Source organism: Thalassotalea fonticola, assembly GCF_032911225.1.
In the GTDB taxonomy this organism is placed as follows: Bacteria; Pseudomonadota; Gammaproteobacteria; order Enterobacterales; family Alteromonadaceae; genus Thalassotalea_A; species Thalassotalea_A fonticola.
The window spans coordinates 1,614,801-1,672,471 of sequence record NZ_CP136600.1; the positions used below are offsets into that span (position 1 = coordinate 1,614,801).

Consider the following 57,671-nt stretch of genomic DNA (forward strand, 5'->3'; position numbering starts at 1 on the left):
CAATTGGATCGCGTTCAATACCGCCACGGCCAAAATTATCTAACTGTGCATTACCCGATTTTTCATCGAAACCGGAATCATAGAACCAGTCATGTAAAAAGTTATTAATATAGAATACTGACGTTAATGCGGCTTTAACATTGGTATCATCATTAGCTGGAGCGCGATAATTATATGGGTAACTAAAAGTTCCGGCAGATGATGCCTCCAGGTAATAATCGCCATTTTCAACACGTTGGTTCTCTAAGTCTTCAACCGGGTTAAACCCTTCTGGCGGTACTTTATCAACAAAGGCCCAAACATTATTGCCCTGTGCATAATTGTTATTTGTCGCTAACCAGGGATCATTAGTACTTATGCCCGCATGGCTGATACTGACTAAGTTTGATTCATGTAAATGATCTTGGTATGGACCATAGCTTTCAGGGTCAAGACCGGTTGGGTACGGTGACACCTCAATTGTTGTTGGTGAATCATAAGGCTTAAATGGTGACTCTGATCCAGCGTACAAACGATAACGATAACTATGATCGGCTTCCAGTTTCCCTTTATGTAATATACGTTGATTGACTGCTGATACGATATATCCTTGCATTTCACTTCTGCTTTCATTAGCGACAACTGTTTGCAAGTTAATCATGTAAGCAGGTTCAACACCTTTAGCTGACGGATAGTAAATAAATTGTGCCGCAGATTTTCCAAGCGCCCAAGCTTTTCCGTCAGTATTATTAGATTGGTTCGAAACTTGAAATTCATCGAATTTACCTTTTCTGTCAAGCGCACGAATATTTTCATTATTCAAGCTCACACCAGAATCACGATAAGCGGCTAACACTGAATTTAATGCCGAATCTGCCGACAATATACTTTGAGTTTGAGCACCTCCGTATATTGGTGCAAATACACCACTACTGGCGATAGCTTGTAAACTTTGATTGAGTACAATATTGATTTGCGAACCAAATACATCAACACCATTTACCTGTTGCTGATAGCGCATAATGATTGGACCCGTGCCGGTATTATGAACCGGTATACTGACGGCCTGACTAGCACCATTATCAGTAAAACCATGCTTACTAGCGATAGTGGCAAATTGACGATTTGCAGCCTGCTGAACTTGCTGAGCTCTGCTGGCTACAAAATTCAATTCACTTGCTGATGTAGTATCGTCGAACCACTGAAAAGTCGTTCGTTTTTGTTGATCAAATTGACTGTTAATTTGATGTGGTTTTGCAACACCAGCGGCATAACCTGAGGATTGTGCTGTTTTGGCAAAATCGTGGGCCATGGTTGCCGCAGTGGCATTAACAGCAATAACACTGCTAATGGCTAACGTAATTGGTAATATTTTTATTTTCATTGTCTTTTCCAGGATTCTTTTCTTAGCTTCATGCAACTCTGCAAGGCTCGCCATTGCGAGCCTTGCTAAAATTAGCGGCGATTAATCAGAGTGCGACGTCCAATCAAAGTAAGAAGGGTGAAAAGTGAAAGCCAGATAAATGCAGCACCATTTGGCTCTTTACGCTCAAGTGATGGCTCTTCTTCTGCTTGCGTGACATTAACAGTGAAAGCTTTGCTTACTTCAACTTGACCATCTGTCACCATAAGATCAAATTGATGAGTTCCTGCAGGCAGGTTCGATAGGCTCATTGAACCATTAAACTTTTGCTCTTCGTCTATGTGCTCACCTGACCACAAGTAACTTAACTCATCATTATCTGCATCTGTAGCTAGGGCAATCAACTCAACAAATTCGGTACTAAGTATGTCAAATGAATCTTGTTTATAAGTTAAAGCTGGCGCATCATTTACAGGAGAAACATCTACCAAAAAGCTTACGCTAAGCTTTTGGTTTGCGTTATCTTTTGATATGAGTGTTAACGTAATGATTGCTGGTTTTGTAGTGAAATAATCGGCATCACTGTCGATACTTATATTTAATAATGAACCATTAACTTGTGAGGTGACTTTAATAAAACGATCGGTTGAGGTTATATCAACCTCCACATTAGCGTCAGAAAGAGAAGCTGCAATTTGCTTAGTCGCACTGTCTTCGACCATAACGATATTAGAGAGTTGAGAAACTGCTAGCGATGAATTAACAACAAACTTCGCTTGGTTAGAAAATATGGTATTTTGGCCAGAGTTGGATAAGCCGAATACTAATTCATCACCGGCAACCAAGTCATTTGGCAATTGCACTTTAAACTTAATTTTTCCAGCTTTTGAACCCGGCCCTTGATAATCAAAACAAACAACCTTACCCGGCTTGATTGCGTTAACAATTTCAGTACTCTCGTCTACTTTATAAGATGAGTAGTATTCATTAGCATGATAAATACCACCATAACTATTTTTGTACCCCTCATGACCTAATACACCTACAACACCATTATACTGAGCATTATTCAGCGGTAAATCATCATATTCTAAACTGTTGTCAGTAAAAATGGTGCGCGTAATATCACCATAGGCGATGATCACTTCATACTCACCTGGTTTATTTTTTGATGCGCCGGTTTCCATAAACACCTGGAAGTTGTAATTATCATTGCCATAAAACTCCATCAGAGAAGAATGTATTTTTTTATTTTCAGAAATGCTCTGATAATCCAACTCTCCAGTGTTTAATAGGCATTGTGTTGCGATAGAGCCATCACTAAGCTCGATTAGCTGCTCATTTACACAAGTAGTTTTCCAGCCAGTTTTTACATTGTTGTAATCGACAACCAATTTACTGCCAACGTGACCTACGCTAATGCCTGAAATTTCGTTTTGCTCGGTTGCAATTGGATTAAATGGCACAATGAACTGTTCATTATGACCGGCAGCTCGCCATAAAGGGGCGATAGTATTTGACAAATTTGAACCACTAAAAGGCCCACTGTATGAAAAATCAATATGAATCGTATCGCTGTTACTTTCTGGCTGATTATTATTCGGCGTTTGCGTACCTAATGGGTTAGGAGAGGCAAAGTTTTGGAAATCTATAAAACCATTACCAAACACATACATAAACCGGCCTTTAGCAAAATCACCATTCTCATAGAATGAAATCCATGGTGTTTCTACATCACTTTCAGCAAAGACTGCTTGTAAATCAACAACAATGTGTTCACGGTCAATATACTGTTGACCACTATCATCTGTTGTCGCCATCCAATTAAATGGCCCGTTTTGATCGAAGTGTACACGCTCAGCCCATTCTTTGTCGGACTCAAGTTCACCATCGGCTTTCTCTCTTCTTGGGTTTGACACGATCTCTTGTGCAGCATCAGATAATAAGTAAAACTCTTCACTACCTTCACTTAATCTCATGGCACTACCAGTAATAGGCGTTAGCCCCAAGTCTATATACTCACCGTGGTCTTGTTGTTCCACCAATGGTGTACGGCACATTGAATTGTCGCTATTTGTACTAATAACATAATCTCTGTCTAGGCTAGCAGCGCTATTAATAGTGCCAACTACTTTAAAACCGTTACTTATTGGCTGGGTCGAAAGTTGCAGATGTGAGTTATTGTCGGGCAAAATATTGCCGACTAGCTGAGCTCCTTCAGGTAACTGAACGCTTAAATCCAAGTATTGAGTAGCTTGACTTAAGTTTTCACGGATATCTATTTCCATATCAATGATTGAGCCTGGCAAAATCTCATTCTGCTTGGTATTGGTTGTTAGCACCGCAACGTCATTTGTGCGTTTTAAATTCAAATTGATGGTTTTAACATTATCGATGGCATTAAACGCGGCAAATACGGTTTGGTTAGGCTCGGTTTCTAAATCCCAAGTAACAGTAACTTCTTTGGTAAAAGTATCGCCGGTGATAACAATGTCTTTAGATACATCGTTATTAATAATTCCGGTGTGGGTTTTTATTACAGTACTTAATTCATCTTGATAAAATTCAGTGAACTGCTGATCAAAACCACTTGCCCATTGATACATTACCCAATAGTCACCTGCAATAGGATCGGTTAGGCTACAAAAATTATTAGAACCGACTGAGCTATCGTTAGTCGAAAATGCCGAAGTAAAGTCTGAAATACATAACACTTCTTCTTTGAATTCAACTCGAGAATTTCTATTTAAATCACGGCCAATTGCCACTTTTATTGAATTTTTTCGACGGTTGTCAATTAAATTACGCACGCCAACTTCACTTGCCTCGGCGAAAATACGTTTACTGCCTTGTGGCGCACGGATCCATTCAACATGAGCAGTTCTATCAGCAACATGCTGTTCTATATCAAATAAAGGATTTGCACAGGCTTCCTCATGGTAAAGGTAACAACTCATGTCATCTCTAACATTGACTGCATGCACAAACGTTTCTTTTGCGGTAGAAATAACCGGTTGATAAACGACAAATTCGGCCGTATCCACATCATCGGTATTAAACAAAGGCAATACTTTTGAACCTTTATTTAATTCGATATCAATACGGTGCATATCGTTAACAACATCTAGGCGACTTTCAACAACAACCGGTAAATGTACTTCGGGAATACTTCTATCATCAGGAATAAATACAATATCACCACCGGTTAAGTTACCGTCGTTGTTAATTATATCGCTTGATTCTTCGCTATATTGACCTTGCCATTTATCGAAATCCCATCCCAACCTTAATGATTCGTCAACGATCACAATATCGATGGTTAGATCAATTGTTTCACCTTTTACTAAAGTAAATTCTGCGGGAGTTACAGTAGTGCTTGCAGACGCATAGTCCATAAACACTTGTGTACGCCAGCTACCATCGCGGGTAGCTTTAAATGTTCGTGTTAGTGAACAGGTACCGTAACATGCTGTTTCTATCGCAGCAGGAATGTTTAAGGCTGATATATTTTGTAAATTAGGATCCGCAGAGCGAAAGTTATCAACAGATTCATGCATAACAAGACCTGTATTAATGGCATTTTCAACATTAACTAGCCCAGCCCCCATAGTGTAAGCATCAGGAAAACCACCTTTATCGCTGTTATTAACATGTACTGCTGACTTTGCTGTTAGAGTTAACGCAGAAATAATTTCTGACGGCGACCAATCTGGATGTGCTTGTTTTACTAAGGCTGCGGCACCTGCTACTACCGCAGACGCGGTCGAACTACCAGAAAACTTATCCCAATCAGAGCTATTACCATCTTCGTTGAAGGGGGTTTCATCTGCAGCTGCGGCTAAAACATTAACTGAAGGCGCAACAATGCTTGGTAATAAATATTCACCATTGATACCTTCACCAGGTCCCATAGAAGTGTTAACTGTGTTCATCATTCCGAGTACTGTAGGATAAAAGTATTCGGTTAATGGGTTAATAGTTGCGTTTACTAACAAACCTTTATCTGCAGAAGTAACTACCCAGTCGTAGAAAAATCCTGATCCCCCTCCTAAAAATGTGGCGGGAAAATCAGGATTAATATAATTTACAGTGACATTCGGCGTACCGTACACGCCAACAATTATCATACCTCCAGCACCAGCTTTTTCTGCTTGCTCAGCCATATGTTGGTATGCTTCATAAATATTCAAACCAGACAATAAAGAACTATTGCCATTGGTAGTAGCAAGACATAACGCAATTTCTGATTTTTCAAAAGTATTTTCAGGTAGTTCAATACAAAATCTAAGTTTTTGTTTGTCGTCGTCTGAATACAACGATGTGTCTAATTTAGCTTCTGCAACTGTAGGGTGACCTGTAAATGCGTCACCAACATAACCTGTACGGGCAGAGTATTCAGTAATAGCAACGTTACCTTCAACAGTTTCTTCTTTAGGAAATGTCTCAGGATCACCACCAGATATTTCATTAACTGTTGTTGATACCAGATAGGAATCACTTTTATCAGCTGAGCCTACACTTAATAACCAAGGTGATGCATGATCGCCAAGTCCAAATGAATAGTTATCATCATTACCAACTGCAGTAACGACAACAATATCAGCTGCGTGGGCGTTCAAAAATGCCATTTCGACAGGATCAACGTATGGATTAACTTTTGCTCCACCAGATTTAGCGATAGAAAAGTTGATAACATCAACGTCATCAGAAATTGCATCATCTATCGCCTTTAATACTGCTTCATCCGGGCAGCTAACAGCATTAGCTAACGGATCACAGACCTGGTATGAAATGATTTGAGCGTTAGGTGCAATACCTGAAACTTGATAGCTGCTCGCTTTTAATGGGATGCCGTTCGAGTTCCAGTATTGATATTTAGGATAATGAAGGTTTACATCATCAATTATATTACCGGCAATTACACTAGCGACATGGCTACCATGACTATGGTAATCTTCACCAGGGCGATACACAAAACCTTCTGCCACGGCATTATTATAAATAGGCAATGGTGACGTTATAACACCTTCTCCGATTTCTACTCCACCATGAACAATGTCATAAACTTCACTGTAAGAACGAATACCAATGAGTTTATTATTACAACGCTCATCCCCGGTATTACATAACCCATGATAGGTATTAGCTTTCGGGAATAGGTGTACATGTTTGCTTGATTCATCAATAGGTTGATCAACAAAGGAAATATGATCTGAATTTATACCTGTATCTAAGATTGCAATGGTGATGCCTTCACCTTTGAATTCTCCAGAATTAACAAGACTTTTGCCCTGCCAAATGTTTTTTGCACCAATATCATTAGCTAAACTGTAAGACTGCAACTTTGAAAAACCAAGTTTTGTTACTGACTTTACCTCAGCAAGTTGAGCAATCTGTTGCGCAATATCTTGCTCAGCTTTGATTGTAAATCCATTCAAAGCGCTAGTAAGTTGATAATTTACCTCTACGTTCAAGCCTTTCGAATTTAAAGAGCTTATGACAGAATGCTGGTTTGTCAAAAGGTGCTTATGATAATCCGCTTTAGATGAAAATAATGCACTTGGTGAGCTTAAATTGCTCGCCCTAGAAAATTTTGGGTTAGCATTTAAATAAGAATTTTTATCATTGAATGCGGTTAATGGTTTGTCTTTTAATTGAACAATATAACTATGAGCACCAACTAAACCTGGCTCATAGTCAAATTCAATTTTAGTTGTACTATGGATATGAGAATTGACTCTACCACTAACATTCTGAAAATCAGTTTGGTCTGCTTCTTTATGACTAACCACCGCTTGGGTAGTGATCGGTACTAGTTTAACGTCGTTATTCCCTGCCATAATCGTGGCCGCAACAGCGGACGAGTATGCAGCAACTAATGAACCTGATATAAGCTTTTTAAAGGTCAAAATAACCCCCTTTTATTTTTGTAGCTTTAGGTAGCGCAAAATTTACGAATATAATGAGGTTCACGATTATGTGTTAAGCAAGTATGTCAATTCGTTAAAAAATGTTAAAAGAATACATTCCCCTCTCCCCCTCTATTTACAACTAATTAATAACGCTTACATTTTGTTAAAAATTGTTAATACAACACCACAATAAACACCTTACCAAATAACGAGTAACCCATTGTATTTACATGGTTTTAATGTAAGAAAATGATTATCTATGAAAAAAACGGTGAGTTTGTAAATATCAGCACAAATACGTAAATAACAGATTAATGGTAAGTTGATTTTGAATAATCAATTTTTCATAACAATAAAAATAACCAACAATTATTAGGAAGAAAATCGAATGAAAAGATTAGTAATTGTGTTTTACTGCTTAACACTTTTAATAGCTTGTGGCGGCGGTGGTGGTGGCGGTAGCGACACTGCTAAAAAAGATGACACGACACCACCTCCTCCTCCAGCAGAAAATTCTGCACCTTCTCTAACCGTGAGTTCACCAGCATCGGTACAAGAACTATCGGTTGTTACCGTAAACGCAAATGCCAGCGACTCTGATGGTCAAATTAGTAGTATTGATTGGCAACAAACCGCAGGGCCTACAGTTGTATTAACCTTAGATGCAACGGCAAAAACAGCAAGCTTCACCGCTCCGCAGGTAAGCATGAGTGACGTGAAAAAGGTATTATCGTTTGACGTTACTGCCACCGACGACGATGGCGACTTTATTAAAAAATCGGTCTCGTTAACGGTAGAAGCGGTAAACGCAGCGCCATTTTTTAATATTACCCACGATCAAAGTATTGGCGAAGGAAAACTTGTGGCATTAACCGCCAATGCGGATGATGCCGACGGCGAAATTATTAGTTATTTGTGGAGCACAGCCATAGAAAACAATATTAATATTGTAAACGGCAGTTCAAAAAATGCTTCTTTTCAAGCCCCTGTTGTCACGAAAACAACGGACTACACGTTTACCGTTGAAGCTACAGATAATGAAGGCAGTAAAGCCTTTCAAAATATCGTCGTTACGGTAAATCCGACAGTACAAGGCGAACTATTCTATCGACCACAGGCTGTCGAGGCAGCACAAGCCATTTTAGCCGCAAGTTTTTCTCACTCTAAAACTGCGATTGTAGTAGAAGATGATTTACTGCCTTACAGGGTTGAGGTATTTGATACCAATAACAGCAAGCTGGGTGAAGCAGTATCGCTAGATAGCGAAAACTTTAATGTTGAAGTAAATGGCAATCTTGCAGGCGGCTTTTATATTAAATCCAGTCATAGAAGTTATCGTCAAAAACTTATCAAAGACGAAAATGGTGAAGTAGTTTATGACGAGTTTACCGAAGAAGCATTAAAAGCTTTCACTGAAGGCGGGGCTCCAATATTAGAAGCCTTCTACGTGGCTGATATTGAAGCCATTTGTGATATTGAAAGTAAATACACATGTAATGCCACGCCGTTCACGACTGTAATTTCAAAGACCGGACGATTAACAGGTTCGATAAACGTTGTTGATGCCTTACCGATTGTCGAACAACATTTAAATTTTGAACTGACTTCAGATCCGTTTCTTGTCGAACAAATTCCAGCGGGCATTAATTTTAGTGCGATAGAAACCGTCATCGATAACGGTAACGGTACTATTAGCTGGGTTGATGCTGTGATGGATTTCTTAAACGGCTCTAGAGCTGATATTAATATGATCACCGAGCAGTTCATTATGAGTAATGAAACTCGCTTAGAATTAACCACTGAAGCTGGCGTACTGGTAAATTCATACGAAATTGTCGATATTGAAGCACAGGCAAGCTTTTTAGGAGATGATGCCGATCAGTTAATTATGAACGGCCTAAATTACTCATGGACAATAAATTATCCAAATGGAAGCATTGAACAAGGCTGTAACGGTTTAAATACAAATGCAATATCATTTAAAGCTCCTGCGGTTTTACAGAAAGACTTTATCTTTGTTTCAGTAACAGTAAACAGTGGCGATTTTTCAGAAACTAAATCAATAACAGTTGTTGTTGACCCAGCACCCGCCCCAGAAAACACCGCACCTGCTATTGAACAAATGCAAGATATGATCGTATCTTCTGGCGATACTGTCGATTTAGCAGCGGTTGTATCAGATGGTGAAGACTTTTCTTGTAATATTACTCATTCTTGGACACAGATATCAGGACCAACGGTTACCTTGTCAAACGAGAATGCCGCATCCCCTAGCTTTGTAGCACCAAATACAGCAGATGAGGTGATAGCATTAACATTTGAGCTAAGTGTTACTGACTCTGGTGACCAAACTATCAGTACTCCTGTTGATATTTACGTGACTAAACAAGTGAATGTTGGAAACTTTGCATTAAATGATACTGGCGTAACCAAATGTGCAAACTATGCATTTGGAAGTTTGAATACTGCCGGGCATGATAACCAAATTGACTGTGAAAATAATGACAACTTATTGCCCTTGCCGCAAATGCAAGACGCTATGGTTGGCCGCGATGCAAACCAAAACTCCAATGCAGATGGAAGCGCTGGCTTTAGTTTTACCAAGATAGCGGCCGATGGCAGTGAGCTTGATCATGACGCAAGTCAATGGACATGTGTTGTTGATAATGTTACCGGCCTTATGTGGGAAAATAAAAGCACAGAAGAGTCATTACAAAACAAGAACATGGTTTTCACTCACTTTAATTCAGATCAATCAACAAATGCCGGTATGCAAGGCATAGAGCAAAGCGAATATTGCCAAGAAGCAGAAACGTGCTTTAACAGTGAGTCGTTTGTAGAAGCGGTAAATAGCCAAGAGCAATCATTATGTGGTTATTCTGATTGGCGATTACCGACTCGAATGGAGCTGCACTCTTTAGTAGATTACTCTGGTGGTACGAGTAAAAACGGTAAGCCTAGAATTGTCGAACAGTTCTTTCCAAATACTGTTTTAGAGCACTATATGACCTCTTCACATGCTGGAGAAAAGCGAACCCCTGATCTATACGAAAACCGCAAATTATGGGTTGTCAGCTTCATTGACGGTCAATTAGCACTGTGGAATACAACCTATAATGTAACAGACTCTCGTTTACCAATTAGATTAGTTCGAAAATAATAAGCACGGAATTTAAAGGAAAATTCAATGAAATTTAAAAACATAATTGCCTTAGCTATCCCTGCATTTGTTAGCTCAACGGCATTCGCACAGCGTGGTGAAGTTGATACATCGTATAGCTGCATGTATAACGTACCTCAAACAGCCCCTAATAGTCGCTTTGATATCAGCGAAGATGGCGCTAGCGTATTAGATCTTAAAACAAACTTAACATGGTCACGGTGCGACCTTGGCCAAGTTTGGGACAATGAGATTCAACAATGCCAAGGCTCTGCATTACTTGTGGATTGGCAAGTTGCCCATGAGAAAGCGTTAATATACTCAGCCAGCAATAAAAATGAATGGCGCGTACCTAATATTAAAGAGTTAAGTAGTATAATTGAAGAGCGTTGTACACGACCTGCAGCTAATATAGCCGTATTTCCCTCTATCATATTAGGAAAAACCTATATTAGCTCTACACCTTATAATTTTGACTCTACTGGCGAGTCAATATTTGGTATGACTACCGATTTAGGTTATATCTCACACGGTTCTAAATCGGGTGCATTCTCGGTTAAGTTCGTTCATAACTAAATTAATACCTTAAGGTGTGCTTTATAAACCAGGCTATACGCCTGGTTTTTTTATATACCTGAATTACGTTGTAACGTCCTAACCTAAAGCCTTTTGTGTGCGCTTAAAAGACTCGACTCGTAACATTTAAATAAATGTATTAAATGCAATTTTGGATACATCAATCGTTTAGTTAATAATTTAAAACGACAATTATCAGCATAGAGTTTAAAACACCTAGTCCGATACACCTATCTATAAAAATATGAGACCTTGGACGATAATGTAAAGAATTTGGCAATGTACTTATTTTGTATTGTGCATTTCTAGGTAAAATTAATATCGCCACATCATCTTGATATAAACGTTACCATCCCTGTCCCTAAAAACCATGTCAACGACAGTAAATTCAAGTAATATCTAATTTAAAATTCATTTGACTTCGTTCATACTAGCGTCGATTTCAAGTGTTGATATACAGCATAAGTAGATGGTTAATTTAACAATGTAAATCAAACAACATCCATGCTAACCAGCGGGGTATTGTTATCGATTGCAAAGGGCTAGATGGATAAAGGTAGCGTTACTATATTGTGAGAAAAATTGATTTAAAATAATAATTATCTCAATAAAACAGGTGAACAACACACAACAAAAATAAAAGAAAGTAACACTGTTTGTCGTTGCCAAAATCGTATTTGGTTAATTGCTACAATTTTTCGAGACATTTGGGGTGAAAATAAACCGAAAAAAATAGACAAAAAAAAGCCAGTGAGAATATCACTGGCTTTATTAACTTAGCTTATAAAGCTATTTATATTAATTACTGTACAGACATAACTTTATTTTGAACTGAAATAACTTCACCAGACTCTGTGGTTAAATTTAAGTTCAATGTCATCTCTTTAATCATACCTTTAGCATTACCTAAACGATTAGCATTCATTGTAATTGGATAAACGTAATGCATACCTTCAACAGATGCTGGGAAGCCAGTTACGATTGGCGCACCAAACGTAGTACCTTCAGCATTTGTTTCGTATTTCTTTTTAAAGTAAGCATTTTCCCAAGTATTAGCTATGTAGTATTGTGTACCAGAATACGTATTGTAAGACTGTTCACCATCTAAAGATAAACCAACTATCTCGTTCACTTCTACTGACTCAGTTATAGCTCCCGGTAAACCATCTTCATCGGTCCCCATGAAGTTATCCATTGCCGATACAATTTCAACGTTGCCGTGTAATTGCTCTTTAGAAACTAAGTAAACTGTCGCAATTTTACCATCAGTATTCTCATGAAGTTTTGATACAACATCTGCGTTAGATGATGGAACACTAGCTAATTTAACATATGGGAAGTATAACGCTTCTGGCGAACCAACAGTACAAGAGTTATCATCCCATGAAAATGTTATATCTCTATCAGGGAAAGTATATTCCACATCTGCATTACACCATTGATTTTGCATTTCAGGGTAAATATAGTCTACAGGGAATTTATCACCCCAGAAAATACGGATGTAATCAGGTGTAGCCGGCGCAAACGAAGAAGCACCTTCCATATCAATGTTATTGAACTCTTCAGTTTCCCAGTTCGCTTGACCTTCATAGCTAGACCAAGTTACGTTAAAGCCACCAAGACCATTGTAGCCAGTTACTTCTGAATCGGCTACCGATGCGCCAATTGCAGCTGAAAGAACTAAATTATCTGCAGTTGTTTTTTCCATTGCCATAGCTGGTACATCGATAGATAACTCTAAGTCAGATGCAACGGCTTGACCACTTACAGGCTTAACTAACAGCGCAAGGTCAATGCTCTTACCAGCTTGAATATCCGTAGCGTTGAAATAGGCGTTACCTAGTTCAGATACTTCAGTAAAACCAGTAGGTAAAACAGGAACTTCGGCATCTACATCGTAAACATCAGCATTTAACGATATTGTTAAAACAGTTTTTGCTTCATTCCAGCTAAACTCTGCGCCAGCGCCGTCAGCCATTAATGACTTAATTTTGCCTTTAGTAGAAAGTTCTGTTGAAATACCAAATGCTCCAACAAACGCCTTTTTACTGTAACCGAAGTAACCAAAAAAGCTATCTGGCTCTGCAAGTACGTATGAGTAATCTGACGAGTCAACTGCTGTATCTTTTAAGTAACGTAAGTACGCTTGTCTAAATGGCGTTTCATCTTCTAAAACAATGTCATTAAAACGCATGTAAGCGTAATTTTGGTTTTGAAGGGTTTTAATGCTTGAACACGTCGTACATTCTACGCCATCTGCATCTTTCCACTTAAAGTAATTATAAGTACTTAAGCCAGCATCCCAGTGATTCTCAACACTAAGATCAGTTTCGGCTTCGATATCGCCAACTAATTCAACCGGTTGGTTAAATACTACAGTCATAGTAGCAGAAGTCGCCGATGTTGCTGCTGAATGAGCAACAACGTATTCAATTGGAAGAACTTCGCCATTATCAGATTCAGTATTCATTGCCAGAGCGATAGAAGAAGAAGCTGCTGCATCTGAGAAAGAATCTAGACCAGCTGCTGCTACATCTGTAGCGGCAAACATAACACCATCAATTTCAACCATATCTAATGCTAATGGCGACATGATGTCATCAAATGATAAGCCTTCAATAACGTATTCAGCTGAATCTGCATCCCAAGAAGCCGTAACATCACCATCATTCAACGATAATGTTTCAGGGCCAGATGTAACAGCAGAGCCGTCAGCGAAAGTTAAGCCGAAGCTTACGGAAAACGTAGTTGCTTCATCAGCATCGTCAACATAAACCGTTGGGTTTTGGCCAGAAGTTACCGCTAAGCTACCACCAACAACAGCTAAACCAGAAAAATCACCGGCGACTTCAACATCGTAAGACATACCGTTTGCAGGTAATGTAAACGTGTATACACCATCAGTTTCAGTAGCGAAATTATTTGGAATACTTGATAGGTATTCTGCAGCGTCATCTGCTTGACCTGAAGAGTTAGAACCTGTGTCACCGACTGAAGCAATATACAATGATAAACCAGATACGTTATCACCCATCATGTCAGTAACAGTTACTGATGAAGTAATCGTGTTAAATAATTCTACTGTGTCAACATTAATTGCACCGTCAGAAGTAGTGCCTGTTGCGTAAGCTGTTGCTTTACCCGCAGCAGAAACTACAGCAATAAAATCAGAGTTTGTAGGTAAACCTTCAACAGTAAAGCGACTACCTGTAACTGTAGCAGAAAAAACTTCACCTGCACTGTGAATTTCTACCGTTGCACCAACTAATGGAGCCATTGATGAACCATCGATAATAGAACCATGTGCTGAAGCAGTTACTTCAACAGGATCTGCAGGTGTAGCTACAGGAACATTTACTGGCACTTCAACAACTTCAGTTACAGTATCTTGAACTTTTACATCGTCACCGCCACAGGCAGTTAACATACTAGTTGCTACCATAGTAGCAATTAGTGACTTATTAAATTTAATAGTATTTGACATATTTCTTCCCATATGACTTTGTTAATAAAAGTGCCTTAAAGTTTTGTTATCGTTTAATCAACATAGCGTTAACAAACATTTTTATTCTTAAAGCACTTGCGCACAATCAATGTAATCTACGCTCAAGCTGATGTTTGTTAAAAAATGTTAAATGAATTAACAATCATTAACCTCTCGCTAACAGGAAGGAACAAAAACCTTAATTAACATACACCTAACAAACTCAATGAAAATTTATTATTTTAATTAGCTGGCTAATAAGCTAAGTTTTTAGGAAAAAAAACCAGCTAATTTATAGCTGGTTTTATTTGTTTAGCTTAGTAAGGGTTTATATTAATTAAATGTAATAGGTTTATAGACATAAACGCCACCTTGATAGTCGTCAGCCCCACCTAAAGAGCGAATTTTACATTCAACGTTCGTTGCATTTCCAGCGCAAATAGCACCACTTCCTGGTTGTATCCAAGAGATGCTTTCTATTGTAAATTGTGAAGGTTGATACGAAAGATCTGTACTTTTACCAAAACAAGTAGTCTTATTGTCAGCTTGCAATGCACAGTGCTCGCGCCCCATGCCTAAAGACAAAGATTGCGGCAAGCTGGAAAAACTCGGTACTACGGCATTTTCCTGCCAATCAACAATGATAACCTCCTGGAGAACTTCATCGTATTCTTCAACTTTAGTTTGTCCCCAACAAGTTATTGATTGATTTGCATAGGAACATACTGAGCCCGGTAACATAGTTAGATATTCACTGGCATTGGTTAGCTCTGGTACATCATTGACCTTTTTCTCATTATCTCCCCAACACGTTGTACCGGCGGTATGAATGGCACAAACATTGGTATTGGTTGCGTAGAGTGACTGTGCAGAAGCAATCGCTTCAGGTATATCTAATATACCTAGTGAGTTACTCCCCCAACACTTAACAACAGAATCATCAATGGCACAGCTAAACCCTGAGCCGGACACTAATGCAGTTACATTAGTCATAACCGGTGCTGCGCTTGCCAATGCATCGCCAAAACAGTGAACCTCACTGTCAACTTCAGCGACACAAAAATGTGAATTGCCAACCGCTAGAAGGGTTGGGGCTGTAACACTTGGGTTTTCCGGGAACTCGCCACCAAAACAGCGCACATCGTTATCAAATAAAGCACAACTTCCATATGTTACCATGCCTATGGCTCCGCCCCCTTGCACGATAGCATTTTTAGGTAACTCAACATCTTGACCATCAACATTTACGGTAAGTATTTCGAGTTGTCCGGCAATCGCATAGTTTGAACAACCTATTTGGTTGGTTTCATTAATTCCGACGCACACAGAGTAGGAGCTGGGGTTTACATTTGGAACTGGTGAAAATGTATAATCTTCAGTTGGGCGCTCCACCGCTACAAAATCAAAGGTATCTAAGGCAACCGAATTATTTTCAATTGAATACCATATCGCTTTACCGCTGTCGAAAGTGCCATCAACGACAACAAAATAACTAGTAATGTCTTGCTTTATTTCAACTTTACCTGCGCCTTTGCCTGTCCAGGTGAAGTGGTCAGTGGCGTCAATGGTATAATGATCACCGCTGTTATTTGACAAAAACTCTAGATACTCATCATTAAATGAATAAAAACCGGCAACATCTGCTTGTGAAAAACCTGAGCCTTGTATTCCCTTGCTATTTTCTAGAAGAGATACATATTGTGAATCAGCAAGGGTTAACGCATATAAGTTTATAGATAAAAGACTATTGATATTGCCTAATGCGATAACATCTGTAACATTGGTTTGCGCTAAACCAGCATATTCAAGAGCAGTAAAATTAGCAAACAAGCTCACATCGGCAAAGTTTGAACCTTCTACTTCAACACGTTTTAATTGGGTTAATGTCGACATTCCCTGCCAGTTATTTACCGTAGCGCCAGGCAAATTCAAATATTGTAAGTTTGCAAAAAAGGCCAAGTCGCTTAGATTGTCAACAACAACGTCAATACAAGTAATTGAGCTTATCGCTGATGCATAATCGTTTGCATACGGCTGTACACAACTCTGCATTACAGGATCAGAAAATGTAAGCTCTGACACTTTATAGTCATAAGCATTAGGTGTGTCATCTTCTGCATTTAAAATGCCATCTCCATCAATATCTGGATCAGAATTATCGCCGATTAAATCACCGTCGGTATCTAGCCATTCTGTGCTGTCATTAGGAAATTTATCAGCGTTATCACCAACCAAGTCTTCGTCGGTATCTAACCACTCACTACTATCGTTAGGAAACGCATCTGAGTTATCTCCAAAACCGTCACTGTCATTATCAGACCATTCAAATGGATCTTCAGGAAAAGCATCTACACCATTGGCTACATTATCACCATCAACATCAGGATCCGAGTTATCGCCTATAAAGTCACCGTCTATATCGGACCATTCATTTATATCAGTAGGAAATGGGTCAAGTTCATTAGCAATTCCGTCACCATCAATATCAGCATCTTCAGCATTAACAATACCATCATTATCTAAATCGTTCGTATTACTTTGGATGTATTGTTGCTCAGTAAGTATTGATTCAGCTCGTTCTACAAGACGGCTTTTCATTTCAGCTGTTAATGGTGCATTATCAGCTAGGAAATCGCCAAACAATCCATTTGAGCTAACCTGATAAGATTCGGCTTGAGTTGTTTTTAAAAAGTTAATTTCACCTGCTAAATCATCATAAGTTACTTCACTGTTAGCAAGTTGCTGTAACATCCCTTCTATTTCGATTGCAACAAGGTTGGTAAAAGGAGAAATAACCTGAGTAATTTCTTTATCTGTATTTAGCGATTTAAATGGCCAAGCAGAAATAGTAACCGGCATATCAGCAAAGTTATCTGTGGTACGGCTGATATCATCGGCTCCCGCTCCTAAATAAGCACGGATAGGAGATTTGGATATTTCAGATTTTTCACTACCGGTAAGCAATAATTGGTATTTACCTGTTGCATCGGAAGTACTTGAAGGCTCACTGGTATCGTGCTTGCCATTTAAGTTGGTGTCTAAAAAAACATGTGCTCCGGCAATATAGCCGTCAACAACCACGCCAGTAATCAAATAGGTGTCTTCTACGGTTAAACTAAAAGCAGCAAGGTTAGTCGTTTCAGTACCGTCTGAAACGGTAATGATAATATTGTCATATGCTCCAGAGTTAACTAAAGTAGGTGTACCCGATAGCTCACCTGTTGATGAATTTATTGTTAACCAACTTGGTAAATTACTAGCACTAAAGGTAAGTGTATCGCCATCTTTATCAACAGCAACTGGAGTAAATGAATATTCTTCTAATTCATGGGTAACCAATGCTGGGCTACCTGTGATTGTAGGTGCTACATTTGCTGCAGGAGGAGGTGTTACCACTTTTGTATCCCCGCCGCCGCCACCGCCGCCGCCACCGCTGCCGCCACAGGCAGACAAGGTAAATGATGCCGCTACTAACATAGAAATTTTGCTTATTTTCAATGAACTTTTCATAGTTCGCTCTCTTTTGTAATTTAGCTAAGTTATTGTTTAAATTTTTATTAACTAGCAAATTACTTTATCTGTTAAAACAATTTCGTTAAAAACTGTTAACACAAATTACATTGTTTAGAGATTAGTATTTGGCAGGTAATTTTTATTAAAGGGAAATTAGTTTTTTGAAAAAGCAAGTATTGCAAACCTGATTTAACTGAAAGTTAACACTTTTTTACATCGCTTTTTATATTTAACGATTAGAATTAAATTGCTGTAATTAATTTAATGGTTAAATAGGGCTATTTAGTTGATACGCATTTATACAACATATACCTTATCAGTCAGTAAGGTTACAATTATTATTGCTTTTAATAGTAGTCCTGTAGCGGCTTATTATTAAAACTTTAAATAATAACTAAATTTAATTTATAGATGGTTCGATGCATACTTTTCCTAAACAATTTTTCAAAAAATTAACCCTTACAGGCATCCTCACGTTGCTTGTTTTGTGCTTACCGGTAATAGCTGAAGAACAAGCACCAAATGACGTAGCCGAACAACCACAGCAAGAAATTGACGATACCTTTTTTGTGGTAAAATTTTCTGCCGGTGATTTTCTTTATGAATCGCCGCTTAGTGACAAAAAAGACATTGAAATTAACTTCCTGCCAAATTGGACCTTTTATTACAAAGACGTGTTCTTTATTGAAAGAACCAAGGTAGGTGCAAACATCTATTTAGATGACAACACCTTTATTGACATTGTCGGTAAACATAACTTTGATGGTCTTTACTATCATGGTGATGACAAAGCCGCACAATTTTCTGTGTCGCCTTTTTTACCACCGTTTAATTACCCTTCGAAAAATGCTCATTTAAGTTATCTTGGCGGTGTTGAAGTTAAAAAATATTTCGGCAAAGAGAAAATCACTTTTGGCGCCTACAGCGATATTTCAAATGTGCATCATGGTGAGCAAATAGATCTCAGTTGGATGCACCTTTTTTATAATAATGATTTTAAATTGGCGGTTGAATTTGGCGCACAATATAAATCTGATCAACTGCTTGAATATTACTACGGCTCGCCCTTGGTTGGTGACAATGTCAATTACTATTCTCAAATTGATGCCGCCTATACCCTTACTGACGGGTTATTATTAGTCTTCAATTATAAGTTTGAAAGACTTTCCAGCAAAATCATCAGTTCTCAGGTAACTGATAAAAAGGATTTAACGAGTATGTTTTTAGGGATCAGCTGGTCAATTAATTTGTAGGCTATTATTTAAATGCGCAGTACCGTTTTTATTATATTTTGCTCATTGTTGGTTACATTAACCGACAAGGCATTTGCTGCGCCTAAAAACCTGCTTATCGGCATCCCTAAACAGTGTGTGGTTAATAAAAAAACCGACAGTTGTAAAACTGCTCTAACACTTTCATGGGAGTTAGATAACCCGCAGGATATCTGTATTTTAAAAGGCGCACAAATAATTCACTGTGAGAAAAACTCAATATCGAATTCACACACATTTGATATAGATAGTCAAAAACCAGTCATCTTCAAACTTGTATCAATGAGCTCACTAGTCGAACTGTCTAACTTTAAGTTTAACATCTTGTATTTAGGTAAAAATTCGATTAAACGACGTAAACTGCCTTGGCGAATATTGTAATGCAAGAAAATACATTAAATAAAATACTGTTAATTGAAGATGATCATAAACTGGGTTTAAAAATTAAACGCTTTTTAGAACAGCACAAGTATGAAGTTGAATGGCTCAATGGTGGCTCATTATTAGGTGTCGACGCTAAGGTAAATGCCTTTGACGTGATCCTATGTGATATCGATTTACCTGATATGTCTGGTTTTGATATATGTAACCAGTGGCGTGATAAGTTTAATGGTGTATTTATTTTTATAACCGCCTTTACCGACTCAGATTGTCAAATTGAAGGCCTTGAAATGGGCGCCGATGATTTTATAGTTAAACCTTTTGTGCCAGATGTTTTACTAGCTCGCATTAAAGCTGCCACTAGGAAACTAGGTAAAACATCGCAAGAATCTGATGAAGAAACACCGATAAACCTGCCCGGGCTTTCTATCATTCCTGCACAATTGCAAGTTAAAGTAAGTGATGCCTTACTTACTTTAACTCAGCAAGAGTTCAAAATACTGTATTTATTTGCCCGTAACTTTAATTATAAAGTAACCCGTGAAGTTATCTCTAAAATAGTGATGAATCGTGAATACGATGGCTTTGATCGCTCTGTAGACGTTTATGTCAGTAAACTAAGAAAGAAATTCAACGCTATTACTGGTAACCCATACCAAATCAATACCCTTTGGGGTAAAGGTTATGTATTAAAAAACCTTGAAGCTGATTGTTAACTCATCATGAATAAGCAATTTTTACGGTTAACCATATATGTGGTGGCATCGCTGATCATTCTGGCCGTCACTCTGGAAATAATTTGGGAAGAGTTTGTTCCGCAAGAAACCATTATTTCAGCCGATGATTTTTATCAGTCTGCTATTGAAGAAAATGGTCAAATATTTTCGATGCAGCCGCTCAATAATATCATGTTACCTGGCGAACTCATTGAACAATTAAAAACCGGTGAAATTATCCGTCTTGATGATAATGAAGATCATTCTTATTACTATAAGTTGCATCAACAGCAAGTATTGGTACTTGGCCCTATCATTGATATTCAAGAAGCCACCAATATCGATGAAATTATTACTTTAGCCTTCTACATTGGCTTTTCCGGCTTATTGTTGCTTTGGTTTCGACCTGCCTTTATGGATTTAAGAAAGCTTTCCGGACATGTTAAAAGCTTCTCAACAACCGCCAAATGGCAAACGCTTGATTTGAGGCCGACTTCTATTGCATTCCCAGCAGCTCATACAATCAACAAGATGGCTGAAAGAATTGAACAGTTAATCGATTTGCAAAAAAATTTATCACGCATGGTGGGCCATGAAATCCGTACTCCTTTGGCGCGCACAGGCTTTTCAATTGCCAGCTTAAAATATGAGCCAACCATGGAAGAGATCCTGTCTATCGAAGAAGACCTGCAAGAAATCGAAGACTTAACCGAAGAGTTCTTACAAATTACCAAATTAGAATTTGACTCAAAAGACATAGTTCTAACCAAGCAAAACGTTTATGCGCCAATTGAAGAACTGGTCAATAAACTACAAAGAGCCTCACGTATTAATATCAAAGTTGACGTCGATAAGAACTTGCTTGCACCGGTTGAAAGCAAAACCTTTAAGCGGTTAATGCAAAATCTGGTCACTAATGCCCTAAAACATGCTAAAGATGAAGTTGTGATCCATTTAACCGAGAATAAAGGTATTTTTACATTATGGGTAAGTGATGACGGCAAAGGTTTTGATAAAGCCGAATACTTAGATAAGCCCTATTTTCAGGCAAATCCTAAAACTGATGGTTACGGCCTTGGATTGTCTATTGTTAAACTGATTGCCTCTTGGTATGGCGGCAGTATTACCTTCGATAAATCAACTAGCTTAGCGGGTGCTAAGGTGATATTCACCTGGCCTGTAGATGATAACTGTTAAAGCCTAGATTGCCACGATTTAGTATTTATTTGTTATGACTATAGACCCTGAAATAAATTCAGGGAATGGTATGTTTGTGAATTCAGGGAATGGCCTAACGTGTAATTCAGCTATTGGTGTCTACTCCACCACTTGCTGAACTCGATACGTTAGTATCACCCTGTACTTGTTACGGGGTCTAATCTACCACTTGCGGACTTGTATCAGCCCTCCCCACCACTTGCTGAACTTGTTTCAGCATCTCACTGTTATTACTTTGGACCCTGAAATAAATTCAGGGATTAGTATGTTTGTGAATTCAGGTAATGGCCTAACGTGTAATTCAGCTATTGGTGTCTAATCCACCACTTGCTGAACTCGATACGTTAGTGTCACCCTGTACTTGTTACGGGGTCTAATCTACCACTTGCGGACTTGTATCAGCCCTCCCCACCACTTGCTGAACTTGTTTCAGCATCTCACTGTTATTACTTTGGACCCTGAAATAAATTCAGGGAATGGTATATTTGTGAATTCAGGGAATGGCCTAACGTGTAATTCAGCTATTGGTGTCTACTCCACCACTTGCTGAACTCGATACGTTAGTATCACCCTGTACTTGTTACGGGGTCTAATCTACCACTTGCGGACTTGTATCAGCCCTCCCCACCACTTGCTGAACTTGTTTCAGCATCTCACTGTTATTACTTTGGACCCTGAAATAAATTCAGGGAATGGTATATTTGTGAATTCAGGAAATGGCCTAACGGGTAATTCAACAATTGGTGCCTATACCACCACTTGCGAACTTCTATCAGCCCTCTCCACCACTTGCTGAACTCGATACGTTAGTATCACCCTGTACTTGTTACGGGGTCTAATCTACTACTTGCTGAACTCGTTTCAGCATCTCACTGTTATTACTATGGACCCTGAAATAAATTCAGGGATTAGTATATTTGTGAATTCAGGTAATGGCCTAACGGGTAATTCAACAATTGGTGCCTATACCACCACTTGCGGACTTGTATCAGCCCTCCCCACCACTTGCTGAACTTGTTTCAGCATCTATAATTAATAATTCAACATATTGAAAAGGATTTCATAATGATCAATTGCGCGGTTTACATATTAACAAATAAAAAGCATGGTACTCTTTACATAGGAGCCACTCGAGATTTACCCCGACGAATAGATCAGCATCATCTACAAGCAATCGATTGCTTCACTTCAAAATACAACTTACGGACATTAGTTTACTATCAATTATGCGATCATTTTTATGTAGCATTAACTAGAGAGAAACAATTAAAGAATTGGCGACGTCAATGGAAGATTAACTTGATTGAGGAAGATAATCCTGACTGGCTAGATTTGAGTAGTCACTTTGCTTGATTAGGTATAGACCCTGAAATAAATTCAGGGAATGGTGTAAGGTGTAATTCAGGGAATGGTGTGCTGGTGAATTCAGGGAATGGTGAGCAAGACTTTAAAACAAAAAAACCGCCAAATTGAAGTGGCGGCTTTTTATTCACTAAATTTAAAAGCGCTTATTTGGCAGAATTTACCGTTTTAGCAAAATCACCGGCTTTAAAGATATTGATATCAAAAGCGCCAATATATTTATTAAACGCGGTATTAATATCTTCAACAGTTAACTCTTGTACGCTAGCTACTTGCTCATCATAAAATGCCAGATCTTCCTGTTTTTTGCTTGCGCCAAGAATTACACCAGCTATTTGTGCATCACTTGCCCAAGCGCGGTTACGGCTACTTACAAAGCCTTTTACCGCTTCATCTAACTCTGTTGCAGTAAAGCCATCAGCAACAACTCTTGCAACTTCTTCTTTATAGGCAGTAATTACACCGTCCATATTTTCAGGTGCCGCAATAGCAAACGCATAGTACATACCTTGTTTATCAAGCGTACTTACTTGCATGCCAGAGCCAACAGAATAACTGTAACCTTCTTTAACACGAATTCGAGCGCCAATACGAGATGAGAAAGAATCGCCACCAAAAATAGTATTCGCAATTTTTAACGCTAAGTAATCTTCATGCTTAACATCCATCATCATTGGGTTAATAACATATAATTGCGCATTAGCTTTGTCTGGAGTTTCTGTGCTTATTATTAGACCACCTTTGTCTTTAAAACTAACAGGCATATGCTCATAAGCTGTTTCATTTACAAAACTAGATAACTGAGCATGTAACTGCGTTGAAATACTTGTTGCATCTACATCCCCTACTACACTAATGTGACCATTGTTAATATTGGTATGGCTGTTATATAAACTTGCAAGTTCAGCAACCGTTACCGCATTAACGGCAGCAATCTTTTCCTCTAAAGAGAGATAAGCTTTCGGGTGTCCTTTAGGGTAATTACTTAGTGACTCTCTAAACGTGTTACTGGCAATAGCGCCAGGGTCGTTACGTTGTTTTTCAATACTTGCTATAGAGCTACGCTTCATCACTTGTAACTCATTTTCAGGGAACGTTGGCGCAGCCATCAATTCACCTAAAAGCTTTACTGTTGCATCTAAGTTAGCTTTGTCGGTATTTATTGAAACATCGGTTGAACCGGCCGACGTTGAGATTGAGATCGAGCTTTTTAATTGATCAAGTTTACTGGCAATCTCTTGTTTTGAATATTTAGCGTTACCTTCTTTTAACATAGCACCAACAAAACCAATGGCGTTGCCTTTACTCGCTAGGTTTTCGGCGTTACCGCTTGGAAAGTGCATGCTAATAATAATTTGCTCACCACGGAGCTTTTTCGGATACACATTTATTTTTGTGCCTTCATCCCATTGCATTTTAACTAAGCGATTTTTAATGTTAGCAACAGTGTTGTCATAAACTTCACCTGCCGCAACTACGGCTTTACCTTTGTAGTCTTTTAATACATCTTTCAGATCTGCCGCTACTGGAATTTCTGCGCGAACTGGCTTTTCGGTCGGAATAAAACGGGCTACGGTACGGTTAGATTGAACCAAGTATTTTTCTGCCGCCGCTTGCACTTGCTCTACCGTTGCTTGCGCAATTAAGTCACGAGAATAGAAAATATGGCGGTAATCGCCCATGGCGATATATTCAGATAACTCCATGCCAACGCCGGTAACATCACGCATGCTTTGCTCTGCTTGACGTGCTAATTTAGCCTGTGCTAATTTAAGCTCGTCTTCAGTAATAGGCTGTGTTTTAAGCTGTTCGACAATAGCAATTAACTGGCTTTCTAAATCGGCTAAATCAGAGCCTTTATTACCTTGTGCCATCAATAAAAATTGCGAGCTGTCTTTCAGGTTAAACATAAAGTTTGTTGCCATAGTAGCAACACCTTTTTCAACCAATGACTTTTGCAAACGACCACGTGTTCTGTCACCTAAGATATCGGTTAAAATGTTTAATGCCGCTGCATCTTCGTGTACTGCCGAAGGAGTATGATACGACAAACCTATCACCGGTAAATCACCAACGCGGCGGATATTTACCGTACGCTCACCGTCTTGAGTAGGCTCTACTGTGTATAAAGGCTCAATTGGTGTTGCAGGTTTGGCAATAGCACCAAATTTTTGTTCAATTAATGCTTTTGTTTTGGCATTATCAAAACGACCAGCAATAGTTAATACCGCATTATCTGGACGATAATGTTTATTATAAAATTCGCGCAAACGTGAAAACGGGAAATTTTCAACATCACTGCGAGCACCTATGGTTGAGTTACCATAGTTATGCCATAAAAACGCCATTGATGACATACGGCCTAGTAACATTCTGAACGGGTCGTTTTCGCCCTTTTCCATTTCGTTACGCACAACGGTCATTTCACTTTTTAATTGCTCTTCAGTAAAAGTCGCGTTAACCATACGGTCTGCTTCCATACCAATAGCCCATTCCAAACTATCTTCATTAGCATCGAATGTTTCAAAATAGTTAGTTCTATCTAACCAAGTCGAAGCATTCTTGCCCATACCGCGTTTTTTGAATTCTTTATCAATATTTTGATAGTTTGTAGAACCTTTAAACAACATGTGCTCAAGTAAATGAGCCATACCGGTTTCACCATAATACTCATGTACAGAGCCTACACGATAAGTAACATTAACTAATGTTTTTGGTTGCGATGCATCAGGGTAAAGCAACACTGTCATGCCATTTTCAAGGCTGTACTCTTCAATACCTTCAACGCTTCTTACATATGTAAGCTCACTGCTTTGACTTTGTATTTGTTGTGATTGGATGTTTGTTGTATTTTCTGTTGTTGTACAAGCTGATAGGCCTAATGCCATGGCAACAGACATACTAATTAGTGTTGGTTTTAGAAATTTCATTAGTTAACCTTGTAAATATTTTTAATGGCGAACATTGGTAGCAAGAAACACATAGAACGGTTAAATTGCTGTCGCCTATTTTTACTGAATAATTGACACTGATTTTATCTCAATAGCAATGCTATAAATGTTAAAAATTATTAATTTGAGCTGAAAGGGTTATTTAAATTCCCCTGCTTAAATCGTGATTTGAAGGGTTATTGAGACAAACGCTTGAATAAGAAAATCCCAAAGGCTTGCGCACTTCGGGATTTTTATATTTTCTGATCTTAGCGTTATTTAACCAGTTTAAATCGAACCAGTCTTAATAAGAACAGTAGAGATAACATCATAATAGCCATGCTACCGCCTGAACTGTCATCATCGCTTAAATCGTCAGTATTTGCAGCGCTACTCTCATCGCCTGAACAGTTTGAACTAGGAGTGAAGCCAGCAACAGTTTGTACCTGAACACTAAACGATGTGGTAGCAACATCGTTTGAGTTTTCTCTATCAGTAACTATAACGTCAACTTCGGTGCTACCACTAAAATCACAACTGGCGTCAATAGTTAACATAGCGCCAGGTTCATTGCCTGAAATTTTAGTCAATAGATGTTTACTATCTACCGAGATCACATTAGCATCATGTTCAAGGTCGTTATAAATAACTGGAATTGATAACGTTTCACCTTGATTGATAACCACATCAGAAATTTCATTAATGCTAATATTACCTGCAACTGATAATGTCTGCGTAACAGACTTCGTAATACGGTTAAGCTTTGTCTTAACGGTTAAATCGACCTCTTGCCCAGCATAACCTTCATCAACTTTTAACCAGAAGCTAAAGTTGGTTTTTGAGTAATCTGCACCAATAAAATCAAAACAAATGACCAAATCATCGTGCAAAATATCTTCCAGGTTATCGTAAGCAACACTGTTGTTTCTAAAACCGCCGGCAGGGCCAAAAACGCCACGGACGCCTGCCATTCCATGGAAACCAATTGAACCTTTGCTATGCGTCATATTCAAGTTGTCATAGGCATAAATAATTTCATAGCTGCCCATTTCGTAGCTGTACTCTAAATCAAGAATGGCTTGAAAATCATAACTGTCATTTTGGTTAATCCCGGTTGAGCCATAACTATAACGTTGGCCTTCAATGGTATAAGCATTATCCCACTCTATTAAAATGTTCTTATTGGTTTCACTCATAAATGCACCTACGGTAATGCCTTGTGCATCAAATGCATCCAAAGAATCTTTTGGTGTCACTTTACCTGTGGTTAATTGCATCGAGTGTGAACCTATCATTAATGGTCCTAAACGGATATCAGGTAAGCCGTGCATAGTCCCAAATGGGTCACCATAAGGGATACCGAATAGTGGATAATCGGTACCAGAATCGATATACCCCATAGGGCTGACGCGCAGTTCATTGTATTTATTCGGCGCATCAAAAAGATTAAAATCAGCCTCACTGGCAAAGCCAAAGAGCTGCTTCACATCAATTCGCAGATTGTCTTGCCATGAGCCCATTCTATCTGGCTCTTCTGAGCCATAAGGGGGTGTTGCTGCGCGTGGATTTAACCTAGCCATATCGACATACCCCCCCTTTGGACTGCTACCATCAAAATAATTTCCCATAGGCGGTGTTGCACACATTGCAGAGTATTTAACTGCTAAAGGATGGTTTTCAAACTCTTCAATTTGTGGGTTAACGTTGGTAGTCATTTGATAAAACGGTAACAAGTTATAGCTATTTGGTTGATTACCAGAAATAGTGATGCCTTCGGCGTCGTCACTATAGCCAGTGACAAAGCGTGGATCACCGCCAATACTGTATGGAATGTAAGTTAGCCCTTCAGGAACTTCAAAATCAAGCTCAAAACTGCGCGCATAGCCGGTGTGGTTTTTCGCGTAATTTACATCTACTTTAATGTAGTTACCTGCTTTAATTTTGTTATTTGAAACTTGCATAGTAAAGGCATCTTCGCCGCGACTTAAGCGAACTGGCATAGCGCCTAAATTCGATAAATTATATTCAGAGGTGCCAAGTTCAACCATACCGTATAAGGCATCGCCTTGGTTAAGTTCCACATCGTAGACTAAATCTAAAGACATAGGTGTTGTACCATCATAACTTTGTGGCGCCACAACACTGAATACATCGGATTCATGATCGGTTACCACAGTAACCGCGTATTGATAAGTATCGCGCAAGTATTCAAAAATTCCTTTCGACCCTTTATCACCTACATTTTGTAAATAAACCCAATAACGACCTGATGCGGGGTTGGTTAGCATACAATTGTTATTCATGATATCTGAAGTTGATAAACAAATTCCCTCTTGTTCAAATTCAATCTCGCCATTGCCGTTATTATCTCTACCTACAGCGATGAACAAATCACCGGCAAGCCAAAACTCCCCAGGGTTGCCACTTTCAGTAGACGTTGTGGCAATTCGCTCCAACACATCAACACCGAACAGTTTGGTATTAGCCGGTATATCTACCCAAAGTAAGCGCACTGAATCATCATTGGCAGCATTTTCCCAATCCCAATTCGTTGGCGTATCATCCGTTGATAAGTCTACTTGCCCAACCCAGGTGCCACCATTGCCAATATCAGAAAGGGTGAACTCTCCAGCCCCCTGCTTCGCTACCTTAGTCGCATCACTAGGGTTTGTTGCTAAGTATGTGACCGCACCAGACTGATAAACTTTTGCCATTAAATCATCGGCTGATCCCCAAGGCGCAATGTTGTTGATTGGAAATTGACCAATATTTTCACTGGCAACACCGCTGGCAATTAACGGCAAACGAGACTCAACTAAGGCAACGCCAACTGGCAGCTTTGAACTACCAAGCATGGTATTTTCAGGGATCAGATGCACTTCACCAGAAACCATACCGGTACCAAAACTATTGGCACTGCTAGCACGTTGCATGGTCGCGGTAAATAAAACAGTAACCGACTGCCCCTTTTGCAAGGTAAAGTTACTCGGCGACGCTTCTAATTGTAGTGAAGTTTCACCAGTTTCAACATTAACATTCCAGGTATTAGTCCCTGCCGCATTGGAAGTAAAAGTGCGAGTCCAACGACATGTGCCTGCACATTCACCATCAAACAAATAAGGTAAATTTAACTGACGTAAATCGCCTCCTTTTTTAGGATCTGCATTTAAGAAATTAGTATGACTTTCATCCATTAAAATAGCGCTGTTAATCGCCGCTTTTACATCCACCAAGCCAGAGCCCGCTTCGTAAGATTTGGTTTTTTGACGTTTGAAATAACTGAAATATGTTTTTTCGATCACTTCACCTTCATCGTCTTTAAGGAAATCACCAGTTTCTGGGTCAATGACAGGGGCTTCATAGATAAATTTCTGATGGAAAATATTATCTTCATCATATTCAGGGCATAGTTCGCTATCGGTGCCATTGGCATAATCAGTGTTATCAATATTATTTTCAATATCTAAACCTGAACAATTAATACGTTTCCACGATCCTCCGGTTACTTGCCCGGCACTCAGCATTATCGCCGATTCACGCTCTGCTGCTGACCATTCAGGTCGTACTTGCGTCATCAGCGCCATAACACCGGCTAAATGTGGTGCAGCCATTGATGTACCTGTGTCAAAAGCGAAATCCGCTGAATTGGATTTATTCTGGAATGCACCGTCATTAGTAAACGGTGCGTAAATATTAACGCCGGGCGCTGCAATTGATGGCCCCATTAAGCTAGGGTAATGTCTGTTTGGACCTTTCGATGAAAAGCCAGCTAAGTCTTTGATTTGTTTCGGATCATAATCGACACCTTGTTTGACCGAATTAATGGTCAAATAAATAGTATCATTATCTAAAAAGTTTTGACGCAGCGTTTCACGGCCTAAGCCTTTTTTCCAGGTAGCATTACCAACATGGATATAAGGAAACGGCGTATAGCTGATTTCACCAGTATCAACATCTTCATGTTTGATATTAACCGCAAGTGATATACGAGAGTTATAACCATAGTCTTTATTATCGTTATACATCACCATACCTGCAGCGCCAAGTGCACCTGCACTTTCGGCTTTTTGCAAACGCGGTATATTATTTTTAACGGTGTCATCGCCACGGGCACATACAATAATTTTGTCGTTAAAATCAAAATTAAAGCTAGGATCAATCGGGTCTTTCCAACGGTCAAAGTCAAGACAATGAGGGTCGCCATCTAACACCTTCATTAATGGTGCAATTGGCGCTAACGTTTGTACAACTGCACTTGGTTTAGCTTCCACAACTGATTCAATACTATGGCCAAAGGTTGATAATGTTGTTAGTTTTTCCAGAATTTTACCATTTTCTAAGTTCATTGGCCCAGTTGGACCATGACAGGCACCATGGAAACTGTCAGTAATATTAAATGGATGACCTGGCCAGATTTGTCTATCAACCAAGCTAATATCATCTATTACGCCATAAGCACAGCATTTACCCGCAGAGGCGCCGCTAAAGCCTTGATGATTTTCAGCGCATTGTTCTATCTGATAAGTTGGACATGCAAACCCTTGTTGGGCATAACTATCATCTATTTCCACACTTGGATCGATACCTATGCCCTCAAATTGTGGATAAATTACCGCTTCCCCACCTGCACAGATGCTTTCCCAAGTCACACTGTTAAAACCATGACTATGATCATCAACACAATTGCCAAAATCATCCAGCTTCTCACCCACTAAGCATTTATTGCCATCTGCGCCTAATTGAGAATCTTTTAATTCACATAACAACGTTTCTGAGTTTCTTTCTTGTATATCGGTACATTGCAGATAGCACATGTCATTAATCATGTCGTAGTCATCTTCACAAACAGGCGCAGGGCTACAATCATCATTAATACACGCTCCCATCTCAGCGGCTAAAAATGCCGGAGCGGTAACTTCACCAGAAATACTGCGCGCTAAATCACCGCCTAAATCAACCCGGTTAAAATCAATACCGTCGGTGCTGAACTGCAATGTGGCAGAGCCAATATTTTCTTGTTTTCGACCAAGCTCGGTAGCGGCCACTGATAACGACCATGGTGTAACGTTTGATACTTGTTGATAGCCACCGTTATTACCGGCTGCCGCCGTTACATGAATGCCCTGCTCTTTTAAGGATAAGAAGCCTAAGAGAATAGGATCGCCCCATGGGTCGCGAGAGCCACCACCAATAGACCAGTTAAGTACATCAACGCCATCTATTAACGCCTGATCAATGGCCGCAACCATCACATCTGACAAGCAGCCGGCCATAGGGTCACCGCCACCACCGGGTAAACACACTTGATAAGAAATGATATTAGCATGTGGTGCCACGCCAGTTACCGTTCCTAGCTTTTCTTCACCACCAACAACACCAGGACCGGCTCTAAATTGTCGATATAAATAATCAACATCATTAACCACATTGCCGCCGGCAATGCCTGAGGTATGGCTGCCATGACCCACATAATCAATACCATTATCCGGGCGCATCATGCCATTACCCGAAAGATCAACTTCTTCACCACGTTTTTCTATCACGTCTCTGGCCAATTGACTACGATACCAAGAGGTCACTTGTGGATAAGAGTACACCCCAATTAATTTGTTATTACACAAGCTGCGCCATTCATCTGTCGCACAGTCGCCTAAAAAGTTACCATTACCTAACGGGTTTTGATGCACGTAGCCATCATCACCAATCTCACTAAATGAGCGACTAGCAGGATTAATTCCGGTATCGGCAACACCGATGATCATGCCTTCGCCTTTATAACCGCCATCAAGTTGCCAAAGTTTATTGGCATTGGTTACTTCATGTGAACTTGGGAAATTGGCGTGTTCAATACCTTCAGTTAAATAGGTCTTTACCGGAGTAATCGCACGAATTGAACTTAAATTTGCAAGCTCTGCTGCCTGGTTTTGATCCATACTTACAGTAAAGGCATTAAGTGCATTAGTGTACTGATGCTTTATTTGTAACTGCATGCCCAGTTGTGCAGCACTGCTTACTAACTGCTGATGAGATTGCAGCAAGTATTGTTGGTAAGCGTTCACCCGTGATTGATAATTAGCAGCCTTTTGTAATTGTTTTAGCTGATCATGGCTGACTTTACTCGCACTCGAATCATTCGTCATCAAGCCTGATTGTTGCTCTTTGGCAACCGTTTTTAAATGCGTTGCCGCCAAGCCATTGATGCCACCTGTGTATAGTGCTACAGGGGCTTGCTCCATAATGATGAAAAAGTCGTGTATCCCAGTAATTTCGGGGTCACTGATAAACTTATCACGGCGAGTAACTTGACGATTAACAACATTAGTGCTTTCAGGCATGCTAGTTAACCGGTCAAGTTTAACTGCGCTAACAGTGCTTGATATCGCAGCAGCAGGAATATCAACCTGTTGGCGAAGATTAGATTTTATTAAGTGTGCGGGAAGCTCAGTTTTATCAGCATTCCATAGTTCAGCCGCCGATACTGCGCCGCTCATATAGAGTGCGCTAAAACCTGCTAACAGTAATTTTTTGGTGTTCATAAATAACCCTTTATTTCTTTTATATTGCAGCCGTCCCTAGCTGCCTTTTTCAATATATGTTTAAGTAACTAACGCCCGAAAGCTTCTTAAAAATGATGATTCACGTTCAAGTAAAACTCTCTACCTAAGGCAGAGCCTGAATAGCTGTAAATGTCATACCATGGCCATTCAGTTGCCATAAACGAGTCATCATCAGGAGAGTTGGCATCAAATACGTTTTTAACCGTTAATGACACATTGGTGTCGCCATCATTCATGCGATAAGCAAGCACCAGGTTTGCCGTCACATAAGGATCTAAACGTTTTTGCGACTGCTTAGCTTCACCAACACTGCGAGCATCTTCACCTTGGTAGTAACCGTCGGTAACCAGATACTCTCTGTCGTCAGTAATTTCATAATTCAGTGGGTCACCATATTTATCAAAGAAAATAATGTCGCCGTTATCATCTTTTTTCAGTTGAATTCGGTGCGGTGCTAAACCACTCATATAACGACCGGATAACGTTGCTGAAAAGCTATCAAAGATGTAAGTCATTGAAGCGGTGATCACATCTTGTGGCTCACGGTTGTTAATGTTGTCACTAAAACCAAATGGCATTTCATCATCGCCTTCAATGGCATCATATTCGGTAGTTAAAATGCCGGTATGATTGGCCGAAAGATTTAACGCCCCCCAAGAATCTAATTGCCAGAAATAATCAACACTGGAATCGATACCGGTTTGACGATAAGACGCTAGATTAAATGCGGTAGTATTAACCGTTTCTAAACCACCTTGTGAAAAAAGGTCATCTGGGTTTTGAATCGGTTCACGAATGACTAAACCAGGCTTTTCATCGGTACCACTTACTACATCACAACCAAAAATTGGCGCAGAATCTGACGTGCCGTAACGACAATGAAAGTCTTCGAGTAAAATTGAAGAAATATTACCGCGCTGTACCTGATTTCTGATTTCTACATCGTAGTAATCAAAACTTAAGGTAAGCTCAGGCATTGGCGAGTAAACAAATCCTAAGCCAATTGATGTGCCTTCTTCGTTTTTTAGCTCTTTGTTGGGTAATTGCTCAGCATTAAATTGCGTTCCCATACAAGCACTGTAGTATTTTTCATCTTGAATAAACTCGTGCGGGGTAATTGAGCCGGCAAAGCTATTTTCATAACACGATACATAATCAGTGCCGTATGAAAATGCGCGTGAACGAGTAAATATGGCTTGCATATCCGGCGCTTTAAATGAGCGTGAATAGCTTGCCCTAAATAGCCATTCGTCATTTGGTCTAAATTCTACGTTATAGGCAGGAGTAAAATCGCCTGAATTTGCCGTTGAGCCATTATCGTATTGATCATAACGCAGTGCTACACCAACATTTATGCTCTCGGCTATTGGAAATTTAGTTTCAATACCAGTAGATGAACGAGAGCGCTCTCCAAAACCGGCAAATCCGGCTAAGCCCCACCAACCTTCTCCTTCAGGCTCAGTCATTAAGTCATCAGGTACGTATTCAAATGTTTCATTAACGTATTCAGCAACAAACGCATACTGAGCAGGTCCCGCTGGCATTTCAAATAAATCACCACTTACTACGGCACTTACAGTTTGCGCTTCGGTTTTATTGTTTGAGGTTGTTGTGCCGACTAAACGGCGCACTTCATCGGCATTCAGTGGCTCGTAGATATCATGGCTGCCTGTGCCGTCATAAACTTTAACGCCAAGCTGGTCTTTTAAATATTCACCAAAAAACATTTCTTCGGTTTCTTGATAACGTAATGCCCGTTGATCGTTTTCAAGTTCATAACGAGAATCGGTAAAATACACTTCCCAGGCATGTTCGCCAATGTAACCTTTAGCGCCCAAGGTGATACTTAGTGATTGTTCGTCAAAATGATAACCGGTATCGCCTATTTCTTCTGATGGTAAAATGCGGCCCATAGTGTACCAATCAGGCATAACTAAGAATTGACCATCAGCATCTTTAACTTTTAATTGATTCTCACCAGTTTCTAATTCGATTGTGCCGCCGTTAACAGCAATATAACCATGATCGGTTGTGGATGTGTTTTGCGTGTATAGCAAGTCCATAAAACCGGTAATATCATCACCTAGATCATAATTTCCCGACGCCATAAACGAGAACTTTTCCGACTCAGGGCGAAGCGTTCGATATTTTGCGCTGTCAAATCCACAGTAATTCCCCCATGAACCACTGGTTTGCCCTGCGGCAATGGCTTGTGGTAATTGTTTACGGTCTTCATAGCTGGTCCAAGGCAACTCGTTACAACCATTTTCGCCTGGATCTAAATAAGTTGGCTCATCAGTTGGGTTTAGCAAATAGTCATAGGCGGCCCAATTATCAATAAGGACCGCACCGCGGGCCATAACCGGATCACCAAAAGGGAAATCATAGGCCGAATCGATATCATCTATATCGCCGCCCTTTATAAACCCGACATCTTGATACTCAGCAACCAGAGTTAAGTTTCCTTTATCAAAATCTATTCCGTGGGTAAGCTGCACACGAGTTGTGCCTTTGCCATGCTCCTCACCAGTACCATAGGTTAGCGCAACATCAGTCCCATCCAGGTCTTTTTTCAAGATAACATTAATAACCCCGGAAACAGCATCTGAACCATATATGGCAGATGCACCTGTGGTTAACACCTCAACGCGTTCAATAGCCGCAGCGGGAATGGTTCCAATATTTACCACGGAAGAATTCGATTGATAAGCTGCTGGGTAATTGGCTAAACGGCGGCCGTTGATCAGTGTCAAAGTGTATTGAGGGCCAAAACCTCGCAAATTCACGACATTGGCATTGGGGGTAAAGCCACTGGCTCCTACTTCAGCGGTATCAACTGTGCCGGTGTTTTGTGATAAATCTTGTAGAGCATCGAATAATGTCAATTGCCCCTTTTTTAGCATATCTTCACTGGTAATAACGGTAACTGGGCTTGGACCTTCAAATGAGGTTTGGCTAATACGAGAGCCGGTTACTTGAAAAACTTCGATCTCTTCATCTTCTTCGCTTTCTTCTTGCAAAGTCTGCTCTTGCGTAACTTCGACACTTTCATCTTGAAAAGCATAAGCACTCACTGGCATAGCCAATGCAGAGACGAATAACGAGTAACGTATGCTTTGCGCTAGGGTATTCATTGGTACATTCATTTCGACTACCTGAACTGATAATAATTATTTTAGTTATATGTGCCGATTGACTTAGAAAAAAATCGGCGAATTTTTATATCATGGTAGGATGTTTACTAGACGTGAAAAAATGTTAAAAAGAGGGTCAGAGTCAAGTTAACTAAATGAATTAACTTGACTCTGACCCTCTTTGATAATTTAATTGTTTCTTATTTCGTTTACTTAGGCAAAATAACTTTAACTTGTGAAGTAGCGCTGACTTTACCTGCGTTATCGACCCAAACATCAAGGATAACGGTATCTTCGACTGTGATGATTTCACTGACTTTGCCATGGAACGCTAACTTGTCACCTGTACAGTTAAAAGACAGCATTCTAAGTGGGCCAATTTTACGGATGAAGGTTTTTAAACCGCCCCATTCGCGCGCCAAACGTTCAATCATGCCATACAAGAAAAAGGTATTGGCATAAGCATCTTTTGCCCCTGTTGCTTGTGCCATGGATTGGTCATGATGAATTAACGATAAGTCGCGATTCGCCGCAGCTTCCATCACCAAACGTTGCAAGGTGATATCAATATAAATTGGTGATAACTCATCGCCAACTTTGATGTCTTGCATTGTTTTTTGCAAAGACCAGTCAACGGTTTGATTTATATTTTTATCAGTCATTAACCTTCTCCTTTGCTTACCGGGTTAAAACGGAAAATATCTAAAATACCAACGGCTACTATTTCATCATTTTGGTTGGTATAAGTATCTTTTTGCTTAAAGAAAGCTCCTTTACCAACGCGCAGCTCTTTTTCAACTAATGAGACTAGCTCATGAGTAATTGTTACAACATCACCATGGTATAACGGCTTGAAGAACTCCATTTCCATAGAGGTTGCAAAACTTAATGAAAACGGTGCTGGTACATCAAAAATGACAGGAATTGGAATTTGAATAGGCGCATCGCCAATTTCAAAGCGCTTATCGCCCGCTTGCCAATGAGTAGGCTGGCCAAATGTCATAGCCATAGCACTTGGTGCTATTTTACCTTCTAAACCAGAGGCAATAGCTGCTTGCTCATCAGTAAATAACGGGCAAGTGAATTCTTTGGGTTCTAACCAGCGGCGTACACTAGAAGCATCCACTGCATCGGCACCTTTAGAAACGCCCACCACCTTACCTACGTAAGATAATGCTTGTTCCCAGGTACCTTGCATGCCCCAGCTTGGTTTATCTGAGGCCATAGGTTATTCCTCAATCAAATGAAATAGCGGAAGTTTAAAATCGCCATTTGCTTTTACATATTCAACTTCAACACGATCACCAATTCTAGCCGTATCAGCACCATCTCCGACAATGTTACTTGCCATACGAATGCCTTCATCTAGATCAATATAGGCAACATGTATCGGCAATTCTTTAGTGAACTCTGATGTTGTACCTAGATAAGTGGTAGTAATTGAATAAATGGTACCTGTACCATTGGCTTCGACCCACCCTATATCTTTCGACCAACACTCTGGACAAACACGTCGTGGATAAAAAATATTGGTATCACAGCTGTTACAGTGCTGAACAAGTAATTTGTCTTCTTGTACCGCATCCCAAAAAGGCTTACTTTCAGGGCTTATTGCTGGTAGTGGTCTTTTCATATCGCTCATAATTAATTACCCCAAACTGTTGCTAAGGTGTTCATACCAGAACCACCGGAAGTTACCATCATCACTTTTTCGGCGCCTTCTACCTGATTCGCTCCGGCTTCACCACGTAGCTGACGGGCTACTTGACAATAAAATGCCATAGAGACACCAGAGCCAGTGTGACCACGACCGGTTGCATCACCGATAGTTGTACATGGTGTTTTGCCACCCAGTTTAGTATGACCTTCTGCATGATAACGGGCACCTTCACCAGGCTCACAAATACCATTCGCTTCTAAATAACTCGCTTGGGTAAATGGGTATGCCCCGTAAATTTCGTGGATATCAATATCTTCGACCGTTAAGTTCGCTTGTGCTAATGCTTCAGAACATGACTTGCGGTACCCTTCACGCCAGAAAATATCTTCACGAACAACCGGTGTACCACCTAAGAAATCAGAGCCATGACCTAATTTCCATACAGGATTTTGACAATGTTTTTTCGCATATTCTTCTGAAGCGATCACTAAACAACCACCACCATCGGCTAGCATATTACATTCAACTGATTTTAACGGCGTAGAAATCATACGCGCGCCCATCACTTCTGCTGTTGTTTTAGGTTTATTATGGAATAACGAATACGGGTCGCGAGAACCCCAGTCACGTAATGCATGAGTAATTGCAGCAACTTCTTCTTCTGTAGAATTAGTTTCATGCATATATCGCTGAGTAATTAGTGCCATCGCGCCATTAAATGTCATACCAAACGGGAACTCCCATTCTTGATGCATAGGTGCTTTGGCAAAGAAAGTAATTAAATCTTCAGCAGGAATATCTGATTGCACGGTGATATGAGGCACAAGTACGACTTCACACATACCTGATGTGATCCATTGTTCGGCCATACGCACACAGTTAGTTGTTGATGCGCCTCCGGCATTACAAATTACGTTATCTTTAACGTTTTTAAAACCAAAGTGCTCTGGTAATAAACCAAAAGCAGTTGCTGAAATTAGATCAGGTTGTGCTTGTGGTGCTACATTAATAAAGCCCTGTACGTCGTCTTTATCTATGCCTGCATTTTTTACAGCACCCATTATCACTTCTTCAGCGATATCCCAGCGCGTACGCTCAGGATTAATTTGTGTCGGTACTTCGTGGTAACCGATAATTGCAATTTTGCCCATAGTTTTCTCAGTTAGTTAGAATGACTGTTCGGCTGCTTTACAAACATCAAGGTTGTATTTTTTAATTTCAATGTGAGTAAGCATATCTATATTTAATTGTATTAACGCAATAGTTGAAAATAACTAATGAGTCAAACTCAATAAACCCTACCATCATGTTTTATAATTTTCAACAATGTTTTAAAATGACAGGCTAAGATTTAACTGAGATGAACTTATTTGCACAAAATGAAGAGTTATTTGAGTGATATTTCTCTATTAAAATTATGATTTGCTAGTACTTTACCTATACTACTAAAGGGTTATAACTCACTCTAAGCCAGTAAAAATGTAGTCTGTACTGAAACTGTTCAGGTTTAATTCCAAATCCTCATCGACAAAAATTGCGATTTGATTGAGTTCGGCTCACTTTTTGTTAAAGTAGGTGCAATTAAAAATTAGTGTAATAACTTTAAAAACGAATTAATAAAGCCTGATAAACATTTTCGGGCAATAACTAGGAGCTGAAATGGCTGGTTTTAATAAAGTAGTAAATTCATACGAAGAAGCGATGGCAGGTCTCGAAGACAACATGACTGTTATTGCTGGCGGTTTTGGTTTATGTGGTATTCCTGAAAACCTAATTAAAGAAATTAAACGCAAAGGTACAACGGGCTTAACCGTTGTTTCTAATAACTGTGGTACGCACGAGCACGGTTTAGGTATGTTGCTAATTGATAAGCAAATTAAAAAGATGGTTGCCTCATATGTAGGTGAAAACGATATTTTTGAAGCGCAAATGATGAGTGGCGAGCTGGAAGTAGAATTAACGCCACAAGGTACCCTAGCTGAAAAAATGCGTGCTGGCGGTGCCGGTATTCCAGCTTTCTTCACCGCAACAGGTGTTGGTACACCAGTAGCTGAAGGCAAAGAAGAGCGCAATATTAAAGGCCGTGATTATATTCTTGAAGAATCAATCACTGGTGAATTTGCCATCGTAAAAGCGTGGAAAGCAGATACCTTTGGTAATCTAGTATTTAGAAAAACTGCTCGTAACTTCAACCCGTTAGCGGCAACAGCCGGAAAAATTACCGTGGTAGAAGTAGAAGAGATTGTAGAGCCAGGTGAATTAGACCCAGATCATATTCACGTACCGGGTATCTACGTTAACCGCCTTATAAAAGGCACTTTTGAAAAACAAATTGAACAACGCACTGTGCGTTCGTAATTGGAGATTTTAACAATGACTTTATCTCGTGAACAATTAGCACAACGTGTTGCACAAGAATTACAAGATGGTTACTACGTTAACCTTGGTATTGGTATCCCTACTTTAGTTGCTAACTACGTTCCTGAGGGAATGGAAGTTATGCTGCAATCTGAAAACGGTTTATTAGGTATGGGCCCTTTCCCTACTGAAGAAGAAATTGATGCCGATTTAATTAACGCCGGTAAACAAACCGTTACTATGGCAACTGGTGCTTCGTTATTTGATAGCGCCGAATCTTTTGCGATGATCCGTGGCGGTCATGTTGATTTAACCGTACTTGGCGCTTTTGAAGTCGATGTAAACGGTAATATTGCTTCTTACATGATCCCGGGCAAGCTTATTAAAGGGATGGGCGGCGCAATGGATTTAGTTGCTGGCGCTGACAACATTATCGTAACTATGACTCATGCTTCTAAGCACGGCGTATCAAAGCTTCTTTCTAACTGTACTCTGCCGTTAACGGGTAGAGGCTGCATTAAAAAGGTTTTAACTGATTTAGCCTTTATTGAAATAAAAGACGGTAAATTTCACTTACTTGAACGTGCACCTGGTGTTAGCGTTGAAGAAATTATTAAACTAACGGAAGGTGAATTAGTAGTTCCAGATCACGTTCCTGAAATGCAGTTTTAACTAAATATGAGTATTCATCATCACTGATAGTGCAGATTTTTTTGCCTAAAATGATACGAAGATTCAGAAGCATAAAGCTTATTATATTGATATAAGCTAATTGAAAAGTTAATAGGAATGAAAATGAGTAAACGTGAAGTAGTATTTTTAAGTGGTGTGCGTAGTGCAATCGCTGATTTTGGTGGCTCTTTAAAGGGCGTTGCTCCTACAGATTTAGCCGGTCAAATGGTTGGTGAAGCGGTTAAACGCGCAGGTGTTAGCAGCGATGACGTTGGTCATTGTGTTATTGGTAACGTAACTCACTCAGACCGTCGCGATATGTACATGTCTCGTGTTGCAGCACTTAAAGGTGGTTTACCAGAATCAACTCCAGCTCTAACTGTTAACCGTTTATGTGGTTCAGGCCTACAAGCGGTTATCTCAGCAGCGCAACTTTTATTACTAGATGATTGTGACGTTGCTGTTGCTGGTGGTGCAGAATCTATGTCTCGCGTACCTTACTGGTCACCATCAACACGTTTTGGTAGCAAGATGGGTGACGCGCAATTAGTTGATCCTATGGTTGGCGCCTTAACTTGTCCAATTGGTGATACGCATATGGGTATTACCGCTGAAAACGTTGCCGAGCAATGGAACGTTAGCCGTGAAGATCAAGATGAAGCCGCAGCAGAATCTCACCGCCGCGCGCAAAAAGCGATTGAAGAAAATCGTTTTGACTCACAAATTGTTCCTGTTGAACTTAAATCACGCAAAGGCGTAGTGTCTTACACTACCGATGAGCATGTTCGCTATGACTGCACTTCTAGCGACATGGCAAAACTTCGTCCGGTGTTTAAAAAAGATGGCACAGTAACAGCGGGTAACGCTTCAGGTATTAATGATGCAGCAGCTGCGCTTGTTATGGCAGATAGTGAATTTGCTGCAGCAAATGGTTTAAAACCACTTGCTAAACTTGTTGGTTATGCCTTTGCCGGTGTTGCGCCTGAAGTTATGGGTATTGGCCCAGTGCCAGCGGTAAACAAGTTATTAGAAAAAACTGGTATCAACAAAAACGATATCGACGTTTGGGAAATTAACGAAGCATTTGCCGCACAAGCACTCGCCGTTTGTCGTGATTTAGAGCTGGATATGGACAAAGTTAACCCGAATGGCTCAGGTATCTCACTTGGTCACCCAATTGGCGCAACAGGTGCCTTAATTACAGTTAAAGCAATTCATGAACTAGAACGAGTTCAAGGAAAATATGCTGTGATCACTATGTGTATTGGTGGCGGTCAAGGTATTGCTGCGTTGATTGAGCGGGTTTAAACTTAGATCCTGAAATAAATTCAGGACGATATGAGTCGAATTCAGAACGACCTTAGTTCGACTACGTCATACCCGACCTGTTCGGGTATCCATAAAATATACCAAATAATGGATTCCCGCCTGCGCGGGAATGACGAATTCTCCCCGGGAATGGCAAGTTATCACTTTGCCACCTACACTAAAAGTCTTAGCAATTAATCAATACAAGACTTTTAATAATAACAAATGGCTGACTCTCACCACGTTCATTTATGCCGGTATTCTGATGAAGAAGGCTACACCTGTGAGCAAGAATGTAACGATTCTGGCTGGTGTTATTGGCATGACTCCAACATTATTAAAGACTCCCCTGCCGATAAAGAAAACCTGCAAGAATATGCGCGCAACGGCGGCATGCTAAGAGGTATCAGCTTAAAACATGCGGACTTAGCCGGTATAGATCTAGTCAACCATCACCATAAAAATGGTTTTGATTTTAGCCACGCTGACTTTTATCGGGCTGATTTAACCTGTGCCCACCTGTTTAATATAAACCTTGAATATGCCAGTTTAATGAAAGCCGATTTAAGCGAAGCAAATTTGCATAATGCCAACATCAAACATTGCAATTTATTAGGCATAAAATGGCAAAATGCTAAAATTAAAAATATTGAAATTGGTAATGAATTAATTCAAGAGATCCTAGCGCAAAAAGCTCAAGATGATTATGATTTGGTACTCGCTTTAGACTTATTTGAACAATCGGAGGAGATATACCGAGATCTACGCAAACATGCCGAGCGTGAAGGTATATTTAAGCTCTCTGGCCGGTTTATACAAAAAGAGTTGACTATGCGCCGCTATCAAATGAAAAAGCCCTCGTTTGCTCGGTTAATGTCTAAAGTAGTGGATTTGTTCTGTGGTTATGGTGAAGAGCCGCTGAAAGTCGTTAATTTTTCTATCGTGTTGATTTTATTTTGTGCGATATTATATTTTTTCACCGGTATTAACTTTGAAGGCCAACAACATTACTTTGATGCCAGCTTGCCTTTTACAACTAACCTGAATCACTTTTTCTCATGTATGTATTATTCGGTAGTCACCTTCACTACCTTAGGCTATGGCGATATAACCCCGATTGGCATATCAAGACTTATTGCCGCAACAGAAGCATTTACCGGCAGTTTTACCATTGCCTTGTTTGTGGTGGTGTTTGTGAAGAAAATGACGCGGTAGAAAAGAAACGAGGCGCGAGGAACTAGGAGCTAAGTGCTGGCATACCTTTTAGTGTGTTGTGCGATGCTTAGAAACAATTAACCACGTCATCCCCAAGGACGACTGCATGGATGCAGGAGGTAGAGCAATGCAGGAGCAATTGCCGACCTCAAGCGACATTGGGGATCTTCTTTAGGTTATAACGTGCTTATAAAAAGGATTCAATTACAAAATATTTGTCAGCGCAATACCTAAACCAATACGGTTTTGCTTATGATTATAATCAATTAACGACTCGCCATAACCAGTAAATCCTTGCACATACCCTCTTAACTTTCCCCATAATGGGAATGTCATGCCAACTTCAGCAGCACCTTTATGCGTGGCAAAGTTTTCGCGTACACCAACACTGAACTCTAAGTTATCATACTTATATACGGCACCCAATTGGTAATAGCCCATATACTCATTGATATCAGGGTTATCATCACCATCAGGATCTAAACTGCCGTCTTCTTGAATTTCTTTTTTGTCTTCAGACAAGCGATACCATGGCTTAAATGACACGGCAAAATCGCCTTTTTCCCATAAAAAATCTAAATATACGCGGTTCCAACTACGCGAAATGGCGGTAGAACGTCCATTTGATTGATGTTCAATTCCGACAACCAAGCCAGTATTTCCGTCAAATGGTTTCCAATCTAACCCGGTCATATAAAACACTTCAGGTTGATAATTGGTTTCGCGAAATGGTTTGGAAATACCTTCTGAATATACTTGCCACCAAGATTTAATTGTCATACCAAAATATAATGCATCTCCTTCTCTAAAAAGGTCGCCATAATTTAACGGCACTTTAATGCTTAATTGATATTTAGCTTCATGATCTTCAATGTTTTCCGCCCAACCAGAGTCTGGAGCTTGTGCCGCATACGTTTTTCGGTTCATACTATCCGAGATTGAAACTGGTAGGATGTAATTCATTTTATGCGGAGTTATAACATAAGGATCGAACTTAGTTTCACTTTCACTTATGAATCGTTTTGAGATGACGCCCTTATTAGATGTATCTTGAGGACCATCAATTTCCACTTCACATTCTCTACGAAGTTCTGATACCAGTTGTTGGCCACCGGCTTTGTTTAACTTATCAATTAAACAAGCTAAAGTTTTAGGATCTTGTGCAGCTTGCTCAACCGTTTGTGGGGCTTTGCCTTCTTGCTCTACATTTTCTTCTGCTTGCACAGATAAAAACGTTAGTATAGATAAGCAAAGTAACGACGTTCTTAAAGAGGTACTTTTAAAACCATTCATGTTTTATTACTCAGTGCGTATCCATCGCTGATTATTAACTATTAATAATAAGAACTAAGGATAATTTATTGTTATTAATACAAACATTAACAATATAGTAATAACAATTAAATAAAAAATGTAAAAAAACATTAACAATTAGCGGTTGAAAGCGACGATTTGTTAATTATTTGCAGCGAAACAACAAAAAGAATGATGAACAGAAAACTAATAGCAGAGTTTTGGATAATCCCCCAGGATAAAACCCTAAACTCTGCTACTCCCATGTAATGGTTAAGTAAGATTTAAGCGATTATTGATGATTCGCTAGCCGATTGATAAATATCAGCGAGCAAAGGTACGCCAGGTCGATAAATGTCAGCGAGAACATCAACACCTGGACGATAAATATCAGCATTTACTTGAAATGCGGCACCAATAATACAAACTAAAACTGCGGTAATGATAACCTTCATTTCACACCTTCCATTTCAAAAGATAGATACCAGAAAATCTAAAATATATTAGAAAAAATGGATCTGTCAGCACCTTGCAGCGTTAACAGACAAATCTATAATATGTAAAAAAGTGTAAAAATAGGTAATCAATACAACTAAAAAAATGGTGCTTAAAGCCAGTAAATCGCTCAATTAACACACAGTTAACAGTAATATATCTACCTGCTAACTTTTCAGCCCTTGCCTGTTTGGGCTCATTAAAATCTATTAGCCCTAAAATCAGCAAATGCCTGAGTTATTTCCTCATTGGTATTCATTACAAACGGTCCACCGCGAGCGACAGGTTCATTTAAGGGAGTTGCTGAGATAAATAAAAATCGAATATCTTTACCTTTGCTTTTAATAATAACCTGTGCGCCTTTGGTTAATATGCCTAATTGCTTTTCAGTTAATGGCGCAAGGTTACTGCCGATTTCAGCATCACCAGAGATCATATAAATCATGCTATTATCGAGTTCATTCACCGTTTGGTTAAAGGTTTCACCTTGCTTCAAGGTAACATCGAAATATGTCGGCTTAACGTATTCATTGTTTATTACCCCCTGTGTTCCAAGCTCTGTTTTACCGGCGATAACTCGGATAAAACTGCCATTATCATGACGTTCAACAGGAATAGCAGCTTCAGTATATTCTTGATATTTAGGCTCAGTCATTTTATTGGCTTTCGGCAAGTTTACCCAAAGCTGAAAGCCAGCTAACAAACCTTGTTCCTGCTCTGGCATTTCAGAATGCAAAATCCCTTTTCCAGCGGTCATCCACTGCACGCCGTGTTGTTCAATAACGCCTTCATTGCCAGCATTGTCTTTATGACGCATTTTACCGGCCAACATATAAGTAACGGTTTCAAAGCCACGATGAGGATGTTCAGGAAAACCGGCAAGATAATCATTGGGCTTATCACTGCCAAACGCATCAAGTAGAAGAAATGGATCGAGCATGTTTAACTCTGGTGAGCCAATGATGCGAGTCATATTAACGCCTGCACCATCGCTTGTTGCAATGCCTGGGGTAGAATACTGCAATTCTTTAATGTTTAAAGTGTTCATAAAAAAAGACCTATTAATAAATGTTTAATAAGTCTTATATTAATGTTTATAGAAAAGAATAAAATATCAAAAAAGTATCGATATCATCCTAATATATTGGTTAATTACCAAGTAAATGAATCAATTTGTCTTTAGATAAATAAGCCTCATCAACATCTTGCAGTTTGTTGTAAGAGATCATCTCGCGAATACTATCAATATACGCTTGACCGCGCTCTGAGTACTTATCTAGCGTACCAGCCAATTCCATGCCCGTTATCGCGTCACCGTTTGCTCTAAGCTGGGCTCGCAAAGTTCTTAGTTTGGCATAAGCCATAGTGGTGTTTATGTTAAACATATAACCTTCAACCGAGCCAAGCGGGCTATCGAACCTGGCTAAACCATAATCGCCCAGCTCTTTACGCTGTTGTTTAGGCGCCATACCTTTACCAGAGAAATCCCACTGACCGAAAAAGGCATTGCCCTCTTCGGCAAAGCGCGATGTGCCCCAACCGCTTTCTTCTGCAGCCTGAGCAAGCGCCAATGAGGGCGGCATAATATCGACTTTAACGAGTAACTTAGTGCGTAATTCTTCGGTCATCGTTTGTTGTTCATTTTCTATTACTGAGTACTTTACCGCGAGAGACTTTAAGGTTTGGCTATCGAGGTTAGCGTTTTTGATCTCTTGCCGTTCAAGCAATATTCGTTCGTTTGAAATAAGTACTAATGGCGCCATTAAACGGAAAAACACTTCTTTTTTGAGGGCTACAGGAATGTTGTTCGAGGTATGTTTCCATTCTTCACTGACTTTTTCAAAACTTAAGCGCGGTACTTCTCTATTACCCTTAGCCCAGTTTTCACTGTCGTAATGGTGCTCTTTGAACAACGCCATTAGCTCATCCAATGAATGTATTTCTACATCGATTGGATCTTTCATTGCTTCAATAACAAATTTTTCATCAATAACCTTCGTTTTATCTGGCTCTGAACAAGCAGTTAATAATATTGAAGAGGCTAATAATGAAATACTAAAAAAGTTGCAACGATTTTGCATTAAACTACCTTAGAGGATAATAAAGGATGAAAAGTAAAGGTAGCGCTACAACATGCCTTTTGCAAAGTTTTTATATAAATCATTCGCGATCAAATAATCTCCTTCTATTTCGGCGACTTCACCTCTGCGTAATAATTCAACAATAAAGTCCTTATTCCCTGCTAATGCTTGTCGGCAAACTTGCTCATTTGAATAATCACTTAAATTCACTAGCAACTCGTTAAAATTTACCCCTTTGATTTTTCTTAATTCAACTAACATTTTTTCTAACTGCATGATTAAAATTCCTATGACTAACAAAAAACAAGATAAATACAGCTTAGGCTAAATGGTAAAACTGAAAGTGACATTGGCAAGACCAATTATGATAAATAATGACAGTTATAACTATAACGAGTAACGAATCACGAATTCGTTGCACTGCGAATACGGTATTTCGTACCTTCGAGTTAGCTGTAAATGATTGTTTTAGATCATCAAGTTGTTGTAAGCACAGTGATAAACTAAAGTTAACAGTGAAAAGTCAGGTAAGGGAAAATACATGCACAAGTGGTTTAAATGGTTCGTAATTGTTGCAATTTTGTCTGCACTATATTGGTGGTTTACTAAAGAGAAACCACTGCACGTTGATATTACGTATGCTGAACTAGGACAAGTAGAATCAACGGTAGCTAATACCAGAGCTGGCACAGTAACAGCTTGCATGCGCGCGAAAATGTCATTACCTATTGGCGGCCAAATAGAACAAATTAATGTTGTAGAAGGTCAGCAAGTAGAACAAGGACAGCTATTACTGTCGCTATGGAATAAAAACCAATTAGCGCATTTGAATGAAGCAGAAGCATTTTTAGCGGCAAGCAATAAAAATAAAGAACGCGCTTGTATCGTCGCCAAAAATGCAAAAAAAGACGCTAAAAGACAGCAATCACTGCTAAAACAAAATTTAACCTCACAAGAAAAACTCGATAGCGCTTTAGCTAATGCCGAGGCTTTCCAGGCAAGCTGTGAAGCAGCGAGTGCCGAAGTTGATGCCAAGCAAGCTATGGTTAATACCATTAAAGCCAATATAGAACAAACCTACCTGCATGCACCTTTTAACGGCACAATTGCCGAAATTACTGGAGAAGTTGGCGAATATACCATGCCATCGCCACCTGGAGTGCCAACGCCGCCAGCAGTAGATTTACTCACTCACGATTGCCACTACATCAGCGCGCCAATTGATGAAGTTGATGCCGCCTTTTTAACGCCGGGTTTACCGGTAAAAGTTAGTTTAGACGCGTTTCGCGGCGAACAAATATCTGGCACGTTAAAACGTATTTCTCCTTACGTACAAGATTATGAAAAGCAAGCGCGCACTGTTACCGTTGAAGTAGAACTAAACCAGCACCGAGAGCCGCACTTTCTGGCTGGTTATAGCGCCGATATCGAAATTATTTTGGCCGCAAAAGATGATGTACTTCGCCTGAACAGTGATTTAATCATTAATGAGCAATACGTATTAGTGCTAAACAAACGCGGTTTCATTGAACAAAGAAATGTCACCATTGGCCTAAGTAATTGGCAATTTACCGAAATAATTAACGGCTTAAGTGCTACCGACAAAGTTATCAGTTCTGTAGGTTTAACCGGTGTAAAAGCTGGAGTAATGGCGAGTAATGAATAACCAAGAACATATAGATAGTACATTAATCGACATTGACAACATCAATAAAACTTATGTTATTGGCGAGCAACCATTACAGGTATTAAAAGGTGTCACCTTAACGGTAAATAAGGGTGATTACTTATCAATTATGGGCCCTTCTGGCTCAGGCAAGTCGACACTGTTGAACATGATTGGCTTATTAGACCGGCCTGACAGTGGTGAATATTGTATTAAAGATAGCGCGACAATGAATCTGCAGGAAGAACAGCGAGCTGCCCTGCGCCGCGCTCATGTTGGCTTTATTTTTCAAAACTTCCACTTGATCGCCAGATTAACCGCGGCAGAGAACGCCGAGTTACCATTAATGCTTGCCGGCGTTGGCGTAAAAGCAAGAAGAGCAAAAGTATTAAAGGTGTTTGCACGCTTAGGCATACAAGACAGAGCGGATCATTTACCAAAACAGCTGTCCGGCGGGCAAATGCAGCGTGTTGCAATTGCCAGAGCCATGGTATTAGAGCCAGATATTTTACTGGCTGATGAGCCAACTGGAAATTTAGATCAAAGCTCAGGTAGAGAAGTTGTCGAATTGCTAGAAGAGCTTAACCAGCAAGGAATTACTCTTATTATCGTAACTCATGATCAACAACTTGGCGTACGAGCAAGGCGGCAGTTAACCATGCTTGATGGCGAAATTTTTGAAGATAAACGCACCAATGAAACTGCAAGATAATTGGCTATACAGTTGGCAAGCATTAGTGCGGCATAAGTTGCGCACCACTTTATTGCTTATTGCTGTCGCTATAGGAGTAACATCGGTATTACTGTTAACCAGCTTAGGTGAAGGAGCCAGGCTGTTTATTGAGCGCGAGTTTTCAGCGCTGGGCAATGAAATCATGGTGGTTTTGCCGGGGAAAAAAGAAACTACTGGCGGCTCAGTGCCAATTTACGGCAGTACGCCAAGAGATCTAACCATTGATGATGCAATTGCTATGGCAAAAATCAGCACGGTAAAAGCTGTAGCGCCAATAATTGCCGGAACATCGCTATTAAGTTATCAAGGCAAAAGCCGTGAGGTGATCACGTTAGGCAGCAGTAAAGACATTTTTGCTGTGCGTAAATTAGCATTAAGCCAAGGTAAACAGTTTGACAATAATGCTAATGACCTGGCAAAACCGGTGTGCGTATTGGGCTCGACCATTAAAAAGGAGCTATTTGGTAATAAGGCCGCTATTGGCGAATGGATACGTTTTTCTGGCCAACGTTTTCGAGTGATAGGCATATTGCAAGAGCGCGGTGAATCTATGGGTCTGGATATGCGGCAAATGGCAATTATTCCTATTCGCTCGGCAGAGAGTTTATTCAACTCACCGGCATTGTTTCGAGTATTGCTGGAATTAAAGCAATCAGGAACTGAACAATATACCATAGAAAAATTGCGACAATTAATTAAAAAACGTCATGACGGCGAAGATGATATCACCATACTAACGCAAAACTCATTGATGAACTCTTTCGATAAAATATTGACCTTAGTGACCGCAAGCATTGGCGCGATTGCAGCCATTAGTTTAGTTGTTGCCGGTTTTTTAATTATGAATGTCAGCTTTGTTTCGGTATCAAGACGAAAACAAGAAATCGGCCTACTTAAAGCTTTAGGGGCAACTTCGAATGAAATCAGACAAATATTCTTAACCGAAGCCTTATTGCTGGTAGGTTTAGGTGTATGTATTGGGCTCGTTATTGGTTATAGCCTAACTACCCTAGCCGCTAATATATGGCCAGATTTTCCATTAACAATTCCATGGTGGGCAACGATTGCCAGCATCATTGTATCATTAACAATTGGTTTATTGTTTTCTTGGTTACCAGCATCTCACGCCGCCAAACACGATCCTGTATTGGCATTAAGGGGCAGCTAAGATGAGCTTTAATGATTTGATATTTTGGGTAAAAAAATCGTTGTTATCGCAAAAACTTAGAGCAGGATTAACCATTGCCGGTTTTGCCACCGGTATGGCCGCGGTAGTGTTAATGACCACTATAGGTGAAAGTTTACGAATGTTTGTACTGCAAGAATTTACCCAATTTGGCTCTAACATTATTGCGATAACCCCCGGTAAAACTGAAACCTTTGGCATGGGCGGCTTATTAAAAACAATTAGACCGCTAACACTAGATGATGGCATTTATATTAATAAACAAAAGCGTGTTGAGTTTGTGGTCCCAGTGGTTGCTGGCACAGCAAAAGTCAAAGCCCAACACCGCTCACGTTATACCGATATTATTGGCGTCAATAATCATGCAATTACAGCGTGGAAGTTAACCATAGCGCAGGGTAAATTTTTGCCCGATGACGACCTTAAAACCCCGCGCAGTTTTGCGGTATTAGGCGCCATCTTAAAACAGGAGTTATTCGCCAATTCTTCCGCCATAGGAAAATTTATTCATGTCGGCAGTCAACGCTTCAAAGTAGTCGGTGTGCTTGCTGAAAAGGGCCAGTTTATGGGCCAAGATCTTGATGACATGGTGTATATCCCTACCGCCAAAGCAATGCAGTTATTTAATCGTAACAGCGTAATGGAGTTAGATATATTTTATCAACCGGGGATTACTGCAAGTGAGGTTGTTGCACAAATAAAGCCGAAGTTAATTAATCGCCATGGCTTAGAAGATTTTACCATTATCACCCAAGATGACATGTTAGCCAGCTTGGATAAAATATTGCTGATCATAAAAATGGCGGGTGCCGCCTTAGGAATGATTTCACTGGTTGTTGGATCTGTTGGCATTGCCACCATCATGACCATAACAGTAACCGAACGCACCTCAGAAATAGGTTTATTGAGAGCTTTAGGATTTTCTGAGACACAAGTAAAGCGACTGTTTTTAGCGGAAGCTATATTGCTTGCTGTAGTCAGTGGTCTGATTGGCTACACAATTGTATTTGTGTTACTGGTGATAGCAAAACTAGCCTTGCCTAATGTGCCGGTAGATATTAACTTAACCGTACTTGTCGGCTCGCTATTAGTATCTGCTGTTATCGGTTTGATTGCAGGTATATACCCAGCGCAGAATGCCTCGCGGCTTACGCCTATTGATGCACTGCGGGAGGAGTAACCACAATACTATTCCCTGAATTTATTTCAGGGTCTCTAGCGTTTAAAAATAAATAGATCCTGAACCAAGTTCAGGAAGTAGCTGTCAATCTGTTTGGCGAGAATTAATGCAAAGCAGCTCTAAACGGTAAGGCCGCACAAATACGTCCTTCTTCTATCAAGATTTCTTCCAAACGTGGGTACACCACATCTTCAGGAAAATACTCAAGTGCTAACTCAACAAACAAGTTTTTGTGTTTTTCTTCTGATTTGGCAATATCGTCATAAAACTTTTTATCTTTGCCTTCCGGTAACACTTGTGCAATCAGTGAAAAACGTTCATGCCCGCGCGCTTCAATAACGCCAGCAACCAGCATTCTATCGAGAAACTTTTCCGGGCGGCTATGACGAAACATTTTACGGATTTCATTAATGTACGGATCCTTTTCATCATTGGCTAAAATAACACCGCGGCGAGTCATTAGCTTCAACACTTGTTTAAAATGAATCAATTCTTCTAACGCCAAGTCTGTCATCGCTTTAACCAGGCTGGTTTTGTCTTGATAATGCGATAACATCGACATTGCCATGCCCGATGCTTTTTTCTCGGCAGCGGCATGATCTTGTAAAAAAGCATCAAAGTCTGCAACGGCAATATGAGCCCATTCAATAGGGGTATGGTATTTTAATTCAAACATGTGTGTATTCTTGTAACTATACGAGTAATTATTGCGCGCTATTTTACACACGTTTATTGTGAGGTTATAGTAAAAATTAACATTAAATATAGTGAACAACATGGCAAATACTTTATATATCACCGGCGCTGGTGTATCTGCAGAAAGTGGCATCCCCACCTTTCGCGGTGAAGATGGTTTTTGGACCATTGGTAGTAAAAACTATACGCCAATGGAGATGGCGACTCGCGCTATGTATGAAAATAATCCAGTAGATTTTTTATCTTGGTACTACCATCGTTTTGCTACCTACAGAAACCATGGTCCAAATGAGGTTCATCGTTGGTTAAGCGATAAAAATCTTATTACCCAAAACATTGATGGTTTAGATGGTAAAGCCGGAAACAAAGATTACATTGCGATTCATGGCCGACTTGATCAAATGACGCTTTACCACCACCAAGGCGATGATGTAGCTTGTATTACTACTCCTTGGGAGGACGTAGACCCAAATCATTTACTGCTATCGTTGTTGGAAATATTCAAGATTAATCAACAAACCAAACGGCCGATACTGAATCAATCTTTTAAACCCTATGTACTGTTATTTGATGAATACTACACCGACTTGTATCGTATTACTGAAGCAGAACAGCGAATGATGGCAGCTGAAAAAATGGTCTTCATCGGCACTTCGTTTAGCGTTAACATTACTCAAATGGCCTTGCGTGCGGGCATAAATAACCGTATCCCGATTGAAATTGTTGATCCTGCGCCTATTGAGTTGCCCTACCAGCATGTGACTTATCATAAAATGAAAGCATCTGAATATATCCAGAAAGCTGCATGCTGAGTTAAAAATAGGTAAGAATATTAATCCCTATAGCTGAAAAATCTGGGGTCGAGGTAAATGCGTGGTAATGATAGCGGTAATTAACCGCTAAGCTAACATTATTATGAAATTTGAGGCTTAAACCAGCTTCCGGGAAAGCAGTCAAAGCGCCATTCCTTTCATCGCAATCATACTCTAAAGAGTGTCCTGAAGCATATTGCTGACATTCTTGAAAGTATCGTGCACCAAAGCCCACACCAACATAAGGAGTAATAAGCTGGTGTGGCATGAAGTGATAATCTACGGTTAAATCCCATTCGCCACTTTCACTCAAATCATCATCAATAACCATAAAACTAAATTTTGTTATGATATTGTCATCTCGTTTACTAATGCCTATGGTATAGACTTTTTCATGGTTATTATTGCCTTCAGAAAAGCCAATGAGCACACCATAATTATTGTCATCTTTATCTTCAAAGTCGGTTTTTACATCATACACAGGCTCAGGCAAATATGCGTTAGCTGCAAATGTAAATAACATCAGCACTATCATTAAATACTTCAATATCCCCCCCTCCTTAGTTAACAGAATTTTAACCGTCCATGGCAATTCTAAGTTGATTCATCCCTGAATTGAACCAACATTGAAACATCCATGTTATGTTGGCATTCCTTCGTCCCTGAAGCAACAGAATTCAAACCGTCCATGGCAATTCTAAGTTAATTCATCCCTGAATTAAAAAAGCCTTCAATAATTATGATAATCATTGAAGGCGTCATTATTAGTCTAGTAATAAATTGAATGTTTACAAACTATAACCTGATTCATCGTGTTCTACTTGATCCAAGCCCTGCTCTTCTTGCTCTTCCGATACCCGTAGACCACCGGTCATCATACCAACAAGTTTTAGCAACACGTAAGTAACAATAGCCGTATACACAAACGTTGCACCAATACCGGTTAATTGCACCATTACTTGCTCACCCATAGTACTGATACCATCGGCAAAACCGTAACCGCTAAACGCCCCTAATGTAGTTGCAGAGAAAATCCCAGCTAAAAATGTTCCTAAAATACCACCCACACCATGCACTGGGAATACATCTAAAGAGTCATCTATTTTAAGTTTTTGTTTGATATAAACCGTACAGTAAAAACACACAATACCAGCAGATAAACCGATAATAAGCGCACCGCCCGGCCCAACAAAACCAGATGCAGGAGTGATAGTACCTAAACCGGCAACCATACCAGTTACCGCGCCTAACACACTGGCTTTGCCAAATTTTTTCCACTCAATAGCTGCCCACGTTAATGCGCCGGTAGATGCTGAAATATGAGTCACCAACATGGCCATAGCAGCATCACCATTTGCCGCTAAGGCACTACCACCATTAAAGCCAAACCAGCCAACCCATAACATACCTGCGCCAGTTACGGTCATGGTCAAATTATGTGGCATCATTGGTGTTTTAGGGAACCCTCTGCGAGGCCCTAAAACCAGCGCTGCAACTAGTGCCGCCACACCTGCGGTAATATGAACAACAGTACCACCGGCAAAATCATAAAGGCCCATTTGACCTAACCAACCACCGCCCCATACCCAGTGAGTAACAGGCGCATAAACAGCCAGCAACCATAAACCACTAAACAATAACACTGCGGTAAACTTCATGCGCTCAGCAAAGCCACCAATAATTAGCGCTGGAGTAATAATCGCGAAGGTCATTTGAAACAACATAAATAACCCTTCTGGAATATCACCAGACAGGGTATCTCTCGTTATACCTACCATCAGTACCTTTGAAAAATCGCCGATATACGCATTGCCTTCGCCAAAGGCTAGTGAATAACCGACCAAAAGCCATAAAATAGAGGCCAAACCGGCAATGGCAAAACATTGCATTAAAATTGACAGAACATTTTTTGAGCGAACCAAGCCGCCATAAAATAATGCTAAGCCAGGCAATGTCATAAAGAGCACTAACGCCGTAGAGGTTAAAATCCAGGATGTGTTAGCACCGCTTAGTGGACTATGGCTGGCAAATGCAAGGGATGGCATAAATAATGCGATAAGAGTTAATATTTTTAATTTCATAATTATTCAGTGAGTTATCTGTGGCTAATTTTTATTTTATTGATGTTAGTTCTACTTGTTTTAACCATTCAACCATGAGAGATAACTTGCATCAAGCCAAACCAATAAAAATTCAACTTTATTTAATAATAATTCGTTATTAGATAAATAAAATCTCACTAACTTTTAGTTAGCAACTTAAATATCCAGAACAAACACCTCCCTTTTTAGAAAATAATTAGCTATTAAACAGATGTTGACTAGCAACTAGTATTCAATAGTAATACCTCCCTGTAGATATTAGTATGTTAAATTTTATTGCAGATAAACTTTGCGACTTATTGATCTTAATAACTTTTTTATTTATTTATCTGCTAACATTATACAAGCATGGTTGTTTACTGATTAACAATTAACTATAAAAGAGCAACGGATCCAGATTAGAAGTTGGCGATAATAAAAACATTGCGTAACGCTTTAATCTATTGCGCTTAAACAACCTATAATTTAGCTAAAAGTAAAAATAACAGTGGCTGGAGCAATTCATATGAACGCGCTAAAACTTTTTCCCCTCATATCAACTTTATTTATTTTAATCGCCTGTAGCGAACCTGAAATAGCCGTTCCGGAAAAAGTTGAAGTGATCGTAACCCAACTCAGCCAAGATAATATTCCTTTGTATGGTCATTATATTGCCAATACCCAAGCATCTCTTGATGTTGAAGTACGCGCAAGAGTAGAAGGTTATCTTGAACAGCAGCATTTTGTCGAAGGTAGTTTCGTGACTAAAGACAGATTGCTCTATTCTATTGATGATGGTCCATATCAAGCAGCACTTGCCAGTGCTCAGGCAAGTCACATTCAAGCTAAAAATGCGTTAGCAAAAGCAAACCGAGATGTAAAAAGAATTAAACCTCTATATGAACAAGACGCATCCAGTCAGCTTGATTTAGATAATGCCTACGCGGATGTCGACAGTGCGCAAGCAAGCTTGAAATCAGCAGAAGCATCACTACAACAATCCGAATTAGAATTGAGCTACACCCAAATACGCGCGCCAATATCAGGTGTGGTCAGTGCATCAAACGCCGACATAGGTGCGTTAGTCGGCGGGTCGGGTATTTCGTTACTGACCAATGTACAAAAAGTGGATCCACTGTTTATCGAATTTCAAATGACCACATTAGATTACTTGCAAGCCAGACGTCGACTAAAAAGTTATTATGAAAAATTTAAAGCTGATGTTGAAGGAACCTCAGTTGAAGGCTTAGTTACTATTACATTGCCTGACGGCAGTGAGTATCCGCACTTAGGGCAGATGAAATTCACTGCACCTAAGGCAAATCAAGAAACGGCAACATTTACCGCCAGAGCTGAAATTATCAACCCAGACAGAGAACTACTACCGGGACAATACACCAAAGCCCGTATTCAACTTGATCAACTCGACAACAGCTTATTACTGCCAGAACAAGCAGTAAAGTTTGAACAAAGTGGCTCCTTTGTGTATGTAGTTTTGCCAGATAGCACTATAGAACGTCGTTTTGTTGTATTAGGACGTAATGTAGGCGGCAACTTTTTAGTACAAAGCGGTTTAAGCAATGGCGAAAAAGTAGTACTGGAAGGGACTCACAAAGTACAACATGGCAGTCATGTTATTGCCACTATGGCAAAAGACATTGAAGAGGCAGCAAAAAAAGCACAAGAAGCTGAAAATAAATCCCAGAAAAAAGCGGCAGAAAAGCCAGCTAAAGCCAAAGAACAATAAGGGAGAATTTTAGTGATTTCACAATATTGCATTAAACGCCCGGTGTTTGCTTCGGTTTTATCAATAATTATTTTGCTGGTGGGCATTGTATCTATTTTTAAAATGCCGATTGATCAATATCCCAATATATCGCCGCCACAAGTAACAATTTCAGGGAGTTATGGTGGTGCTACAGCCGCAATAACCGCTGAATCTGTTTCTATACCGTTAGAGCAAAAAGTTAACGGTGTACCGAATATGCTGTATATGACATCAAGTAGTAATAACGGTGGTAGCTCTAAAATAAAAATAACCTTTGATGTTGGCACTAATCCTGACTTTGCCGCGATTGATGTACAAAACAAAGTAAAACAAGCGGAAAGTGACTTACCCGGCGATGTTATTACCGATGGTGTCACCGTTGAAAAAACCTCAACCGTACCGTTAATGACCTTGATATTACGCTCCAGTGAAGCACGCTTTGACGATTTATATTTAAGTAACTTCGTAACCTTGCAAATTCAGCAAGCATTAAAACGTATCCCCGGCGTTGCTAAGGTACGAAATGTCGGTGCTCGTACTTATTCAATGCGGGTTTGGTTACGTCCAGATGACCTTGCCTCATATGGTTTAACACCGAGTGATGTGGTTGACGCCATAAAAGAACAGAATGCCAATGCTGCGGCAGGGTCATTAGGTAGTCAACCAGCCGATGGTGACATCAATTTATCTCTTACCATAAACGCATCGGGCAAATTAAAAGATGCAGAGTCTTTTGGCAATATAATAATTCAAGCCACCGACAATGGTGCATTAATTCGACTCAGAGATGTAGCTAGAGTGGAACTGGGTGCCAGTGCTTATAAGCTAATATCACAGCATAACGGACAAAGCGCGGCCATAGCTGCTTTGCTGTTATTACCGGGCGCAAATGCGCTGGAAGTTGCCGAAGA

Annotated in this window: 37 protein-coding genes (2 of these 37 cut by a window edge); 18 read left to right on the forward strand and 19 right to left on the reverse strand. The window is 39.8% G+C overall.

The genetic code is table 11. The features are described from left to right. Both RI844_RS06595 and RI844_RS06600 read right to left on the reverse strand, forming a co-directional pair. On the reverse strand, positions 1-1,363 hold the start of the coding sequence (locus RI844_RS06595; protein ID WP_348397648.1) for a M36 family metallopeptidase. The gene continues 3,146 nt to the left of window position 1, outside the view; only the first 1,363 of its 4,509 coding nucleotides appear in the window; the start codon lies at positions 1,361-1,363; its stop codon lies off the left edge, out of view. Between the two features lie 71 nt (positions 1,364-1,434). Next, complete coding sequence (locus tag RI844_RS06600; protein ID WP_348397649.1) at positions 1,435-7,251, reverse strand: S8 family serine peptidase; 5,817 nt, start codon at positions 7,249-7,251, stop codon at positions 1,435-1,437. A gap of 391 nt (positions 7,252-7,642) precedes the next feature. Between RI844_RS06600 and RI844_RS06605 the strand changes: the two genes are divergently transcribed. Next, on the forward strand, positions 7,643-10,414 hold the full coding sequence (locus RI844_RS06605; protein WP_348397650.1) for an Lcl C-terminal domain-containing protein: 2,772 nt from the start codon (positions 7,643-7,645) through the stop codon (positions 10,412-10,414). 27 nt (positions 10,415-10,441) lie between these two features. After that, complete coding sequence (locus RI844_RS06610; RefSeq protein ID WP_348397651.1) at positions 10,442-10,990, forward strand: Lcl C-terminal domain-containing protein; 549 nt, start codon at positions 10,442-10,444, stop codon at positions 10,988-10,990. An 802-nt stretch (positions 10,991-11,792) separates the two neighbouring features. On the opposite strand, the gene RI844_RS06615 is transcribed toward RI844_RS06610, so the two are convergent. Further along, positions 11,793-14,474, reverse strand: coding sequence for a hypothetical protein (locus RI844_RS06615; RefSeq protein WP_348397652.1), 2,682 nt, complete (start codon positions 14,472-14,474; stop codon positions 11,793-11,795). 333 nt (positions 14,475-14,807) lie between these two features. Beyond that, positions 14,808-17,984: a putative Ig domain-containing protein gene (locus RI844_RS06620; RefSeq protein WP_348397653.1), complete on the reverse strand. Its 3,177-nt coding sequence runs from the start codon at positions 17,982-17,984 to the stop codon at positions 14,808-14,810. A gap of 422 nt (positions 17,985-18,406) precedes the next feature. On the opposite strand from RI844_RS06620, the gene RI844_RS06625 reads away from it, so the two are divergent. From RI844_RS06625 to RI844_RS06645, 5 genes are all read left to right on the forward strand, one after another. Next, complete coding sequence (locus RI844_RS06625) at positions 18,407-19,240, forward strand: MipA/OmpV family protein (protein ID WP_348397654.1); 834 nt, start codon at positions 18,407-18,409, stop codon at positions 19,238-19,240. 12 nt (positions 19,241-19,252) lie between these two features. Beyond that, on the forward strand, positions 19,253-19,639 hold the full coding sequence (locus tag RI844_RS06630; protein WP_348397655.1) for a DUF3019 domain-containing protein: 387 nt from the start codon (positions 19,253-19,255) through the stop codon (positions 19,637-19,639). After that, positions 19,639-20,355: a response regulator transcription factor gene (locus RI844_RS06635; RefSeq protein ID WP_348397656.1), complete on the forward strand. Its 717-nt coding sequence runs from the start codon at positions 19,639-19,641 to the stop codon at positions 20,353-20,355. Before RI844_RS06630 ends, RI844_RS06635 begins: the two co-directional genes overlap by 1 nt. A 6-nt stretch (positions 20,356-20,361) precedes the next feature. After that, the gene (locus RI844_RS06640) at positions 20,362-21,552 is read left to right on the forward strand and encodes an ATP-binding protein (RefSeq protein WP_348397657.1); all 1,191 of its coding nucleotides are present in this window, start codon (positions 20,362-20,364) and stop codon (positions 21,550-21,552) included. A 1,086-nt stretch (positions 21,553-22,638) separates the two neighbouring features. Further along, positions 22,639-22,926 (forward strand): GIY-YIG nuclease family protein, encoded by a 288-nt coding sequence (locus tag RI844_RS06645; protein WP_348397658.1) that lies wholly within the window; start codon positions 22,639-22,641, stop codon positions 22,924-22,926. Positions 22,927-23,081: 155 nt separating this feature from the next. Here RI844_RS06645 and RI844_RS06650 read toward each other — a convergent pair whose 3' ends face one another. From RI844_RS06650 to RI844_RS06680, 7 genes are all read right to left on the reverse strand, one after another. Next, complete coding sequence (locus RI844_RS06650; protein WP_348397659.1) at positions 23,082-25,865, reverse strand: M16 family metallopeptidase; 2,784 nt, start codon at positions 25,863-25,865, stop codon at positions 23,082-23,084. Positions 25,866-26,140: 275 nt separating this feature from the next. Beyond that, the gene (locus RI844_RS06655; protein WP_348397660.1) at positions 26,141-32,401 is read right to left on the reverse strand and encodes a S8 family serine peptidase; all 6,261 of its coding nucleotides are present in this window, start codon (positions 32,399-32,401) and stop codon (positions 26,141-26,143) included. A gap of 86 nt (positions 32,402-32,487) precedes the next feature. Beyond that, a complete protein-coding gene (locus tag RI844_RS06660) occupies positions 32,488-35,568 on the reverse strand; it encodes a TonB-dependent receptor domain-containing protein (RefSeq protein WP_348397661.1) in 3,081 nt (1,026 codons plus the stop codon). A gap of 197 nt (positions 35,569-35,765) precedes the next feature. Continuing rightward, complete coding sequence (locus RI844_RS06665; RefSeq protein WP_348397662.1) at positions 35,766-36,218, reverse strand: hotdog family protein; 453 nt, start codon at positions 36,216-36,218, stop codon at positions 35,766-35,768. Beyond that, positions 36,218-36,781, reverse strand: coding sequence for an FAS1-like dehydratase domain-containing protein (locus tag RI844_RS06670; RefSeq protein ID WP_348397663.1), 564 nt, complete (start codon positions 36,779-36,781; stop codon positions 36,218-36,220). The genes RI844_RS06665 and RI844_RS06670 overlap by 1 nt, the downstream gene beginning before the upstream one ends. A 3-nt stretch (positions 36,782-36,784) precedes the next feature. Beyond that, the gene (locus RI844_RS06675) at positions 36,785-37,198 is read right to left on the reverse strand and encodes a Zn-ribbon domain-containing OB-fold protein (protein ID WP_348397664.1); all 414 of its coding nucleotides are present in this window, start codon (positions 37,196-37,198) and stop codon (positions 36,785-36,787) included. A 2-nt stretch (positions 37,199-37,200) separates the two neighbouring features. After that, positions 37,201-38,367, reverse strand: a complete 1,167-nt coding sequence (locus RI844_RS06680) for a thiolase family protein (RefSeq protein WP_348397665.1) — start codon at positions 38,365-38,367, stop codon at positions 37,201-37,203. A gap of 508 nt (positions 38,368-38,875) precedes the next feature. Between RI844_RS06680 and RI844_RS06685 the strand changes: the two genes are divergently transcribed. The 4 genes from RI844_RS06685 (at position 38,876) to RI844_RS06700 (ending at position 42,769) form a co-directional block, all read left to right on the forward strand. Continuing rightward, entirely contained in the window at positions 38,876-39,574 is a 699-nt protein-coding gene (locus RI844_RS06685; RefSeq protein WP_348397666.1) for a CoA transferase subunit A, read from the forward strand. Positions 39,575-39,589: 15 nt separating this feature from the next. Then, positions 39,590-40,246 (forward strand): 3-oxoacid CoA-transferase subunit B, encoded by a 657-nt coding sequence (locus RI844_RS06690; protein ID WP_348397667.1) that lies wholly within the window; start codon positions 39,590-39,592, stop codon positions 40,244-40,246. A 123-nt stretch (positions 40,247-40,369) separates the two neighbouring features. Then, entirely contained in the window at positions 40,370-41,554 is a 1,185-nt protein-coding gene (locus RI844_RS06695; protein WP_348397668.1) for an acetyl-CoA C-acyltransferase family protein, read from the forward strand. Between the two features lie 225 nt (positions 41,555-41,779). Beyond that, on the forward strand, positions 41,780-42,769 hold the full coding sequence (locus RI844_RS06700; protein ID WP_348397669.1) for an ion channel: 990 nt from the start codon (positions 41,780-41,782) through the stop codon (positions 42,767-42,769). 204 nt (positions 42,770-42,973) lie between these two features. Here the strand turns inward: RI844_RS06700 and RI844_RS06705 are convergent, their stop codons facing one another. The 5 genes from RI844_RS06705 to RI844_RS06725 all read right to left on the reverse strand — a co-directional run bounded on the left by RI844_RS06705 (position 42,974) and on the right by RI844_RS06725 (position 46,914). After that, entirely contained in the window at positions 42,974-44,062 is a 1,089-nt protein-coding gene (locus tag RI844_RS06705) for a phospholipase A (protein WP_348397670.1), read from the reverse strand. Positions 44,063-44,346: 284 nt separating this feature from the next. Then, positions 44,347-44,517, reverse strand: a complete 171-nt coding sequence (locus RI844_RS06710) for a hypothetical protein (protein WP_348397671.1) — start codon at positions 44,515-44,517, stop codon at positions 44,347-44,349. Positions 44,518-44,756: 239 nt separating this feature from the next. Beyond that, positions 44,757-45,605 (reverse strand): pirin family protein, encoded by an 849-nt coding sequence (locus RI844_RS06715; RefSeq protein ID WP_348397672.1) that lies wholly within the window; start codon positions 45,603-45,605, stop codon positions 44,757-44,759. Between the two features lie 100 nt (positions 45,606-45,705). Beyond that, positions 45,706-46,638 (reverse strand): glucosaminidase domain-containing protein, encoded by a 933-nt coding sequence (locus RI844_RS06720; protein ID WP_348397673.1) that lies wholly within the window; start codon positions 46,636-46,638, stop codon positions 45,706-45,708. Between the two features lie 45 nt (positions 46,639-46,683). Beyond that, the gene (locus RI844_RS06725) at positions 46,684-46,914 is read right to left on the reverse strand and encodes a hypothetical protein (protein ID WP_348397674.1); all 231 of its coding nucleotides are present in this window, start codon (positions 46,912-46,914) and stop codon (positions 46,684-46,686) included. Positions 46,915-47,179: 265 nt separating this feature from the next. On the opposite strand from RI844_RS06725, the gene RI844_RS06730 reads away from it, so the two are divergent. Genes RI844_RS06730 through RI844_RS06745 form a run of 4 tightly spaced genes read left to right on the forward strand, consistent with a single transcriptional unit; the run spans position 47,180 to position 51,403 of the window. Further along, positions 47,180-48,304, forward strand: a complete 1,125-nt coding sequence (locus tag RI844_RS06730; protein WP_348397675.1) for an efflux RND transporter periplasmic adaptor subunit — start codon at positions 47,180-47,182, stop codon at positions 48,302-48,304. Continuing rightward, complete coding sequence (locus tag RI844_RS06735; RefSeq protein WP_348397676.1) at positions 48,297-49,016, forward strand: ABC transporter ATP-binding protein; 720 nt, start codon at positions 48,297-48,299, stop codon at positions 49,014-49,016. Before RI844_RS06730 ends, RI844_RS06735 begins: the two co-directional genes overlap by 8 nt. After that, entirely contained in the window at positions 49,000-50,205 is a 1,206-nt protein-coding gene (locus tag RI844_RS06740; protein ID WP_348397677.1) for an ABC transporter permease, read from the forward strand. Before RI844_RS06735 ends, RI844_RS06740 begins: the two co-directional genes overlap by 17 nt. A 1-nt stretch (position 50,206) precedes the next feature. Then, positions 50,207-51,403 (forward strand): ABC transporter permease, encoded by a 1,197-nt coding sequence (locus RI844_RS06745; protein ID WP_348397678.1) that lies wholly within the window; start codon positions 50,207-50,209, stop codon positions 51,401-51,403. Positions 51,404-51,506: 103 nt separating this feature from the next. On the opposite strand, the gene miaE is transcribed toward RI844_RS06745, so the two are convergent. Then, on the reverse strand, positions 51,507-52,079 hold the full coding sequence (gene miaE, locus RI844_RS06750) for a tRNA-(ms[2]io[6]A)-hydroxylase (protein ID WP_348397679.1): 573 nt from the start codon (positions 52,077-52,079) through the stop codon (positions 51,507-51,509). Positions 52,080-52,179: 100 nt separating this feature from the next. Between miaE and RI844_RS06755 the strand changes: the two genes are divergently transcribed. Beyond that, positions 52,180-52,911 carry an SIR2 family NAD-dependent protein deacylase gene (locus tag RI844_RS06755; RefSeq protein WP_348397680.1) on the forward strand — a complete coding sequence of 244 codons (732 nt, stop codon included), beginning with the start codon at positions 52,180-52,182 and terminating at the stop codon, positions 52,909-52,911. Between the two features lies 1 nt (position 52,912). Here RI844_RS06755 and RI844_RS06760 read toward each other — a convergent pair whose 3' ends face one another. Then, positions 52,913-53,458, reverse strand: coding sequence for a hypothetical protein (locus RI844_RS06760; protein WP_348397681.1), 546 nt, complete (start codon positions 53,456-53,458; stop codon positions 52,913-52,915). Positions 53,459-53,699: 241 nt separating this feature from the next. Then, a complete protein-coding gene (locus RI844_RS06765) occupies positions 53,700-54,956 on the reverse strand; it encodes an ammonium transporter (protein WP_348398325.1) in 1,257 nt (418 codons plus the stop codon). Between the two features lie 562 nt (positions 54,957-55,518). Here RI844_RS06765 and RI844_RS06770 point away from each other — a divergent pair. Both RI844_RS06770 and RI844_RS06775 read left to right on the forward strand, forming a co-directional pair. Further along, a complete protein-coding gene (locus tag RI844_RS06770; protein ID WP_348397682.1) occupies positions 55,519-56,739 on the forward strand; it encodes an efflux RND transporter periplasmic adaptor subunit in 1,221 nt (406 codons plus the stop codon). A gap of 12 nt (positions 56,740-56,751) precedes the next feature. Further along, on the forward strand, positions 56,752-57,671 hold the 5' end (the start) of the coding sequence (locus tag RI844_RS06775) for an efflux RND transporter permease subunit (RefSeq protein ID WP_348397683.1). The gene runs 2,209 nt beyond the window's last position; only the first 920 of its 3,129 coding nucleotides appear in the window; it begins with the start codon at positions 56,752-56,754; its stop codon lies off the right edge, out of view.

Excerpts from the sequence above, each read along its gene's own strand:
- RI844_RS06605 (WP_348397650.1), top strand. The coding sequence starts at position 7,643 with ATGAAAAGATTAGTAATTGTGTTTTACTGCTTAACACTTTTAATAGCT.
- RI844_RS06610 (WP_348397651.1), top strand. The coding sequence starts at position 10,442 with ATGAAATTTAAAAACATAATTGCCTTAGCTATCCCTGCATTTGTTAGC.
- RI844_RS06615 (WP_348397652.1), bottom strand. The coding sequence starts at position 14,474 with ATGTCAAATACTATTAAATTTAATAAGTCACTAATTGCTACTATGGTA.
- RI844_RS06620 (WP_348397653.1), bottom strand. The coding sequence starts at position 17,984 with ATGAAAAGTTCATTGAAAATAAGCAAAATTTCTATGTTAGTAGCGGCA.
- RI844_RS06625 (WP_348397654.1), top strand. The coding sequence starts at position 18,407 with ATGCATACTTTTCCTAAACAATTTTTCAAAAAATTAACCCTTACAGGC.
- RI844_RS06630 (WP_348397655.1), top strand. The coding sequence starts at position 19,253 with ATGCGCAGTACCGTTTTTATTATATTTTGCTCATTGTTGGTTACATTA.
- RI844_RS06635 (WP_348397656.1), top strand. The coding sequence starts at position 19,639 with ATGCAAGAAAATACATTAAATAAAATACTGTTAATTGAAGATGATCAT.
- RI844_RS06640 (WP_348397657.1), top strand. The coding sequence starts at position 20,362 with ATGAATAAGCAATTTTTACGGTTAACCATATATGTGGTGGCATCGCTG.
- RI844_RS06645 (WP_348397658.1), top strand. The coding sequence starts at position 22,639 with ATGATCAATTGCGCGGTTTACATATTAACAAATAAAAAGCATGGTACT.
- RI844_RS06650 (WP_348397659.1), bottom strand. The coding sequence starts at position 25,865 with ATGAAATTTCTAAAACCAACACTAATTAGTATGTCTGTTGCCATGGCA.
- RI844_RS06655 (WP_348397660.1), bottom strand. The coding sequence starts at position 32,401 with ATGAACACCAAAAAATTACTGTTAGCAGGTTTTAGCGCACTCTATATG.
- RI844_RS06660 (WP_348397661.1), bottom strand. The coding sequence starts at position 35,568 with ATGAATGTACCAATGAATACCCTAGCGCAAAGCATACGTTACTCGTTA.
- RI844_RS06665 (WP_348397662.1), bottom strand. The coding sequence starts at position 36,218 with ATGACTGATAAAAATATAAATCAAACCGTTGACTGGTCTTTGCAAAAA.
- RI844_RS06670 (WP_348397663.1), bottom strand. The coding sequence starts at position 36,781 with ATGGCCTCAGATAAACCAAGCTGGGGCATGCAAGGTACCTGGGAACAA.
- RI844_RS06675 (WP_348397664.1), bottom strand. The coding sequence starts at position 37,198 with ATGAGCGATATGAAAAGACCACTACCAGCAATAAGCCCTGAAAGTAAG.
- RI844_RS06680 (WP_348397665.1), bottom strand. The coding sequence starts at position 38,367 with ATGGGCAAAATTGCAATTATCGGTTACCACGAAGTACCGACACAAATT.
- RI844_RS06685 (WP_348397666.1), top strand. The coding sequence starts at position 38,876 with ATGGCTGGTTTTAATAAAGTAGTAAATTCATACGAAGAAGCGATGGCA.
- RI844_RS06690 (WP_348397667.1), top strand. The coding sequence starts at position 39,590 with ATGACTTTATCTCGTGAACAATTAGCACAACGTGTTGCACAAGAATTA.
- RI844_RS06695 (WP_348397668.1), top strand. The coding sequence starts at position 40,370 with ATGAGTAAACGTGAAGTAGTATTTTTAAGTGGTGTGCGTAGTGCAATC.
- RI844_RS06700 (WP_348397669.1), top strand. The coding sequence starts at position 41,780 with ATGGCTGACTCTCACCACGTTCATTTATGCCGGTATTCTGATGAAGAA.
- RI844_RS06705 (WP_348397670.1), bottom strand. The coding sequence starts at position 44,062 with ATGAATGGTTTTAAAAGTACCTCTTTAAGAACGTCGTTACTTTGCTTA.
- RI844_RS06710 (WP_348397671.1), bottom strand. The coding sequence starts at position 44,517 with ATGAAGGTTATCATTACCGCAGTTTTAGTTTGTATTATTGGTGCCGCA.
- RI844_RS06715 (WP_348397672.1), bottom strand. The coding sequence starts at position 45,605 with ATGAACACTTTAAACATTAAAGAATTGCAGTATTCTACCCCAGGCATT.
- RI844_RS06720 (WP_348397673.1), bottom strand. The coding sequence starts at position 46,638 with ATGCAAAATCGTTGCAACTTTTTTAGTATTTCATTATTAGCCTCTTCA.
- RI844_RS06725 (WP_348397674.1), bottom strand. The coding sequence starts at position 46,914 with ATGCAGTTAGAAAAAATGTTAGTTGAATTAAGAAAAATCAAAGGGGTA.
- RI844_RS06730 (WP_348397675.1), top strand. The coding sequence starts at position 47,180 with ATGCACAAGTGGTTTAAATGGTTCGTAATTGTTGCAATTTTGTCTGCA.
- RI844_RS06735 (WP_348397676.1), top strand. The coding sequence starts at position 48,297 with ATGAATAACCAAGAACATATAGATAGTACATTAATCGACATTGACAAC.
- RI844_RS06740 (WP_348397677.1), top strand. The coding sequence starts at position 49,000 with ATGAAACTGCAAGATAATTGGCTATACAGTTGGCAAGCATTAGTGCGG.
- RI844_RS06745 (WP_348397678.1), top strand. The coding sequence starts at position 50,207 with ATGAGCTTTAATGATTTGATATTTTGGGTAAAAAAATCGTTGTTATCG.
- miaE (WP_348397679.1), bottom strand. The coding sequence starts at position 52,079 with ATGTTTGAATTAAAATACCATACCCCTATTGAATGGGCTCATATTGCC.
- RI844_RS06755 (WP_348397680.1), top strand. The coding sequence starts at position 52,180 with ATGGCAAATACTTTATATATCACCGGCGCTGGTGTATCTGCAGAAAGT.
- RI844_RS06765 (WP_348398325.1), bottom strand. The coding sequence starts at position 54,956 with ATGCCATCCCTTGCATTTGCCAGCCATAGTCCACTAAGCGGTGCTAAC.
- RI844_RS06770 (WP_348397682.1), top strand. The coding sequence starts at position 55,519 with ATGAACGCGCTAAAACTTTTTCCCCTCATATCAACTTTATTTATTTTA.